49 protein-coding genes, 16 tRNA genes, 2 rRNA genes, 1 pseudogene and 1 other annotated feature (1 of these 69 running past the window's edge) are annotated in these 51,739 nt (G+C 37.3%); of the genes and pseudogenes, 51 read left to right on the top strand and 17 right to left on the bottom strand.

Annotated elements, in window-relative coordinates; genetic code table 11:
- The 19 genes from MHB48_RS16350 to MHB48_RS16260 all read left to right on the top strand — a co-directional run.
- Nucleotides 1-2,757 (top strand): 23S ribosomal RNA (locus MHB48_RS16350) (it extends 172 nt beyond the left edge of the window).
- Between the two features lie 125 nt (nucleotides 2,758-2,882).
- Nucleotides 2,883-2,998 (top strand): 5S ribosomal RNA (rrf, locus tag MHB48_RS16345).
- Between the two features lie 10 nt (nucleotides 2,999-3,008).
- Nucleotides 3,009-3,083, top strand: a tRNA-Asn gene (locus MHB48_RS16340).
- Nucleotides 3,084-3,088: 5 nt separating this feature from the next.
- Nucleotides 3,089-3,180 (top strand) — tRNA-Ser (locus MHB48_RS16335).
- 23 nt (nucleotides 3,181-3,203) lie between these two features.
- A tRNA-Glu gene (locus MHB48_RS16330) sits at nucleotides 3,204-3,278 on the top strand.
- A 32-nt stretch (nucleotides 3,279-3,310) separates the two neighbouring features.
- Nucleotides 3,311-3,386 (top strand) — tRNA-Val (locus tag MHB48_RS16325).
- A gap of 29 nt (nucleotides 3,387-3,415) precedes the next feature.
- Nucleotides 3,416-3,492 (top strand) — tRNA-Met (locus MHB48_RS16320).
- 3 nt (nucleotides 3,493-3,495) lie between these two features.
- Nucleotides 3,496-3,571: transfer RNA gene (locus tag MHB48_RS16315), tRNA-Asp, on the top strand.
- A 21-nt stretch (nucleotides 3,572-3,592) separates the two neighbouring features.
- Nucleotides 3,593-3,668, top strand: a tRNA-Phe gene (locus MHB48_RS16310).
- A gap of 7 nt (nucleotides 3,669-3,675) precedes the next feature.
- Nucleotides 3,676-3,751: transfer RNA gene (locus tag MHB48_RS16305), tRNA-Thr, on the top strand.
- A 9-nt stretch (nucleotides 3,752-3,760) separates the two neighbouring features.
- Nucleotides 3,761-3,844 (top strand) — tRNA-Tyr (locus tag MHB48_RS16300).
- Between the two features lie 11 nt (nucleotides 3,845-3,855).
- A tRNA-Trp gene (locus tag MHB48_RS16295) sits at nucleotides 3,856-3,929 on the top strand.
- Nucleotides 3,930-3,953: 24 nt separating this feature from the next.
- Nucleotides 3,954-4,029, top strand: a tRNA-His gene (locus MHB48_RS16290).
- Nucleotides 4,030-4,063: 34 nt separating this feature from the next.
- A tRNA-His gene (locus MHB48_RS16285) sits at nucleotides 4,064-4,139 on the top strand.
- 1 nt (nucleotide 4,140) lies between these two features.
- Nucleotides 4,141-4,212 (top strand) — tRNA-Gln (locus tag MHB48_RS16280).
- Between the two features lie 7 nt (nucleotides 4,213-4,219).
- Nucleotides 4,220-4,294, top strand: a tRNA-Gly gene (locus MHB48_RS16275).
- A gap of 8 nt (nucleotides 4,295-4,302) precedes the next feature.
- Nucleotides 4,303-4,376: transfer RNA gene (locus tag MHB48_RS16270), tRNA-Cys, on the top strand.
- A gap of 27 nt (nucleotides 4,377-4,403) precedes the next feature.
- A tRNA-Leu gene (locus MHB48_RS16265) sits at nucleotides 4,404-4,486 on the top strand.
- Nucleotides 4,487-4,619: 133 nt separating this feature from the next.
- Entirely contained in the window at nucleotides 4,620-4,859 is a 240-nt protein-coding gene (locus MHB48_RS16260; RefSeq protein ID WP_342598971.1) for a hypothetical protein, read from the top strand.
- A gap of 83 nt (nucleotides 4,860-4,942) precedes the next feature.
- On the opposite strand, the gene MHB48_RS16255 is transcribed toward MHB48_RS16260, so the two are convergent.
- Nucleotides 4,943-6,229, bottom strand: a complete 1,287-nt coding sequence (locus MHB48_RS16255) for a hypothetical protein (protein WP_342598970.1) — start codon at nucleotides 6,227-6,229, stop codon at nucleotides 4,943-4,945.
- 490 nt (nucleotides 6,230-6,719) lie between these two features.
- On the opposite strand from MHB48_RS16255, the gene MHB48_RS16250 reads away from it, so the two are divergent.
- A complete protein-coding gene (locus tag MHB48_RS16250) occupies nucleotides 6,720-6,875 on the top strand; it encodes a hypothetical protein (protein ID WP_340923196.1) in 156 nt (51 codons plus the stop codon).
- Complete coding sequence (locus MHB48_RS16245; RefSeq protein WP_342601409.1) at nucleotides 6,869-7,027, top strand: DUF6254 family protein; 159 nt, start codon at nucleotides 6,869-6,871, stop codon at nucleotides 7,025-7,027. Before MHB48_RS16250 ends, MHB48_RS16245 begins: the two co-directional genes overlap by 7 nt.
- A 155-nt stretch (nucleotides 7,028-7,182) precedes the next feature.
- Here the strand turns inward: MHB48_RS16245 and MHB48_RS16240 are convergent, their stop codons facing one another.
- The gene (locus tag MHB48_RS16240; RefSeq protein ID WP_342598969.1) at nucleotides 7,183-7,554 is read right to left on the bottom strand and encodes a VOC family protein; all 372 of its coding nucleotides are present in this window, start codon (nucleotides 7,552-7,554) and stop codon (nucleotides 7,183-7,185) included.
- A gap of 322 nt (nucleotides 7,555-7,876) precedes the next feature.
- Nucleotides 7,877-8,094 (top strand) — a binding site (T-box leader).
- 43 nt (nucleotides 8,095-8,137) lie between these two features.
- On the opposite strand from MHB48_RS16240, the gene proS reads away from it, so the two are divergent.
- The 3 genes from proS to MHB48_RS16225 all read left to right on the top strand — a co-directional run bounded on the left by proS (nucleotide 8,138) and on the right by MHB48_RS16225 (nucleotide 11,515).
- Nucleotides 8,138-9,577, top strand: coding sequence for a proline--tRNA ligase (gene proS, locus MHB48_RS16235; protein WP_342598968.1), 1,440 nt, complete (start codon nucleotides 8,138-8,140; stop codon nucleotides 9,575-9,577).
- A gap of 116 nt (nucleotides 9,578-9,693) precedes the next feature.
- The gene (locus MHB48_RS16230; protein ID WP_342598967.1) at nucleotides 9,694-10,209 is read left to right on the top strand and encodes an RNA polymerase sigma factor; all 516 of its coding nucleotides are present in this window, start codon (nucleotides 9,694-9,696) and stop codon (nucleotides 10,207-10,209) included.
- Entirely contained in the window at nucleotides 10,193-11,515 is a 1,323-nt protein-coding gene (locus tag MHB48_RS16225; protein ID WP_342598966.1) for a hypothetical protein, read from the top strand. Before MHB48_RS16230 ends, MHB48_RS16225 begins: the two co-directional genes overlap by 17 nt.
- 81 nt (nucleotides 11,516-11,596) lie before the next feature.
- Here the strand turns inward: MHB48_RS16225 and MHB48_RS16220 are convergent, their stop codons facing one another.
- Nucleotides 11,597-12,286, bottom strand: a complete 690-nt coding sequence (locus tag MHB48_RS16220; RefSeq protein WP_342598965.1) for a phenylalanine--tRNA ligase beta subunit-related protein — start codon at nucleotides 12,284-12,286, stop codon at nucleotides 11,597-11,599.
- A 55-nt stretch (nucleotides 12,287-12,341) separates the two neighbouring features.
- On the opposite strand from MHB48_RS16220, the gene queG reads away from it, so the two are divergent.
- The 6 genes from queG to MHB48_RS16190 all read left to right on the top strand — a co-directional run bounded on the left by queG (nucleotide 12,342) and on the right by MHB48_RS16190 (nucleotide 17,028).
- The gene (queG, locus tag MHB48_RS16215; RefSeq protein ID WP_342598964.1) at nucleotides 12,342-13,481 is read left to right on the top strand and encodes a tRNA epoxyqueuosine(34) reductase QueG; all 1,140 of its coding nucleotides are present in this window, start codon (nucleotides 12,342-12,344) and stop codon (nucleotides 13,479-13,481) included.
- 12 nt (nucleotides 13,482-13,493) lie between these two features.
- Nucleotides 13,494-13,967 (top strand): tRNA (uridine(34)/cytosine(34)/5-carboxymethylaminomethyluridine(34)-2'-O)-methyltransferase TrmL, encoded by a 474-nt coding sequence (gene trmL / locus MHB48_RS16210; protein WP_342598963.1) that lies wholly within the window; start codon nucleotides 13,494-13,496, stop codon nucleotides 13,965-13,967.
- A gap of 299 nt (nucleotides 13,968-14,266) precedes the next feature.
- A complete protein-coding gene (locus tag MHB48_RS16205) occupies nucleotides 14,267-14,449 on the top strand; it encodes a multidrug ABC transporter ATPase (RefSeq protein WP_342598962.1) in 183 nt (60 codons plus the stop codon).
- A gap of 42 nt (nucleotides 14,450-14,491) precedes the next feature.
- Entirely contained in the window at nucleotides 14,492-15,322 is an 831-nt protein-coding gene (locus tag MHB48_RS16200) for an aldo/keto reductase (RefSeq protein WP_342598961.1), read from the top strand.
- A gap of 730 nt (nucleotides 15,323-16,052) precedes the next feature.
- The gene (locus MHB48_RS16195; protein ID WP_340455265.1) at nucleotides 16,053-16,502 is read left to right on the top strand and encodes a GNAT family N-acetyltransferase; all 450 of its coding nucleotides are present in this window, start codon (nucleotides 16,053-16,055) and stop codon (nucleotides 16,500-16,502) included.
- A gap of 265 nt (nucleotides 16,503-16,767) precedes the next feature.
- The gene (locus MHB48_RS16190) at nucleotides 16,768-17,028 is read left to right on the top strand and encodes a hypothetical protein (RefSeq protein ID WP_342598960.1); all 261 of its coding nucleotides are present in this window, start codon (nucleotides 16,768-16,770) and stop codon (nucleotides 17,026-17,028) included.
- Here MHB48_RS16190 and MHB48_RS16185 read toward each other — a convergent pair.
- On the bottom strand, nucleotides 17,015-17,230 hold the full coding sequence (locus MHB48_RS16185; RefSeq protein ID WP_342598959.1) for a hypothetical protein: 216 nt from the start codon (nucleotides 17,228-17,230) through the stop codon (nucleotides 17,015-17,017). The two genes, MHB48_RS16190 and MHB48_RS16185, sit on opposite strands and share 14 nt — an antisense overlap.
- A gap of 339 nt (nucleotides 17,231-17,569) precedes the next feature.
- Here MHB48_RS16185 and MHB48_RS16180 point away from each other — a divergent pair, with 339 nt between their 5' ends.
- Nucleotides 17,570-17,863, top strand: coding sequence for a MazG-like family protein (locus tag MHB48_RS16180; RefSeq protein WP_342598958.1), 294 nt, complete (start codon nucleotides 17,570-17,572; stop codon nucleotides 17,861-17,863).
- Nucleotides 17,864-18,090: 227 nt separating this feature from the next.
- On the opposite strand, the gene MHB48_RS16175 is transcribed toward MHB48_RS16180, so the two are convergent.
- Nucleotides 18,091-18,672 carry a TIGR00730 family Rossman fold protein gene (locus tag MHB48_RS16175; protein WP_342598957.1) on the bottom strand — a complete coding sequence of 194 codons (582 nt, stop codon included), beginning with the start codon at nucleotides 18,670-18,672 and terminating at the stop codon, nucleotides 18,091-18,093.
- Between the two features lie 94 nt (nucleotides 18,673-18,766).
- On the opposite strand from MHB48_RS16175, the gene MHB48_RS16170 reads away from it, so the two are divergent.
- Nucleotides 18,767-19,087: a MazG-like family protein gene (locus tag MHB48_RS16170; protein ID WP_053589111.1), complete on the top strand. Its 321-nt coding sequence runs from the start codon at nucleotides 18,767-18,769 to the stop codon at nucleotides 19,085-19,087.
- 440 nt (nucleotides 19,088-19,527) lie between these two features.
- Here MHB48_RS16170 and MHB48_RS16165 read toward each other — a convergent pair whose 3' ends face one another.
- Together MHB48_RS16165 and secDF are read right to left on the bottom strand one after the other, a co-directional pair.
- Nucleotides 19,528-20,184 (bottom strand): CatB-related O-acetyltransferase, encoded by a 657-nt coding sequence (locus tag MHB48_RS16165; RefSeq protein WP_342598956.1) that lies wholly within the window; start codon nucleotides 20,182-20,184, stop codon nucleotides 19,528-19,530.
- A gap of 387 nt (nucleotides 20,185-20,571) precedes the next feature.
- The gene (gene secDF, locus MHB48_RS16160) at nucleotides 20,572-22,842 is read right to left on the bottom strand and encodes a protein translocase subunit SecDF (protein WP_342598955.1); all 2,271 of its coding nucleotides are present in this window, start codon (nucleotides 22,840-22,842) and stop codon (nucleotides 20,572-20,574) included.
- A 1,013-nt stretch (nucleotides 22,843-23,855) separates the two neighbouring features.
- Here secDF and MHB48_RS16155 point away from each other — a divergent pair.
- The 3 genes from MHB48_RS16155 to MHB48_RS16145 are packed head-to-tail and all read left to right on the top strand — an operon-like array spanning nucleotide 23,856 to nucleotide 25,638.
- On the top strand, nucleotides 23,856-24,368 hold the full coding sequence (locus tag MHB48_RS16155; protein WP_342598954.1) for a sigma-70 family RNA polymerase sigma factor: 513 nt from the start codon (nucleotides 23,856-23,858) through the stop codon (nucleotides 24,366-24,368).
- Nucleotides 24,352-25,323 (top strand): anti sigma factor C-terminal domain-containing protein, encoded by a 972-nt coding sequence (locus MHB48_RS16150; RefSeq protein WP_342598953.1) that lies wholly within the window; start codon nucleotides 24,352-24,354, stop codon nucleotides 25,321-25,323. The genes MHB48_RS16155 and MHB48_RS16150 overlap by 17 nt, the downstream gene beginning before the upstream one ends.
- A gap of 48 nt (nucleotides 25,324-25,371) precedes the next feature.
- Nucleotides 25,372-25,638, top strand: coding sequence for a hypothetical protein (locus tag MHB48_RS16145; protein WP_342598952.1), 267 nt, complete (start codon nucleotides 25,372-25,374; stop codon nucleotides 25,636-25,638).
- Between the two features lie 551 nt (nucleotides 25,639-26,189).
- On the opposite strand, the gene MHB48_RS16140 is transcribed toward MHB48_RS16145, so the two are convergent.
- From MHB48_RS16140 to MHB48_RS16130, 3 genes are read right to left on the bottom strand one after another with little or no spacing between them, the layout of a single operon-like run.
- Nucleotides 26,190-27,038, bottom strand: a complete 849-nt coding sequence (locus MHB48_RS16140) for an RluA family pseudouridine synthase (RefSeq protein WP_342598951.1) — start codon at nucleotides 27,036-27,038, stop codon at nucleotides 26,190-26,192.
- A 51-nt stretch (nucleotides 27,039-27,089) separates the two neighbouring features.
- A complete protein-coding gene (locus MHB48_RS16135) occupies nucleotides 27,090-27,560 on the bottom strand; it encodes a thioredoxin family protein (protein WP_342598950.1) in 471 nt (156 codons plus the stop codon).
- A 1-nt stretch (nucleotide 27,561) separates the two neighbouring features.
- Nucleotides 27,562-27,987, bottom strand: coding sequence for a disulfide oxidoreductase (locus tag MHB48_RS16130; protein WP_340923158.1), 426 nt, complete (start codon nucleotides 27,985-27,987; stop codon nucleotides 27,562-27,564).
- 130 nt (nucleotides 27,988-28,117) lie between these two features.
- On the opposite strand from MHB48_RS16130, the gene MHB48_RS16125 reads away from it, so the two are divergent.
- The 4 genes from MHB48_RS16125 (at nucleotide 28,118) to MHB48_RS16110 (ending at nucleotide 33,316) form a co-directional block, all read left to right on the top strand.
- Nucleotides 28,118-29,662: a GNAT family N-acetyltransferase gene (locus MHB48_RS16125; protein WP_342598949.1), complete on the top strand. Its 1,545-nt coding sequence runs from the start codon at nucleotides 28,118-28,120 to the stop codon at nucleotides 29,660-29,662.
- A 16-nt stretch (nucleotides 29,663-29,678) separates the two neighbouring features.
- Nucleotides 29,679-31,400 (top strand): phospho-sugar mutase, encoded by a 1,722-nt coding sequence (locus MHB48_RS16120; RefSeq protein WP_342598948.1) that lies wholly within the window; start codon nucleotides 29,679-29,681, stop codon nucleotides 31,398-31,400.
- A 138-nt stretch (nucleotides 31,401-31,538) separates the two neighbouring features.
- On the top strand, nucleotides 31,539-32,654 hold the full coding sequence (locus tag MHB48_RS16115) for a GAF domain-containing sensor histidine kinase (protein ID WP_342598947.1): 1,116 nt from the start codon (nucleotides 31,539-31,541) through the stop codon (nucleotides 32,652-32,654).
- Between the two features lie 14 nt (nucleotides 32,655-32,668).
- Nucleotides 32,669-33,316, top strand: coding sequence for a response regulator transcription factor (locus MHB48_RS16110; protein ID WP_342598946.1), 648 nt, complete (start codon nucleotides 32,669-32,671; stop codon nucleotides 33,314-33,316).
- A 59-nt stretch (nucleotides 33,317-33,375) separates the two neighbouring features.
- Here MHB48_RS16110 and MHB48_RS16105 read toward each other — a convergent pair whose 3' ends face one another.
- Complete coding sequence (locus tag MHB48_RS16105; protein WP_342598945.1) at nucleotides 33,376-34,716, bottom strand: hemolysin family protein; 1,341 nt, start codon at nucleotides 34,714-34,716, stop codon at nucleotides 33,376-33,378.
- A 241-nt stretch (nucleotides 34,717-34,957) separates the two neighbouring features.
- On the opposite strand from MHB48_RS16105, the gene chrA reads away from it, so the two are divergent.
- The 5 genes from chrA (at nucleotide 34,958) to MHB48_RS16080 (ending at nucleotide 42,683) form a co-directional block, all read left to right on the top strand.
- Nucleotides 34,958-36,115: a chromate efflux transporter gene (gene chrA / locus MHB48_RS16100; RefSeq protein WP_342598944.1), complete on the top strand. Its 1,158-nt coding sequence runs from the start codon at nucleotides 34,958-34,960 to the stop codon at nucleotides 36,113-36,115.
- Nucleotides 36,116-36,499: 384 nt separating this feature from the next.
- Nucleotides 36,500-38,242: an ABC transporter ATP-binding protein gene (locus tag MHB48_RS16095; protein WP_342598943.1), complete on the top strand. Its 1,743-nt coding sequence runs from the start codon at nucleotides 36,500-36,502 to the stop codon at nucleotides 38,240-38,242.
- Entirely contained in the window at nucleotides 38,239-39,978 is a 1,740-nt protein-coding gene (locus MHB48_RS16090; RefSeq protein WP_342598942.1) for an ABC transporter ATP-binding protein, read from the top strand. Before MHB48_RS16095 ends, MHB48_RS16090 begins: the two co-directional genes overlap by 4 nt.
- Nucleotides 39,979-40,166: 188 nt before the next feature.
- The gene (locus MHB48_RS16085) at nucleotides 40,167-41,423 is read left to right on the top strand and encodes an MFS transporter (protein ID WP_342598941.1); all 1,257 of its coding nucleotides are present in this window, start codon (nucleotides 40,167-40,169) and stop codon (nucleotides 41,421-41,423) included.
- Nucleotides 41,424-41,504: 81 nt separating this feature from the next.
- On the top strand, nucleotides 41,505-42,683 hold the full coding sequence (locus tag MHB48_RS16080) for a M20 family metallopeptidase (protein WP_342598940.1): 1,179 nt from the start codon (nucleotides 41,505-41,507) through the stop codon (nucleotides 42,681-42,683).
- A 317-nt stretch (nucleotides 42,684-43,000) separates the two neighbouring features.
- Here the strand turns inward: MHB48_RS16080 and MHB48_RS16075 are convergent, their stop codons facing one another.
- On the bottom strand, nucleotides 43,001-43,204 hold the full coding sequence (locus MHB48_RS16075; protein WP_342598939.1) for a YheE family protein: 204 nt from the start codon (nucleotides 43,202-43,204) through the stop codon (nucleotides 43,001-43,003).
- 72 nt (nucleotides 43,205-43,276) lie between these two features.
- On the opposite strand from MHB48_RS16075, the gene MHB48_RS16070 reads away from it, so the two are divergent.
- From MHB48_RS16070 to MHB48_RS16060, 3 genes are all read left to right on the top strand, one after another.
- Nucleotides 43,277-43,666, top strand: a complete 390-nt coding sequence (locus tag MHB48_RS16070; RefSeq protein WP_342598938.1) for a ferritin-like domain-containing protein — start codon at nucleotides 43,277-43,279, stop codon at nucleotides 43,664-43,666.
- Between the two features lie 192 nt (nucleotides 43,667-43,858).
- Complete coding sequence (locus tag MHB48_RS16065) at nucleotides 43,859-45,001, top strand: DUF445 family protein (protein WP_342598937.1); 1,143 nt, start codon at nucleotides 43,859-43,861, stop codon at nucleotides 44,999-45,001.
- Between the two features lie 19 nt (nucleotides 45,002-45,020).
- Nucleotides 45,021-45,365 (top strand): YlbF family regulator, encoded by a 345-nt coding sequence (locus tag MHB48_RS16060; RefSeq protein WP_342598936.1) that lies wholly within the window; start codon nucleotides 45,021-45,023, stop codon nucleotides 45,363-45,365.
- A 94-nt stretch (nucleotides 45,366-45,459) separates the two neighbouring features.
- Here MHB48_RS16060 and MHB48_RS16055 read toward each other — a convergent pair.
- A protein-coding gene (locus MHB48_RS16055; protein WP_342598154.1) for an IS3 family transposase occupies nucleotides 45,460-46,817 on the bottom strand; the annotation gives its coding sequence in 2 pieces (ribosomal slippage) (nucleotides 45,460-46,364 and nucleotides 46,364-46,817; 1,359 coding nt in all).
- Nucleotides 46,818-47,211: 394 nt separating this feature from the next.
- Between MHB48_RS16055 and MHB48_RS16050 the strand changes: the two genes are divergently transcribed.
- The 3 genes and pseudogenes from MHB48_RS16050 to MHB48_RS16040 all read left to right on the top strand — a co-directional run.
- Nucleotides 47,212-47,991, top strand: a complete 780-nt coding sequence (locus MHB48_RS16050) for an enoyl-CoA hydratase (RefSeq protein WP_342598935.1) — start codon at nucleotides 47,212-47,214, stop codon at nucleotides 47,989-47,991.
- 5 nt (nucleotides 47,992-47,996) lie between these two features.
- Nucleotides 47,997-48,374, top strand: a complete 378-nt coding sequence (locus tag MHB48_RS16045) for a MaoC family dehydratase N-terminal domain-containing protein (protein WP_342598934.1) — start codon at nucleotides 47,997-47,999, stop codon at nucleotides 48,372-48,374.
- 131 nt (nucleotides 48,375-48,505) lie between these two features.
- Nucleotides 48,506-48,607 (top strand): annotated as a pseudogene (locus MHB48_RS16040) (hypothetical protein); the annotation flags it as partial.
- A 239-nt stretch (nucleotides 48,608-48,846) separates the two neighbouring features.
- Here the strand turns inward: MHB48_RS16040 and MHB48_RS16035 are convergent.
- The 4 genes from MHB48_RS16035 to MHB48_RS16020 form a co-directional block, all read right to left on the bottom strand.
- Nucleotides 48,847-49,053: a hypothetical protein gene (locus MHB48_RS16035; protein ID WP_342598933.1), complete on the bottom strand. Its 207-nt coding sequence runs from the start codon at nucleotides 49,051-49,053 to the stop codon at nucleotides 48,847-48,849.
- Nucleotides 49,054-49,101: 48 nt separating this feature from the next.
- Complete coding sequence (locus MHB48_RS16030; protein WP_340923108.1) at nucleotides 49,102-49,305, bottom strand: helix-turn-helix transcriptional regulator; 204 nt, start codon at nucleotides 49,303-49,305, stop codon at nucleotides 49,102-49,104.
- A 12-nt stretch (nucleotides 49,306-49,317) separates the two neighbouring features.
- Nucleotides 49,318-49,716 carry a hypothetical protein gene (locus tag MHB48_RS16025; protein WP_342598932.1) on the bottom strand — a complete coding sequence of 133 codons (399 nt, stop codon included), beginning with the start codon at nucleotides 49,714-49,716 and terminating at the stop codon, nucleotides 49,318-49,320.
- A 445-nt stretch (nucleotides 49,717-50,161) separates the two neighbouring features.
- On the bottom strand, nucleotides 50,162-50,542 hold the full coding sequence (locus MHB48_RS16020) for a helix-turn-helix domain-containing protein (RefSeq protein ID WP_342598931.1): 381 nt from the start codon (nucleotides 50,540-50,542) through the stop codon (nucleotides 50,162-50,164).
- Nucleotides 50,543-50,798: 256 nt separating this feature from the next.
- Here MHB48_RS16020 and MHB48_RS16015 point away from each other — a divergent pair, with 256 nt between their 5' ends.
- Nucleotides 50,799-51,515: a 3-ketoacyl-ACP reductase gene (locus tag MHB48_RS16015; RefSeq protein WP_342598930.1), complete on the top strand. Its 717-nt coding sequence runs from the start codon at nucleotides 50,799-50,801 to the stop codon at nucleotides 51,513-51,515.
- The last annotated feature ends 224 nt before the right edge of the window (nucleotides 51,516-51,739 follow it).

Below are 51,739 nucleotides of genomic sequence, written 5' to 3'. Positions count from 1 at the left end.
ATCTGTGGCACACCCAGGGAACTGAAACATCTAAGTACCTGGAGGAAGAGAAAGAAAAATCGATTCCCTGAGTAGCGGCGAGCGAAACGGGAATAGCCCAAACCAAGAGGCTTGCCTCTTGGGGTTGTAGGACACTCTACATAGAGTTACAAAGGAATGAGCTAGACGAAGCGATCTGGAAAGGTCCGCAGGATAGGGTAAAAGCCCCGTAGTCAAAAGTTCATTCTCTCTTGAGTGTATCCTGAGTACGGCGGAACACGTGAAATTCCGTCGGAATCTGGGAGGACCATCTCCCAAGGCTAAATACTACCTAGTGACCGATAGTGAACCAGTACCGTGAGGGAAAGGTGAAAAGCACCCCGGAAGGGGAGTGAAATAGATCCTGAAACCGTGTGCCTACAAGTAGTTAGAGCCCGTTAATGGGTGATAGCGTGCCTTTTGTAGAATGAACCGGCGAGTTACGATTACATGCAAGGTTAAGTTGAGAAGACGGAGCCGCAGCGAAAGCGAGTCTGAATAGGGCGAATGAGTATGTGGTCGTAGACCCGAAACCAGGTGATCTACCCATGTCCAGGATGAAGGTAAGGTAACACTTACTGGAGGTCCGAACCCACGCACGTTGAAAAGTGCGGGGATGAGGTGTGGGTAGCGGAGAAATTCCAATCGAACCTGGAGATAGCTGGTTCTCTCCGAAATAGCTTTAGGGCTAGCCTCAAACGTTAAGAATCTTGGAGGTAGAGCACTGTTTGGACTAGGGGCCCATCCCGGGTTACCGAATTCAGACAAACTCCGAATGCCAATGATTTATGTTTGGGAGTCAGACTGCGAGTGATAAGATCCGTAGTCAAGAGGGAAACAGCCCAGACCACCAGCTAAGGTCCCAAAGTATTTGTTAAGTGGAAAAGGATGTGGCGTTGCTTAGACAACCAGGATGTTGGCTTAGAAGCAGCCATCATTTAAAGAGTGCGTAATAGCTCACTGGTCGAGTGACGCTGCGCCGAAAATGTATCGGGGCTAAACAAATCACCGAAGCTGTGGATTGATACCTTTGGTATCAGTGGTAGGAGAGCGTTCTAAGGGCGTTGAAGTCAGACCGGAAGGACTGGTGGAGCGCTTAGAAGTGAGAATGCCGGTATGAGTAGCGAAAGACGGGTGAGAATCCCGTCCACCGTATGACTAAGGTTTCCTGAGGAAGGCTCGTCCGCTCAGGGTTAGTCGGGACCTAAGTCGAGGCCGATAGGCGTAGACGATGGACAACAGGTTGATATTCCTGTACCACCAAACCACCGTTTGAGTAATGGGGGGACGCAGAAGGATAGGGTAAGCGTGCTGTTGGTTATGCACGTCCAAGCAGTAAGGTGTGAATGTAGGAAAATCCGCATTCTATAACATTGAGCTGTGATGGCGAGGACTTAGTCCGAAGTTCCTGATTTCACACTGCCAAGAAAAGCCTCTAGCGAGGTGATAGGTGCCCGTACCGCAAACCGACACAGGTAGTCGAGGAGAGAATCCTAAGGTGAGCGAGAGAACTCTCGTTAAGGAACTCGGCAAAATGACCCCGTAACTTCGGGAGAAGGGGTGCTCTTTTGGGTGAATAGCCTAGAAGAGCCGCAGTGAATAGGCCCAGGCGACTGTTTAGCAAAAACACAGGTCTCTGCAAAACCGTAAGGTGAAGTATAGGGGCTGACGCCTGCCCGGTGCTGGAAGGTTAAGAGGAGTGCTTAGCGCAAGCGAAGGTGCGAATTGAAGCCCCAGTAAACGGCGGCCGTAACTATAACGGTCCTAAGGTAGCGAAATTCCTTGTCGGGTAAGTTCCGACCCGCACGAAAGGCGTAACGATCTGGGCACTGTCTCAACGAGAGACTCGGTGAAATTATAGTACCTGTGAAGATGCAGGTTACCCGCGACAGGACGGAAAGACCCCGTGGAGCTTTACTATAGCTTGATATTGAATTTTGGTGCAACTTGTACAGGATAGGCAGGAGCCTTAGAGCCCGGAGCGCCAGCTTCGGAGGAGGCGTCGGTGGGATACTGCCCTGGTTGTATTGAAATTCTAACCCATACCCGTAACCCGGGTAGGAGACAGTGTCAGGCGGGTAGTTTGACTGGGGCGGTCGCCTCCTAAAGTGTAACGGAGGCGCCCAAAGGTTCCCTCAGAATGGTTGGAAATCATTCGAAGAGTGTAAAGGCAGAAGGGAGCTTGACTGCGAGACCTACAAGTCGAGCAGGGTCGAAAGACGGGCTTAGTGATCCGGTGGTTCCGCATGGAAGGGCCATCGCTCAACGGATAAAAGCTACCCCGGGGATAACAGGCTTATCTCCCCCAAGAGTCCACATCGACGGGGAGGTTTGGCACCTCGATGTCGGCTCATCGCATCCTGGGGCTGTAGTCGGTCCCAAGGGTTGGGCTGTTCGCCCATTAAAGCGGTACGCGAGCTGGGTTCAGAACGTCGTGAGACAGTTCGGTCCCTATCCGTCGTGGGCGTAGGAAATTTGAGAGGAGCTGTCCTTAGTACGAGAGGACCGGGATGGACACACCGCTGGTGTACCAGTTGTTCTGCCAAGAGCATCGCTGGGTAGCTATGTGTGGACGGGATAAGTGCTGAAAGCATCTAAGCACGAAGCCCCCCTCAAGATGAGATTTCCCATTACGCAAGTAAGTAAGATCCCTCAAAGACGATGAGGTAGATAGGTTCGGGGTGGAAGCGTGGTGACACGTGCAGCTGACGAATACTAATCGATCGAGGACTTAACCAAAATAGAATTTGAATAATTCAATGTCTTTTATCCAGTTTTGAAAGAATAAAAAAGATTTTTTAAAAAAACTATTGCAATAAAGTTATAGTTATGATATAATAAATCTTGTCTTTCAAGTTAATATGTCTAGTGATGATGGAGAAGAGGTCACACCCGTTCCCATACCGAACACGGAAGTTAAGCTCTTCATCGCCGATGGTAGTTGGGGGTTTCCCCCTGCAAGAGTAGGACGTCGCTGGGCATAACAACATTCCGAAGTAGCTCAGTGGTAGAGCAATCGACTGTTAATCGATTGGTCGTAGGTTCGAGTCCTACCTTCGGAGCCATTTTTGGAGAGCTGTCCGAGTGGCCGAAGGAGCACGATTGGAAATCGTGTAGGCGGGTAACACTGTCTCAAGGGTTCAAATCCCTTGCTCTCCGCCAGATAACTTTCATTACTATATAATGGCCCCTTGGTCAAGCGGTTAAGACACCGCCCTTTCACGGCGGTAACACGGGTTCGAATCCCGTAGGGGTCACCATTTATTTTTCAAAAGAATAAAACCAGCATTTTGGAGGATTAGCTCAGCTGGGAGAGCATCTGCCTTACAAGCAGAGGGTCGGCGGTTCGAGCCCGTCATCCTCCACCATTATTTTAAAAAGTTCATTATATTATTATCGCGGGGTGGAGCAGTTCGGTAGCTCGTCGGGCTCATAACCCGAAGGTCACAGGTTCAAATCCTGTCCCCGCAACCAAATGGTCCCGTGGTGTAGCGGTTAACATGCCTGCCTGTCACGCAGGAGATCGCCGGTTCGATCCCGGTCGGGACCGCCATTTTTAAAAAAATACATATGTGGCTCAGTAGCTCAGTCGGTAGAGCAAAGGACTGAAAATCCTTGTGTCGGCGGTTCGATTCCGTCCTGAGCCACCATATATACGCCGAAATAGCTCAATTGGTAGAGCAACTGACTTGTAATCAGTAGGTTGGGGGTTCAAGTCCTCTTTTCGGCACCACTGTTTAGTGGAGGGGTAGCGAAGTGGCTAAACGCGGCGGACTGTAAATCCGCTCCTTAGGGTTCGGCGGTTCGAATCCGTCCCCCTCCACCAGTTTTTATTTTAGGGGCATAGTTTAACGGTAGAATAGAGGTCTCCAAAACCTTTGATGTGGGTTCGATTCCTACTGCCCCTGCCAACTATAAAGTTAACTTGAATAATGGCGGTTGTGGCGAAGTGGTTAACGCATCGGATTGTGATTCCGACATTCGTGGGTTCAATTCCCATCAGTCGCCCCATATTCCTAATTTGTTAACTCTTTTTTTATTTGTGGCGGTTGTGGCGAAGTGGTTAACGCACCGGATTGTGATTCCGGCATTCGTGGGTTCAATTCCCATCAGTCGCCCCATTGGGGTATAGCCAAGCGGTAAGGCAACGGATTTTGATTCCGTCATGCCCTGGTTCGAATCCAGGTACCCCAGTTTATTTGCGGAAGTAGTTCAGTGGTAGAACACCACCTTGCCAAGGTGGGGGTCGCGAGTTCGAACCTCGTCTTCCGCTCCAATTTATATGGCGGCATAGCCAAGTGGTAAGGCACAGGTCTGCAACACCTTTATCACCGGTTCAAATCCGGTTGCCGCCTCCAATTTTTAAATAACTGCCTAGTATTTTTGCCGGTGTGGCGGAATTGGCAGACGCGCGGGACTCAAAATCCCGTATCCTCTGGATGTGTCGGTTCGACCCCGACCACCGGTATAAAAATTATGACTTAAAGTCATATATATCAAGACTTCTAACTACTTGTTAGAGGTCTTTTTTGTTGTCTAAATAAGAGGACTGAAATAAGCTAAAATCCCGTGCTTTGAATCCCGTACATAGGGGAAATAGGATGTCTAGAAGAAGTAAGAGCTTATCAACAAAAGAGTTGAGTATGAATAAATTAAAAATTTCTGATGAAGAAGCTTTTCAGAAGTTTGAGAGAGATTGCTTGATAAGAAATTTAAGAACTGAGACATTGAGGTACTACAAGGAGAAGATTGCAGCTACAAAGAGCACTCAAGGAGAAATTAGGATGGATAAGCAACTTCAAGATTATTCTTCTCGTATCAAAGGAGAAGATTTAAGTTAGAAAAAACTCTTTCAACTTTTGTATAACTTGCACCGTGAAATAAATAATCACGAGTCAATTGATTTTTTGAAGTTATGGCCAGATTAATGACCATCAGTAACGATCTCAATACCACGCATCATAAACGCAGCAAAACCTGTTAACACACGACCTGAAGCCGCATCGTGAGAATTAGTAGGACCAGGAGCATTCATGGCTGCACGCATTGCTGAAACCCCTGGTAAACTAGGATTAGCTTCACCAGTTTTAACAATGTGTTTGTCAAGTTTTGCAAAGAATGATTGAGGCGCACCCCATGCTAATGAGTAAAGATATACTGATGATTGTCTATGTGCTGGACCCATTAAACCAATAGCTTCATCATATCGAGCTTGCTCAGAAGCAGGTTTCGGGTCTGGTGTAAAGTTTGCTGTATCAACAACAGCGAGAGCGCCATCAAGAATCGATTGAGTTACTGGATCGCCTTTAGAATTGTGGAATTCGTCTAATCGAATATTCTTAGTATCAATCAAGTTTTCGTAGTATGAAGCAATACGTTCACCTGCTGCTTGATACTTATTAGTAGATACTGGAGTTACAGTAAATTTTTTCAGCGATAATCCACGGTAAGCTAAAAGTAAAGATTGGCCTACTACTGAGTTATAACCAGTTGAACCGAATAACCGTCGAGGTGCAGTTAGACCTCCACCAATTACAAAGTAACCACCGTTATTAATTTTGTTTTCGAATCCTAAAAGAGCATTTGAATAGTTAATCAGATGGGTAGATGAAGCAGAAGATTTAGCTACTAAGTTTTCGTACATACCTAAAGCACCAATTAAGATAGCTGTACCATTAAGACTCATTAGAGGAACTTTAATTGAATTACCAGTTTGGTATTCTGAATAAGTTGTTGGAACTCGGTTACCCCACAAGCCACCTGGAAGATAATAATCAGCAAGAATCGATTTTGCTTTCGATACCAAAGCAGTTAAACCATTGTTCACGTGAGTTTGGTTCGTCGAGCTCAACTTCGCGTAAGCTGTACCACTTTTAATAATGGCAAGACCCATAATTAAGAAAGACTCATTTAAAAAATTACTATTCGGCAAATTATCGCCAGTCATGTAACCCTCTGATTGAAGGATACTTATTAATGTTTCGATCTCTGTTTTAATACGGCCTTGACGTGCAGTATTAGTATCTGGAACTTTGTTGTGAAAAGCGCCTAAGAATTGCAACTGTTCTCCAAGTCGCATTGCGTTTGTTTCTCCAAGTGGTAATGCGCGAGGACCTGTGATTTGTGTTAATGCTGAGTTGTATTTGAGGCCTGATGGAAAATAAGTTTCGAATAAAGTAGTTACTTCTGACACAGTATTAAGATTAGCCAATGTGAAAATTCCCCCTGTATGATAATTAGTAATATAAAAAAACGTGATTAGTTTTATCACCAGTCACGTTAAATCATATTATGATTATTAACCTTTTAATATTTCAAGTAATGGATCTTCTTCGTCGGCTTTCTTATCAATTTTCATACCAGCTAATTGAGTTTATAAAGTTCTAAACTGATTTAGATATTTTTGTTTTGTTCCGACTGCAGGATGCTCTTTTATTTGAGCGTTTCTTAATCAGCAGTTTGTTCGAGAAGTGGAATATCTACATATCGGTCCTCTTGATTGATAATCAATCTTTCTGAATTGATAATGTGATCAGCTTGTGGTCAGATGGCTTCTATTTTAGTGGATGGTTTCGACATACCCTTTATTGGAATTAATGCCACAGTTGTTCAATAATTTCTGAGAAACATATATTGTTTTAGTACATGAATATTATCATTTTCTCTCCTCATAATAAAATACAAGAAGGAGGGATATTTTTATGGCAAAAAGAACAAAGAAAAATGATCCGCAGCAAAAGAACAAAAAGGGATTTAATTCTAGTAAACAGGACTCCGAGTTTTCAACAGAATTTGGTAGTGCAAAGGCTAATCAAGCACATAAGGAAAAAGCGAAAGAATTCAGAGATAAATTTTAAGATTCTGTAAGCAAGTACAAAATCCGCATGGTAAGATAAAATCATTAAAGCAACTTGCTGAAGAAGTAGGAAAAGAAGAGGTTATTGAGTTTCTGCTCCTATTGGGGCAGCCACTAGCCAGCTTGAATTTCGTCCCATTGGGTGGTAAGTAATTACTTCAAAGCCTAGTTAATTTACCCCCAATTGTTAGTCTCTCGAAGTATTGAAAATATTCTTGAAATCAAAAGGGGCCTGTTACTTCTCAGTTGAGACAGGCACCCTTTTGGATATAATAAATTTTTTAATATCTAGATGATATTCTCTTCATTTATCTATGTTGATCTAGAAGAATTTGATTACCATCTGGATCTACTATTGTAAAATGTGCAGGTCCTTCGGTTGTTTCATCTGCTTCGGTCAGCATTTTTATTCCTTTTTGTTTAAGCTGTTTTTGGAGTTCGCGAATGTCAGTAAAAGATTCAAGATTTTCGGCATTGCTATTCCATCCGGGATTAAAGGTTAGAATATTTTTCTCAAACATTCCTTGGAATAAACCAATTATGGTATCTTCATTCTTCATGATAAGCCAATTTTGAGAAATATCGCCTCCAAGGGATTGAAATCCAAGTTTTTCATAAAATGCTTTTGAAGCATTAATATCTTTGACATTTAAACTTACCGAAAACGCACCTAGTTTCATAGTTCTCCACCTTTCATGATTAATCGTTATTTTTGATATCTTAAAATTAAATCATTTATTATTATAAATTAAGTTGGTATCATTTACTATTTTTTCGAACTTATTGGCTCTTTAATCTCAAGTGAGTTTAGGGTTAACAATTAATACTCTCTGATACCTTGTCCAGAAAATTACAACCCAATGTGCAGTCCATGAACCGTAAGTCGGGTGTCGCACATCGCACATCGCAATTTCCACTGCCTTCCCTTATATAATAGAAAAATTAAAAGGTATTCCTTAATCCAGATTGTATTAAAGTAGGTTATTTGGTATATTATTAATAATACAATCTGCGAAGTGACCAAGTAGATAAGAATTGTGAAACAGAAAATATAGTGTATGCTGAGAGCTATATCACCACTTCTTGTTGAAACCTATCACGGAGATGTTATGCAAACATAACCGATTCGTTTTCGTTACCGAACGTTTAGAGGGCTTGAAAGTAAATTCAAGCTAAACTAAGGTGGTACCACGTCTATTCAGCACAAGGACGTCCTTTTACGAGGATGACTTTGTGCTTTTTATTATTTAAGGAGGAATTTAAATGACAAATCAACAGCAAAATGATTTTACAAAATGGTATATCGATACGATTCAGAAAGCGGATTTAATGGATTACACTCCAGTTCGTGGGTGTATCGCGTTTAAACCAGATGGCTTTGAAATTTGGGAGCATATTCAAGCAGAAATGAACAGACGCTTTAAAGAAACTGGGCATCGTAATGCTTACTTCCCAATGCTTATTCCAGAGTCTTTCTTCCAAAAAGAAAAGGATCATATCGAAGGATTTGCTCCTGAGCTTCCTTGGGTAACAGAAGCTGCTGGTGAAAAACTAGAAGAGCGTTTAGCATTACGTCCAACATCTGAAACGATGATTGGTCATTTATATTCTGACTGGATTAAAAGCTATCGTGATCTACCAGTTTTAATTAACCAATGGGCAAATGTATTCCGATGGGAAAAGAAAACTCTTCCTTTCATTCGTACTTCTGAATTTTTATGGCAAGAAGGGCATACTGCGCATGTAGATGAAGAAGATGCACGAAAAGAAACAATGCAAATGTTAAATATCTACAAAGAGGTTGTAGAAGAGCTTTTAGCTATTCCAGTATACGATGGTCAGAAAACACCTTCTGAGCGCTTTGCTGGGGCTGTAGATACTTATTCAATTGAAGCGATGATGAAGGATGGAAAAGCTGTTCAAGCTGGAACATCACATTACTTAGGTACAAAATTTGCAGAAGCGTTTGATATCAAATATTTAAATAAAGAAAACAAACACCAACATGTGCATACAACATCATGGGGAACTTCTACACGGTTAATCGGTTCTGTTATTATGGTGCATGGTGACGAGCAAGGGCTTGTATTGCCACCACGTGTTGCACCAACACAAGTTGTATTGATACCAGTTGGACCATGGAAGAAAAATCCGGCTATTATGGAAAAATTAGATGAGGTATTTGCAGCATTAAAAGCAAAAGGTATTCGTGTACGTCTAGATGATTCAGATCAATCTCCTGGATTTAAATTTAATGAATGGGAGCTTAAAGGTGTTCCGGTACGTGTTGAATTAGGGCCTCGTGATTTAGAAAACAATCAAGTACTAATGAAAGCACGTGATCTGACTGAGAAAGAATCTGTAGATCTGGCAACTATCGTAGAGCGTCTAGAAGAAGAGCTGAAAACGATGCAAACTCGTTTGTTAGAAAAAGCTCGTACATTCCGTGATGCCAACTCTCATACACATGTAGATTCAATGGAACAGTTGAAACAGCATTTGGAGGATTCAGCAGAAAAAGGCGAAATTCCTGGATGGATTTTAGCAGGTTGGTGTGGAGACGATGCTTGTGAAGAGCATGTGAAGGAAGAAACGAAATTCACTACTCGTAACATTCCATTTAGTCCACCAACTGAAAAATCAACTTGTATCAACTGTGGAAAAGAAGCAAAACACTCTGTATGGTTCGGTAGAGCATACTAATTAAATACAACTCTGGAAATCAGTCATTGTTCATTCAATGGCTGATTTTTTTATTTTCCAAAATCTTGTAAGATTAAATAAAAAGAATCGTCTAATAAGTAGATAGGGGGGATCACTTGGAAAGGCAACTGATAGAGGAATGGTTTGAGTTATATGAAAAGGATGTAACTAGTTATCTTATTTACTATACAAGTTCAATGGACGTCCAAGATTTAGTTCAAGAAACTTTTTTACGTGCTCTGAAGAAAATATCTACTTACAAGGAAAGTGCGCACCCCAAAACATGGTTAATAACAATTGCTAAAAATATAGTGATAGATCGCTCAAGAAAAGATAAAGTCTGGAATCGGATAAAATATTTCTTTCGGGAAGAAGAGAGCCATTCTTCTAACTTAGAAAGAAATATTCTTTTAGGAGAAATGAACAAGGAATTATACGATGCTATTGCGGAGCTGCCGTTTAAACAAAGAGAAGTAATTATTTTAAGGGGTATCTTGGAGATGACTTCTAAGCAAGCGGGCGAAATAATGGGGACGAATGAAAACCACATAAATGTACTCTATTATCGTTCTTTAAAAAAACTAAAGCAAATTTTAGAAGAGGAGGGGTATGTGTATGAAAAGGGAATATAAAGATTTAGAGGACCAGCTTAGAAAGCTTCCGAAGCATTCTCTTAGCTCACATGATAAAAGAAAAGTTATTCAAAGTCTACGCCATACTCCGAAAACAAATCGCTTGAAGCTTCTAAAGCCACTTATTGTTTTTGCAGCACTCGTTTGTATTTTAATAGTGGCTTATTTGGCTAGTCCCTTGAATGAGGTGGAGATTACCCAGAAAGAAGAGACGGGGTTAGGCTTAATAGAGAAAGAGGATCAAAAATATATAGAGAGTTTTGAGCTACAAATGGCAGGTTTAAAAAGTATAGTGCTTGAAATGGATGTATCGGATGAAACTTTGAAAGGAATAAGAATTGATGTATTATTAAAATCCACCAAGCTCATACCAATAGATGTATGGAATTCTTTTGAGTTTCGAGCTCATGCTAATCCGTCTCTATTTTTTAAAGATGAAGTGGGTCTAGCTAATTCTGTGAGCTACAATTCACCTAAATATGAGGATGGATACTATTATACGGTCGCTTTTGAATCTCTGTATGCAAACTATTCGGAAGAAGAACTGCAAAAATTATTAAATGCAATCGAAGATATCGAGTTCGCTCTGGAATACAAGGGAACAAAATATGATTTATCTACAAACAAGGTTACATTAGACGCCCCATTAGCCATTTCTTTTCCTTTACCTGATCGCGACCAAGAGGTAATAGGTGTGGAGGGAAGGATCGGTATATTAGGTCCTAAACAGTTTGTAGCGGAGGACACGCGACGGGGAGCAAAGCTCATGCTTTACTTTTGGGGAACCCCTAATTTGTTGGTAGGTAAGGAATATAGAGTAGAGGCTAAAAATAGTTTTGGAGAAACGATTCAATTGTCTAATGGTATCTTAGGCGATGGGTTATATAGTGAGGACGCTCATATCCTTACAAGCTTTCCTGCATTTCCGAGGGAGGGGAAGTGGCAGCTCTATTTTTATGTGGACGAAGAATTATTCGAAGCATTTATTATTGACGTTCTGCCACCGTTACCTAAGACAGAGCATTACATTCTTTTAGAATCTCCTAAGGAGCTTCCTATAGGAGAAGCAGCTAATTTAACTATAGAGAGTACCATTGGAGAGAAGCAAAGTATAGAGGTGCAGCTAGTTAGTGCAAATGGAGATAAGAAGGGGTATGAGAGCATCTTCCAAATTGACCCTTATGCGATGAATGATGCAACGACAGGTCAAACAATCTTCCATTACAACGGTCTCATCACCTTCCAGGAAAAAGGCATCTGGACACTTATAATAGATGGGGAACAAACATTAATATTTGAAAACTAATCATTTAAAAACGCTCCCCGAAAAATCGAGAGGAGCGTTTTTCATTGTAGAAAATCGGATAATACACTAATAGAATAAAGCTTAAATTCTCCATTCATTTTGATCTTTAATTAGTAAAGTAGAAGTAGCGTCTCCACCGTGAATTTGTGTAAACATAGCACCCATAGATTCGAGTATTTTCTGGCTTTCTTCTATTGTCATCGAAGGAAGAAGGAAAACGATTTGTAATGCATCCGTTGTTTCTTCTGTTACAGCAGTTCGAACAGAATCTACGAAGGGGCTACCAAATGGGGTTGTTTCATCGGAAAGGGTTAGTATATGGTTCAAGCTATTATCACGGCCATTTAATCCTTTATAATTTTTTTCTTCGTCGCCTAGCGCTAGAGTGACATTCCCTTGAATTTTCTTACAATCATAAATACCCATCGGTATTTCATATCTCAAGGAGAAAAAGTTATTTAAATCTACAGCAGAATGCATTGGTGTGATATAATTTTGTTTTGCAATTCGTCGATATAGTGCTTCTACTGAAGGACGGTAGCGATTTGGGTCAGCGCCAAACTTTTTCCATAATGCTCGCCATTCTTTAATTCCTGTAAATTCGGTTACGGCTTTTTCCTCCAACTCAAAGAAAAGCTGCTCCTGAAATAATTGGAGCCGACCTTTAAGCATTTGAGGAGAAGACGTAACGACTATTTTGGTATAATGAATAATGCCTATTTTAAGAGTAGGTTCAATTTGCAATAAAGAATCATCTAGTTTTACAATCATAACGACCATCCTTGCACATATTTTCTATATTGTAGCATAAGAAAGGAGAACATTCGTGAATATCAATCAGTTTCAAAAAAACCTAATAGATTACGCTGCTTCGATTGGAATTGATAAGATTGGATTTACTTCTGCTTCTCCATTTCAAGAATTAAAAAATAGATTAATTCGCCAACAGGAGCTAGGCTTTGCTTCTGGCTTTGAAGAACCAGACATTGAAAAAAGGTCCCATCCAGAGCTTTTGCTTGCTGAAGCTAAAAGTATTATATCCATTGCAATTGCTTATCCCTCTAAAATGAAAGATGCTCCACAAAGTGTGAAGGGAGCGAGACGTGGCATTTTCGCGCGTGCTTCCTGGGGGATGGATTATCATACAGTTTTAAGGGAAAAGCTTGCACTTTTAGAGCTATATATATTAACGCATATGCCAGATGCAAAGCTACGTTCCATGGTGGATACTGGCGAGCTATCGGACCGAGCTGTGGCAGAACGAGCTGGTATTGGCTGGAGTGCAAAAAACTGTGCCATTATTACGCCTGAATTTGGTTCTTATGTTTATTTAGGTGAAATGATTACGTCAATCCCATTTGCTCCATCCGAGCAAATGGAGGACCAATGTGGAGAATGTAGGCTTTGTTTAGATATTTGTCCGACTGGCGCCTTAATAGAAGGTGGCCAATTAAATGCGCAGCGTTGCATCGCTTTTATTACGCAAACGAAAACGATTGTTCCAGATGAGTTTCGCGCAAAAATAGGGAATCGCATATACGGCTGTGATACGTGTCAAACAATTTGTCCGAAAAATAAAGGAATGGCAAATTTACATCAGGAAGCATTTACACCAGAACCCGAGCTTGTAAAACCATTGCTGATGCCTTTATTAAAAATGACAAATCGGACCTTTAAAGAAACCTATGGGCATATGTCCGGAGCGTGGCGAGGGAAGAATCCAATCCAACGAAATGCCATTATTGCATTAGCTCATTTTAAAGAAGCGTCTGCTGTTCCAGTATTAATTGAACATATGGAGAATGACCCACGTCCAGTTATTCGTGGGACAGCTGCATGGGCCATCGGTAAAATAAATACAGAAGATGGCCTACATGCATTAAGAAAAGCAGAGCAAACGGAAGAAGTGGAAGAAGTTCTCGAGGAAATCCGAAAAGGGCTTCAATACTATACATTAGAGAAGTAGGAAGTGGAATAGTTGAGTATTAATATTGTTTTATATCAACCAGAAATACCCGCAAATACAGGAAATATAGCTAGAACATGTGCTGGCACAGGGGTAAAACTACATTTGATCCGCCCACTTGGTTTTTCAACGGACGATAAAATGTTAAAGCGAGCAGGCTTAGATTATTGGGAACATGTAGAAATTACGTATTACGATGGACTAGAAGAGTTTTTTGCTGCTCATCCTGAGGGAGAATATTATTTAATAACTAAGTTTGGTGCAAAGCCACATACTACTTTTGATTTTAGCGACGTAAAGAAAGAACATTTCTTTATTTTTGGACGTGAAACGAAAGGACTTCCACGTGAATTTATTGATGCACATCCAGATAGAGCTCTTAGAATTCCAATGAATGATAATATTAGATCTTTAAATCTTTCTAATACCGCAGCAATTCTTGTATATGAAGCGCTGCGCCAACAAAATTATCCAAATCTACATTAAAAAAAACGGACGATGTCATAAAAGACTCGTCCGTTTTTATATTAATCATTTTTTAGATGTTGCACCTGGTTTGTCGTCATATCCTGCAGTGAAAATTGAAACAAGGAAAGAAATACAAACGCCCAGAATAAGAAGTAATTTCATATGGAGTGCCTCCTATAATATATTCTGAACTAAGTATACCCTACTTTGTTTGAAAAAGAAATATGACGAGTTTGAAATTACTTCTAAAATGATATGCTCACAGTTGCAACGAAGGGATGATTCTACTAGGATATAGAAAAGGAGTGATTTTTTAAATGAGTAATTTGAAAAATGGTCCAGAAAACGGTTCTATGGCAACAAATATGGAAGAAGTGAAGCTGCTAGGCAAACAGATGGAGAAGCTAAGAGATGTTAATGAACTGGAGCAAGATAATCGCGTATCAGATCCAGCACAATCTGACGCAACTTCTTCCATGAAACAGAGAAAAAACGACTGATTTAGATCAGTCGTTTTTCAATAAAAAGAAAGGATGATTTTGATGAAATTACATAAAGATTCAACAAAACAATTGGTAAATGGGGTAGAAATGCCGCGTATTGGTTTAGGTGTGTATAAGATGACAGACCCGGAAATTGCAATGCAAGCAATTGCTACAGCACTTGATACAGGTTATCGCCATATTGACACTGCTTCTATTTATGCAAATGAAAAAGAAGTGGGAGAGGCGGTACGTAATTCATCTGTATCCCGTGAAGACATTTTCATTACGACAAAGGTATGGAATACGGATCAAGGGTATGACCAAACTTTAAAAGCATTTGAAAAATCACTACAATTATTAGGTCTAGAATACGTAGACTTATATTTAACACATTGGGCTGTAAAAGAAACTTTCTTAGATACATATCGTGCGATTGAGCGATTATACGATGAAAAACTAATCCGTGCTACGGGCGTATCCAATCACCACCAACATCATTTAGAAGCGATTGCTGCAAAAGCAAATATACAACCAATGGTCAATCAAATCGAATGTCATCCTCGATTAACCCAATTTGACCTACGTGAATATTGTGCAGAAAAAGGAATCGCAATTACTTCGTGGTCACCACTTGCAAGAGGTGGGTTATTAGAAGAACCCACGTTACAACGAATTAGTGGAAAATACGGTAAATCACCAGCACAAACAATCATTCGTTGGCACTTACAGCATGATTTAATTGTCATTCCAAAATCTATTACCCCAGCTAGAATAGCAGATAATATAAATGTATTCGACTTTGAACTATCGTTTGAAGATATGAAAAATATTGATGCACTAAATTTAAATGAACGTTCTGGATCAGATCCAGATAACTTTACTTTTTAATCAAATGCTCTGTTAAAGGATATTGTTGCTATGACGAAAATCCACTCGCTTTCCGCGGACGAACTTCCAAGCCTCCTCGGCTGCGCCTGCGGGGTCTTGGTAGCCCGTTTTTCCGCAGGAGTCTCGCGGGTTTTCGTCACAAAATTTATGCTTCTAAAAACAATAGCCTAATTTAACAGAGACTAATCTAAAACGAGTTAAACTCGAGTAAACTAGAAAGACTATGACAGAAAAATAGAGAGCATCTACTTTATAGAGCAGCAACTTAGCTCCCGAAATTGTATCTTCGGGAACCTATGGTACATGTAGGATAGAATGTATTCTCTCATTATCCAAACCTAAAGCAACTTGTTTCCAATAGTTGCAAGAGGGCGACGTTCACGATATGACCGATGTAGCTTTGTAAAAAAGTCTGATTATTTATAATAAAGATTGATAATTTGTAATAAAGTTTTATTAAAATGATCTCAGCTCTAAAAGAAATTTATAGAGGTGAGATCATTTTTATTGAATATTTATGTTAACATCACTTTAAAGATTGTGAAGAAATGTACTTAAACTAACGCAGCAGGTTAGTTCTATAAGGGAAATGGTCTTTTATGGTAAAATAAATAAGGGAAGGGAATTTTACCTTTTTTGCTTAGTTTAATAAGAATCAATGGTAAAATGATGAGAATTAATTATGCTATGGGGCTGGTCAGTTGTAATTTTATAAAGGAGTTGTGAGAAGTTGAAATATCGTAAAGCAAATATCGATGATATTGATAAATTGGTCGAGTTAAGAAAAAAGCAATTAGTTGATGAGGGGATAGAACCTAATATAGATATTGATAGAGAACTATATGTTTTCTTTAAAAATAAACTAAGTGATGGTACTTTAATTCAATGGCTAGTGGAGGATAATGAAGAAATTATAGCTTGTGGTGCAGTAATTTTTTATGAATTTCCACCTTGTTACACCAATAAGACTGGAAAAAAGGCTTATATCACAAATATGTATACTAATGAAAATTATCGTGGGCAAGGAATCGCAACAAAGCTGTTAACTAAATTAGTTGATGAAGTTAAGATTTCAGGTATATCACAAATATGGCTTGGGGCTTCAAAAATGGGTAGACCAGTGTATAAGAAGTTTGGTTTTATGGAAACTGATGTATTTCTAGAATTAAATATTTTTTAATAATTTGTGAAGTATAACACTTAAACTACCATGAAAATTAGTTTCTTCAACTTCCTAAACATTTTCATTCTCTGTGGTGTAGCACTGATTTTGTGCTGCATGGATGGCTAACGGGTGCTTTAGTTAAAGAACATGGAGTTGCTTAGGCAACTCTTTTTTTTTTTGAGCTAACGGAGCAGGTTAGTTGAAGAAGGAACGATTGAAATACAATAAATATGGAGTTTTGGGGAATAATGATACTAAACAAATTTAAGGAGAATCAGAAATGAAAAAATTTCTTTTTAGCCTTATCTTCGTATTAGTAATTCTTCCTTCACAAACACACTCTGAGAATAAAATTGAAGAGTTGCTACCTTGTTCAGCAATACTTGAACCAACAAAAAACGTACCTAAAAATGCCAGAGGAGTAGTACTGATTTATAATATTGAAAGAAGTTTAATGATGAACGAACAAGTCTCAGTGTTCACGCACTTCATTTACCAAAACCATCTAGTTTTGGGGATTATGATGGTTATGAAGTATTAGCATATATTCCAAAGGAAATAAGTTGGATTTTCTCATTGTCCCCTTTAACTAAATATGGAGAAACTACTTGGGCTGGGAATTTGGATGAAGTTTCTCCTATAATGCGACCTACTCGTATCAAAGTTCGGACAGTCAATACAACGACAAAGAAAACGGGTCCAATTGTACTTGAAAAAATACTAAAACCTTGTTGAACTACCATGAAAATTAGTTTCTTCAAGAAAAGAAAAATGACAATACTTAAGAAGACCTCTACTTAATCGTTAAAAAAAGAGGAGAGCATAAATAAGTCTATGGATTACGGTAGACTGGATTAAGGTCAGTATCAGTATGACACTTCCTAAACATTTTCATTCTCTGTGGTGCAGTACTGATTTTGTGCTGCATGGATGGCTAACGGGGGCTTTACTTGAAGAACATTGAGCTGCTTAGGTGGCTCTTTTTTCTTATTGAACTAAAAGGGCGAAAGTACCTATATACATAAGTGGTAATAACAAAATTAAAATAACTTCAGAAATAATTAAAGAAAGAGGAAGAAATCTTGGAGCATCTGCTAAAAGAAATTAAGTTACTCAGTGAAAAAGAACCAAAAACGTTAGAGCAAATGGCATTAAAGCTATCAGAGGAAGTTGGCGAAACCTCTCAAGCTGTACTATCTTACATAAAAGCAAGCGGAAGTGAGTACAAACAATTAGGAATCGAAGATGTAAAAGAAGAATGTATTAATGTTATATTAGTAGCCTTAGCTATGTTTTACAAATTATCCGAGAACGATAAAGAATTACACGAGATAATTAGTAAAAAGTTAGATAAGTGGGAAAGCAAAATCAGTTAACGAATTTTCGTTCGTTTAGTAAAATAGTAAAAATTTTAATTATACCTTCTTTAAATAACGGAAGTATTTGTTCAATAATGCTTTGCAATGATCTTCAACAATCGGGCGCTTTTCTTTAGGAATGTGTCTTTTACTTTTTGACCAAAATAGGAAATGGATTTAAGGAAAAACTCGTTTTAAATAGGGAAACAGACCAAGGGTAATGACTCGGTCTGTTTTTTAAACTATCAGATCTGTTTTTCAGCAATGTAAGTTTTTACAGTTGGTGGTTCATATGTATTGAATTTATCAAGGATCCCTTTTGGTTCACTATCGACTAATGCCATGTTACGGTACTTTTCATGTAAAAACTGTTCCTCTGACATATGATTAAATAACGCAATAAGAGGATCATAATAATGATTTATATTTAAGAGACCACATGGTTTATGATGGAGCCCTAACTGAGCCCAAGTAAAAATTTCAAAGAACTCTTCTAAAGTTCCTGGCCCACCAGGCAAAGCTATAAATCCATCAGCAAGCTCTGCCATTTTCGCTTTTCTCTCATGCATTGAATCTACGATGATCAGCTCTGACAAGTTTTTATGAGCTATCTCTCTATTATCTAGAAAACTTGGCATAACACCTATTACGTATCCTCCTTCATTCAGAACTGAATCTGCAACAGCACCCATAATTCCAACACTCGCTCCACCATAAACAAGTGCAATATTTCGTTTAGCTAGTTCTTTACCAAGTTTTTTCGCACCTTCTATATAGACATCAGATGCTCCGTTACTCGATCCACAAAATACGGCTAACTTTTTCAATATATTCGCCTCCTAAAGAATCACACCATTAAAGATTATATAATACTTTCATTTTTTGTTAAACTTAAAGTATTGAATTGGAGGTTAGATGAAAATGAATGTAACTGAATTTCAACAATGGGTAAAGGATTATTATGAAAGTAGGGGCTGGTCTGAGTTAGACATATTTATTCGTATTGGCTTTTTAGCAGAAGAAACGGGCGAGGTTGCACGAGCTATAAGAGCTCTTGAGATTGGTAGGGATAGGCCTGATGAAATAAGGGGCTCTTATGAGGAAAATAAACAGGAGTTAACTGAAGAGTTAGGAGATGTACTGGGTAATTTAATTGTGATTGCAAACAAGTACAATATCCCACTAGAAGAAGTGTTTCAGTCACATAAAAAGAAACTCTCAGATCGTTATTCTAATGATTAGGCAAATAAACCTTTTTTCAACAATAGGGCGCATTTCTTGAGTAAGTGCGTCTTTTTGAATTGGGCCAGATAATTTATTAACACTTGGAAGATAATTTGGATACTTATGTTTAAAAGTAGAGATTGTGAAGAAATGTACTTAAACTACCATGGAAGAACGTAATTTTCTTACATATTCTGTGGTGAAGCAGGGCTTCATGGATGGCTAACGGGTGCTTTACTTCAAGAAGGAGTAAAGCCTTTTTCTTATTGAACTAACGCAGCAGGTTAGTTGAAAAAGAGATATGAAATTCCATTCTTTTTACGTCGCATTTGACACAAACTGTGCAGTGATGAGTTTTCACTTTAAAAATAGCCCCTTCTTAATTAGCTATTAAGAAGAGACTATGGCTTATTAAACTTATTCGTATTTATTCAATGAGATGATCTAAAATTAATCCGTTATGATTTAATTTCCCTTTGATAAAAATCGTATAATCGGTTAATAGAAGAACTGGACAGGATATGACTTGCTCGTTCAATTTTCTCACGTTCCCAATCGAACCAACGCATTTCCTTCAACTTTTCGATTTCTTTGTCTGTAAATCGTTTCTTTATCTCTTTAGCAGGGTTGCCACCTACTATCGTATATGGTGGGACATCTTTTGCAACAACCGATCCAGCCGCAACAATGGCACCTTCACCTATTGTCACACCGGGCATAATCATTGCATTCATGCCAATCCAGGCATCATTTTCGATGATTGTATCCCCTTTTGGTTCGTAAGAAGTTTCAATTTGCTCCACAAACGGATAGACGGTAATCCATTCAGAATGATGATTGTGATTTCCACCCATTAAAATAATTACACCACTTGCAATGCATACGTAATTTCCTATAATCAACTTATCTAAATGCCAATCATGGTCTTCGATGGGGTTAAATAACTTTCTTGATTTTTCATCTCCCCATAAGTATCTAACGCACCCATCTTCAAAATCATGATTATCGTAATAACCAGAGTAGTAGGAGTATTCCCCTACTTCAATCATTGGGTTGGTGACAATATCTTTTAAATACTTAATTTCAGACCAGTGGTTAAATTGACGTTGTTTCATTTTTTTCCCTCGCTTCTAAGTAGTATAAATCATTTTTTTACTTAGAAGCTTAATGCCGTAGCAACATTCTTAAACCGTTTCAAACGACGAACCATCGTCCTCATCCTTTTCCCTATTTGATTAGGAGATTGTAACAAATGAATCATCTGTTCGTCAAACCTTACTGCACAGTTCGACAAAAATGTGCAGTAGAAGAAAGGTGCTTATTAAACTAACGCAGCAGGTTAGTTGAAGAAGAAATATAATTGAATCAAATCTACATTCATTACTGCAGATATGCGATAATTGCGGCTAATAATAAGCCAATTAAAAAAGTTTATACATGATGAGTTAAATTACATAAAAAAAGAACAGGTATTATACCCGTTCTTTTTCGTGTCCAAACCGTTATACAACCGGTTCGTCTGTTCCCCATTGTTTTTTCTCTTGCTCGACGTCTAATGCTCCACCTTTTTTCCTCATGCTTCGTTTCATAATGACAAACCAAAGCTGGGCAGAGATATAGATGGATGAATACGTACCTGCCAATAAACCTAAGAACAATGCAAATGAGAAGTTTCGAATTGCCTCTGCACCAAATAGAAGCAAGGCAACAACAACAAATGCAATATTCAACACAATGTTTACTGATCGAGCAAGCGTTTGACGAAGTGATTTATTTACAATTTCCGCTAACTCATTTTCATTATCAATTTTCTTCACTCGATTTAAGTTCTCACGTATACGGTCAAACGTTACGATTTTATCGTTTATCGAGTACCCGACAATCGTTAGAACAGCAGCAATAAAGGTTAAGTCGACTTCAAAACGAGTAAAACTGAAAATTGCTACCATGAGAATAATATCGTGTAGAACACCAAGGATTGAAGCAACCCCCATTCGCCATTCAAAACGAATTGCTACATAGATAATAATTCCAATTGCTGCGTATATTAATGCATAAATTGCATTTCTTACAAGTTCTTTACCAACTGTATTTGAAACTGCACTAACATTTGGCTCAGTTCCAAACTCAGCTTTTATTTCTTTTTTCAATTTCAAAATTTCATCTTGAGAAAACTCATCTACATAACGAACTGCTGCGATATTGTTCGTATCACCAGAAAGTACAATATCGTCAGATTGATAGCCTAAGTCTTCCATATAACTTAAGACTCGTTCTTCAGTTAGTGGCTCGTTTGTCAATACCTCAACTCGTGTACCACTTGCAAAGTCAATGCCTAAGTTTAATTTAAAAATACTTAGTACAATTACTCCAATTAAGATAAACACAATTGAGATGGTGAAATATCGTTTACGTGAGTGAACGAAGTCGAATCGATCAAAATTTGTTGTTAGATCAAGTGAACTGACATTTTCTTCAATCGAATGAACTTTTGATTTTCTAACGCCGAACCAACCAATTTTGTTATCGAAATATCCACTTTGAACAAGTAAACCAAGTAAAATTCGAGATCCCCAAACAGCAGTAATGAAGCTGACTAAAATACTGATAATTAAAATCGTTGCAAATCCTTTTACAGAACTTGTCCCGAAGAAGAACAATACAACTGCTGCAATTAGTGAAGTTACATTCGCATCAAGAATGGCAGACCATGACGACTTTGTCCCTTCTGCGAATGCTTGTTTAACCGTTTTACCAATTCGAATTTCCTCTCGAATTCTTTCAGCAGTTAAGATATTCGCATCAACTGCCATTGCAATCCCTAAGACGAGACCAGCAATACCAGGCAACGTAAGGACTCCGTTAATCCAATCAAATACTAATAAATTTAAATATACATAAACAACTAACGTAATATTTGCTACAATCCCTGGTAAACGATAGTAGAACATTAAGAATAGGAGAATAAGTACTGCCCCAATAATCCCTGCATATACCGTCGATGATAATGCATGTTCACCGAATTGTGCCCCTACGGATGACGAATAAACTTCAGTAAGTTTAACAGGTAAAGCACCAGCATTTAAAATACCCGCTAAGTTCTTTGTTTCTTCAACTGTGAAGGAACCCGAAATTTGAACTTCTGAAGTATTCAAAACACTACTTACTTGAGGTGCAGATACAAATTTAGGATTTTCTTTCGCTATTTCTTCTTTGAAAGAATCAACACCTTCCTCAAAGTCCAACCAAATTACAAGGACGTTATTTGGAGCTTTAGCGAGAATATCTTGTGTTACTTGTTCAAATTTATTTGCATCCTTTAATTGTAATGACACAATAGGAGCTCCATTTTGATCGAAAGTATCAGTTGCACCACCCTCTTTCAAGTCGTTCCCATCAAGCATTAAGTTATCATCGGCGTCACGGAAAGTTAAATTTGCTTCTGTTGATAATAATTCACGTGCAGAGGCTTGATCTTCAACACCGGCCAATTGAACTCGAATTCGATTTCCTTCTTCTACTTGAATAACCGGCTCATTAACACCTAATACGTCAATACGATTTAAAAGTGCATTTGAGGTGTCCGCTACATCTTGTTCGGTTATTTTTTGACCATCTTTCAGCGGTTCAACTTGATATAAAACTTCAAAACCACCTTGTAAGTCTAAACCTAATTTAATATCGTTTAAGATTCCTTTTGTCGTCGTGCTCATCGAAGCACCTAATACTACGATAACAAGAAAAAATGCGACTATACGCCATCTTGTCTTCATATGTAATTCTTCCTCCTCACGTTAAGAAAAGCGCAAATATAAAACAATTTAAGCACAGCTTAAGGTCGTCGCATTTATTTGCTAACCTCTCTTCGTACAGTTACATAAAACAACTATTGTTATCGCAAAACTATACAAAAACTATTAATAAATGCTTTCTTATGTTTGAACCTGAAACGAAGAAAGCATGTCCAACTTATGTTATAAAAGTAAAAATACAACATGTTTATTATGAAACACATTGAAAAGAGTGTCAATTACTCTCGAGGGAATAAAATATACTAACGGGGGAGTAAAATGGTGTAATATTAGAGGATGATGAATGGAGTAGAGAATTTTAATAAGTAGATGAATGAGATTATTCAACTACCATGAAAATTAGTTTCTTCAAGAAAAGAAAAATGACAATACTTAAGAAGACCCCTACTTAATCGTTAAAAAAAGAGGAGAGCATAAATAAGTCTATGGATTACGGTAGACTGGATTAAGGTCAGTATCAGTAATGACACTTCCTAAACATTTTCATTCTTTGTGGTGCAGCACTGATTTTGTGCTGCATGGATGGCTAACGGGTACTTTAGTTAAACAAGACCATGTCGATGGTCTATTTTTACGTCCAAAACACCAAGAAGATTTCGGCGATACAATGTGAAAAGTTACACTTAAACTAACGAAGCAGTTTAGTTGAAGAGTGTTGTTTAACTGTTGTTCAGCAATCGGGCCAGATTGTGGAGGAAGAGTTCAAGAGATTTATTGGTAAATCATATCTCGACAGCCACTGGCTATTTATAGTTAGTTCTACCCTTTGTTTTACCACTATTTTCGATACGGTTCACTCCAATTAATTTTTATATCTTCTAATGAATTTGGCGAGAAGCGAAAACTTTCTTGCCAAGTTCTTTTTTTATTTCTCAACTAAAGAAATATACGTTAAAGAGAAAGAAATAACCTAATTTTATAATTTTTTGTTAACCTTTTTATTATTGAAACGTTTTAAAGGTGGGAGGTTTGAAATGAATGGTTCCATGATGGGGAAAAAGCTAAATGAGATACTAAAATTTGTTAATGCGTATTTAATAAAAATGGGTGCTTCAAAGGAAGATGCAGAAGATATTATTCAAGATACTGCGTATAAGTTTTTACAATACATAGACTCAGTCCAATTTGATAATATCCAAAGTTGGCTTTTTAGAGTAGCGGTAAATCAATATTATGATTTGTCCCGTAAGAAATCTAGACGAAGAGATATATTATTGAAATTCAACTTACAAGAAATATTTGAGGAAGAAACACCTGAAAAAGCCCTCATGCAAAGTGAATTAGAAAGGGATATTCATGTAATCTTAACTAAATTAAAACCAAAATACAGGCAGTTGCTTCTTCTGAAATATAGTACAGGACTAAAAATAAATGAGATAGCAGTACTGTATAGCATGAAAGAAGGGTCTGTTAAAACTATTCTCCATAGGGCAAGAAAAGAATTTATAGAACAATATAGGAGGTATGAAAATGAACAAGGAAAATGATTTTTTTCCTAAGGATTTTGAATTTGAGAAATTAGTAAAAAAGGCAAGGAAACGTTCAATTATAAAAATGGTGCTCATTTCATTAGGTATTAGTCTCATAGTTTTATTTGGGCTATATTTTATTGGCGATACAGTAATGAAAACAAAAATGGAGAAAGAAACAGATTCGGATTCAACTTGGAATAAAATTATGGGGGCTAACATTGAAAATCGAGGTACCGAATATAATTATTCATTAACTTCGGCAACTGCGAAAACGACGTTTGTAAAAGTTGTTGGAGGTGTACCGATTCCTTGGGGAGAACAGGAAAAAGTTTTTAATATGTTAGGTTCGTCTCACCCTATTTCAAATGATGGTCCTTCTGGCTTTGGCTATTCAGATGATGAGCGTATTCCTTTATATTATGAAGGTGAAAGAGTCGTTGAATTTTTCCATCCACAAGTAAACTATAAGCAAATCTTTGATGATCGCGTGTTACTAAATGAAATTCATGAAAATACAGTTGTCGAAATGGCGTTCTCGTTTGATGATGGATATTCTATCGAGGAAGTAAATAAAGTATTTAAAGAACAATTATCTTGGTATTGGGTTGATACGTATAGTGAAAATGATATTGAAAGTGATAATCAGCATAACGCAGATGAAAATTTCCGAGACGATCCAATCTACGGTTTTGAAGCATTTGGCTTTTCTTATAATCGAAGTGCGGAGGATTATTCTGCCACTAACTTTATCTCAATCTTAAAGCAGATGAAGGAGGAGGGTGGTAATTATCAAGGCGATGCAGAGAAAATTATTAATAACATAACTAATCAGGGCAAAATAAAACTAGAACCGCAGAACCTTAAAATTATTGGTGTAGTGGTTACGGGAAAACCAAGTGATTTAATAAAGTTTAGTGATGAATCTATGATTCGCGGTGCTACATTAGGAGCAACAACAGACCTATATTAAACTGTTTGGAGAAAAGAACTAATAAATATGTTAGGAGGTAGGGGTATAATGACAAAAGATAAATTAAAAGGGTTAGTTGCTTTATCTTCTTTAATAACTGCAACTGGTTTTATATTACTATTTTTCAGTATTAATTTTGGAACGTCATTTGCTGGAAAATGGATAGCCAAACAAGGTGGGGCAGACCAACCAACATACCTAATTGTAATTGAAGGTTATACAAACAATTTCTTGGCTACTGGAAGTATCCTTTTTGGGATTGGTCTCGCCACTATTCTTTTTTCTTGTTACAAGATACTTGAAATTAACGAATAGAAGTAATAAATATTGTTTTTCTTATTGAACTACCATGAAAATTAGTTTCTTCAAGAAAAGAAAAATGACAATACTTAAAAAGACCCCTCGTTAAAAAAAGAGGAGAGCAAAATAAGTCTATGGATTACGGTAGACTGGATTAAGGTCAGTATCAGTATGACACTTCCTAAACAATTTCATTCTCTGTGGTGCAGCACTGATTTTGTGCTGCATGGATGGCTAACGAGTACTTTAGTTGAATATTCGCTTTTTGTAATAAACAATCTTTATTACAAAAAGCCCCTTTTTGATCACTCTTTGTTCAAAATAAGGGCTATAATTTTCAATTAGAATCAGCATTTGTAGCTGTATATTAATCAATCTTTATTACAAACCAACAACCGAAAAAAGAGTCGGGGGAAATGACTTCAGTCACTTCCCTCGACTCTAATTATTCTACGTTAAAAATGTGTCAAAACCATCCCTAAAACGAGTGAAAACAAGGTGCTCCTAGAACTTCTCTTAGGATGATATCACTCTTTAAAGGGAGAGATTAGCAATTTCTCACGCTTCTATCTTTTATCCTCCACGACAATTTTTTCACCCGTGATTGGATGAATAAATTGAACCTTGAATGCATGCAACTCATATGTTCTAGTTGGTGTTTTCTTCGCTCCATATAAGTCATCTCCCACAATTGGGTGGCCTAAATGAGCAAAGTGCACACGAATTTGATGCGTACGTCCAGTTTCTAAAATTGCGTGTATCTTTGTAAATTGGTCATGTTTGCCGACTACTTCATAATGCGTAATAGCAAGTTGACCGGACGGAGAAACGCGTTTTCTCGTCGGATGATGGCGATCATTTCCAATGGCTGCTCGAATGGTGCCATGCTGGTTTTTCACTTGACCTTCGACAATTACTTCATACGTGCGAACAATTGCTTTATTTTCAAGCATACGATCTAGCATACCTTTGACGATTGGATTTTTTGCAATGACTACTAAGCCTTTTGTACCTTCATCAATTCGGTGTACATGTTCTCCGTAATTTTGCCCCTTGTTCTTTAAATAGTTCATCACAGTATTCATAAATGTATGATTTTGGCCAGTGTCATTCGGGTGTGTTGCAACACCTCGAGGCTTGGAAGCAATCAATAAGTACTCATCTTCATAGGCAACATATAAAGGAATTTGATCCGAAGTAAGATAATTGGATGATTCGCCTTCCCATTTAAAAACTAATACTTCCCCTTTTTGGTGGGGTAATTTCCATTGTAATAATTCTCCGTTTGTGTCTGTTACTGCTTTTTGCATGCGTAAATCGTGGATAAGCTTTTTACCAAGCTTCCATTTTTGTTGTAGAATTGCATCAATCGTTAGTCCATCTTCTGGGACTGTGTAAGTTAATGTATGTTGCATCTTTCATTCTCCTTCAAAAAAGGCCATGTCTATTCGACACGACCTCTCTGATTATTTCAAAACAACTTGATCAAAAAATGCTTGAATTTGCTCATTAGGTACAGCACCTGTTACTCTTGAAACTTCTTTTCCGCCCTCAAAATGAACCAATGTTGGAGTAGCTTCTATTTGATATTCATTCCATCCTTGTTCATATTCCAGTACATTATATTTTACAATATCTACCTTGTTTTCATTTGCAAGTGGAGTTAATCTCGGTGTCATTTCTTTACAGTGTACACATTCTGGACTAAAGAAATATGCAGTAACTGGTTCACCACTACTAATCTTAGTTTTTAAATCATCTGGTAGGATAATGTTTTGATAGTTCGGATCATCAATTAAGTCAATAGTAGATTGTTTTAAATTGTCTGTGTCGTATGGGTTATCTGCTAATACGTTTTTATTTTTTTGGCTATTTAGTACAAAAATTAATACGAAGACGGCAATAATAATTCCACCAAATATGGCTAATTTCTTCATGTTATTTTTCCTCCTTAATACTTTTTAAAATGATTACACTGCTAATGGCAATTAGTAAAAATGCTGTAAGGGCTAAAAATGGAATCGTTATAAAGCCTAAAACATTTATGTACTCACCTGTACAAGGAACTCTTCCACAAGTCGGTGCAGCCTCTTGCATAAAATCCAACTTTTGAATGCTATAATGATAGGTAGAAATGCAAAGACCAATTATAGAAAAAGTAAGGGTAGTAACTGCTATTTTCGCATTTTTTTGTACATATGCCACACCTAATATTAACACAAGTGGGTACATAAGAATCCGTTGATACCAGCATAATTCACAAGGCTCGTACTGTCGAACTTCTGAAAAATATAAGGATCCTAGAGTTGCGGTAAAGGCTACTGACCACATAAATAACATAATATTTTCAACTTTTTTTGTCATAGTCTACTCCTTTTAAATACTTTGAACTCAAGTCAAATTATAAGTGTTCTTTATAGGCATGTAAAACATTTTAACTGCGGACAAAAGAGATATATAATGAAGGTAAGTGAAAAGAAGAGGAGCGGTTAACATGTCAGAAGAATTCAATTCATCTCAGTTTGAAAAAAAAATGATTATAAGACAAACTTCTTTTTCAGATATAGCACCTATATTAGAAATTCAGCGTCTTTGTTTTCCAGGTATGGATCCTTGGGAAGTTGCACATTTGCGCAGCCATTTAACTATATTTCCTGAAGGACAATTGGTAGCAGAGTTAGACGGAAAGGTAATTGGATCTTGTTCCAGTCTTGTGATTAACTTCGATGAATACGACGATCGACATTCATGGTCTGATGTGACAGATTCGGGTTATATTACAAATCATAATCCAGACGGGTACAACTTATACGGCATCGAAGTAATGGTTCACCCTGATTATAGAAGAATGAAAGTCGGGCAACGTTTGTATGAAGGAAGAAAGGACATTGCAAGGCAGTTCAATTTGAAATCCATTATTATCGGTGGGCGAATTCCAAACTATCATAAGCATACGGAAGAAATGTCACCAAGAGAATACGTGACGGCTGTTTCTCGACATAAAATATATGACCCTGTGTTAACCTTCCAACTGATGAATGGGTTCACATTAATGCGTATTAATCCGAACTATTTACCAGATGATATGGCTTCTGCTAAATATGCAACGTTAATGGAGTGGAATAATGTAGACTATATTCCACTATCAAAACGGCATTTTAAAACAAGCTATCCTGTACGAATTTGCGCAGTTCAATATATGATGCGCAAAATTAACTCGTTTGAAGAGTTTGCACACCAATGTGAATACTTTGTAGATGTAGCTTCAGACGCACAATCAGATTTCGTTGTTTTTCCAGAAATTTTTACGACTCAGCTCATGTCTTTCTTAGAAGAACGCTCACCAAGTCAAGCTGTTCGCAAATTAACCGAATACACTCCACAGTATATGGAATTATTTGCAGATTTAGCGGTTCGATATAATATCAATATTATTGCTGGTTCCCACTTTGTGGAAGAAGAGAATGAAGAAATTTATAATATAGCATACTTATTCCACCGTGATGGAGCAATTGATAAGCAATATAAAATTCATATTACACCGAATGAACGTAAATGGTGGGGTATTAGTGCAGGGGATACGGTCCAAGTATTTGATACTGACTGTGGTAAAATTGCGATTCAAATTTGCTACGATATCGAATTTCCAGAACTTGCGCGAATAGCGACAGATATGGGAGCGAACATAATTTTCTCTCCATTTTGTACAGAGGATCGACAAGGTTACTTACGAGTTAGATACTGCGCACAAGCTCGTGCCATTGAAAATCAGATTTACACCGTCATTTCCGGTACAGTAGGAAATCTACCACAGACGGAAAATATGGATATTCAATATGCTCAGTCAGCTATTTTTGCACCTTCTGATTTTGAATTCGCACGGGATGGAATTGTAGGAGAAACAGAACCGAATGTAGAAATGGTCTTAATAGGAGACGTTGATTTAGAAATCTTAAGACGTCAACGACAAGATGGAACGGTTAAGCATCTAAAAGATCGTCGCCATGATGTATACAGTATTGAGTATAAAAAAGAATGAATGGGAGAATCGCTAAATGTCGTATAAACAATTATTCGAACAATGGGATAGTTCTTCTGAATTGGAAAGTGTTTGGAAAGAAGATCTGCAGCTATTAGCGAAAGATGAAAAACGAACAGAGGATGCATTTTACCGAGATTTAGAATTTGGTACTGGTGGTATGCGCGGAGAGATTGGAGCAGGAACGAATCGTATGAATACATATACGGTTCGTAAAGCTACATCGGGATTAGCTTCCTACATAAAATCTGCCGGCGTGGATGCGATGAGTCGGGGAGTAGTAATTGCTTATGATAGTCGTAGGTATTCTCCTCAATTCGCACAAGAAGCAGCAAATACATTAGCTTCTAACGGCATTAAGGCTTATGTGTATAGTGAACCGAGAACGACACCTCAGCTTTCCTATTCGGTACGTGAGCTACATGCATTTATGGGGATTGTTATTACGGCAAGTCATAATCCTCCTGAATACAATGGTTATAAAGTATACGGAGAAGATGGAGCACAGCTTAACCTTGAAGATGCCGATTCTGTTATTCAGCATGTACAGAATGCGGGAGATGCTCTTCAAATAAAACAAACGGCTATAGACGAGAATTTAATCATTCGTTTAGAGGAAGAAATGGATCAAGCTTATATAGCAGCATTGAAAACTGTGCAGGAAAATCCTGATTTAGCTTTAACTACTGATTTAAAAGTAGTATTTACTCCTCTTCACGGAGCATCCGGTAAAACAGCAAAACGAATTTTAGGTGAAGTGGGCTATAAGCATATTTTTTATGTAGCTGAACAAATGGAACCAAATGGCGAGTTTCCTACCTTAAAATCACCAAACCCTGAGGAACAAAGTGCTTTTGAGTATGCGATTCAATATGGAGAAAAACAGAATTCCGATATTCTAGTTGCAGTGGATCCAGACGGCGATCGTGTAGGAGTAGCAGTAAAAACGGACAAGGGCTATCAGCTTTTAACTGGCAATCAAACCGGTGCAATTCTAATTGAATATTTATTGGCTCAACGAAAAGAAAAGGGCAATATGCCTGCAAATGGGCGAGTCTTTAAAACAATTGTAACATCTGATTTTGGACGAGTTATTGCAGAGTATTATGGTGCAAGTTCAGAAAATGTATTAACTGGCTTTAAATTTATCGGGGAAAAGATTAAGCAATATGAAGAAACCCAAGAATTCCAATTTTTGTTTGGCTATGAAGAAAGCTACGGTTATTTAGTAAAAAGCTTTGCGCGCGACAAAGACGCTGTCCAAAGTGTGCTAGCTATCGTGGAAGCTGCTGCGTACTATAAAGAACGTGACATGACATTAGTGGACGCCTTACGTACCCTATATGACAGACATGGCTACTATTTAGAAGGACTAGTATCTGTAACGAAAAAAGGAGTAAGTGGTGCGAAGGCGATTAACAACTTACTAGAACGAGTTCGTGCCAATCAGTTAACAGAGGTTGCAGGAATACCTGTTCAATCACAAGAGGATTACTTAACTTCTTTACGAACATATACGGATGGTAGAGATGCAGAACAAATTTTATTGCCACAATCAAATGTTTTAAAATATTTTCTCGCAGATGGTTCATGGGTTTGTGTGAGACCAAGTGGAACGGAGCCGAAGATTAAATATTATTTTGGGGTAACAAGTGGCTCAGAAGCAGAAAGTATGGAAAAGCTAGAATCGTTGAAAGAAGCCTTCACTGCTAAAATGAATAAGTACTTAGAAGAATAATAGATTAAAAACGAGAGGAGCGGTATAAGCTTTTCTCGTTTTTTTTCGGTCAAAAGTATGATGTCTTGTTTTTACAGTCTCATAGCATTAAATGATAAAATGTTATACAAAAGGATGATTATACATGGAGGAGTTTACATGCAGTCAAACGAACTCTCGAATATAGAACTATTAAAAGAAATAGCCGAATTTTTAAATGAAGAGACGGAAATGGAGCAGATGCTGCAAGGTGCACTTCGCAAGTTATTAGAAGGCACTATTTTCGAAACAGGCTGGATATTTTTTATTAATGAAAAAGGTAAGCAAGAACTTATCACACATGAAAATTTGCCTAATGCACTACAGCAAAATGATTGCCGACACTTGCAAAAAGGTGGATGCTGGTGTGTTTCAAGATTTCGAAATGGTGATTTAAAAAAAGCATCGAACATCATTGAATGTAAACGAATTGAAAATACCCAAAAGATGAAAAATGAAAACAATGAAGGCATTACCCATCACGCTACGGTTCCATTACAGTCTGGGCAGGAACGTTTTGGTCTTTTAAATGTAGCTACTCCTAATACGATTCGTTTTTCAGAAGGAGAACTTGCATTGTTAGAGTCCGTTGCATTCCAAATCGGATCTGCGATCAAGCGCATTCTTTTGACAAATCAGGAGCGGGAGGTTGCACTTGTACAAGAAAGAAATCGTCTTGCTCGGGACTTGCATGATTCTGTTAATCAGCTGTTATTCTCAGTTACTTTAACGGCAAGAGGTGGTATTGAAATGACGGAGCAGCAGGAAGTCAAAACTACCTTTAAAGAAATACAATATTTAACGCAGGAAGCTTTGACTGAAATGCGCGCACTTATATGGCAGCTTCGACCAAAAGGGTTGGAAGCGGGTATAATTGAAGGCTTGAAGGGCTATGGCGAGATATTAGGACTAACATTAACGTTTAAAGTAAAGGGCGTTATAAACCTACCAGCTAATATGGAAGAGACCTTATTTCGTATTGCTCAGGAAGCATTAAATAATATTCGAAAGCACTCAGGTGTATTAAATGCAGAGTTGTATTTAACAGTGACCCCGACAGACGTTCTCTTAGTTGTAAAAGATGAGGGTTGTGGATTTCATATGAATGAATTAAAAATTCTTCCGTCTATAGGCTTGCAGAGCATGAGAGATCGAGCAAATTCAATGGGAGGAACCATTGACTGGGTAACAGAATGGAATAAAGGGACGGAAATACTAGTACGTTTACCTTATTAGAAAGGGGGATATATATGATTCGAGTATTAATTGCAGATGATCATCATGTAGTGAGAAGAGGGCTAAGATTCTTTTTAATGACACAAAAGGATATGGACATCGTGGGTGAAGCAACGAATGGAAAAGAAGCTATAGAAATGACAGAGAGTTTAAAGCCAGACGTTGTCCTCATGGATCTTGTTATGCCTGAAATGGATGGTATACAAGCAACGAAGCGAATTAAAACAAAATATCCACAAATTCAAATTTTAATGCTAACAAGCTTCTCTGATAGAGACCATGTCATACCAGCTTTAAGGGCAGGTGCAGCAGGGTATCAATTAAAAGATATTGAACCGGATGATTTAGCAGATTCTATTCGAAAGCTAATGAGAGGAGAAAATACGTTACATCCTGAAGCTACAACTCAGTTAGCTAAAGAAAATGAACCAATGGAATTAAGTCCACATGAAGAACATCCGTTAACACCTAGAGAGCAGGATGTATTGTCAGAACTAACAAAAGGGAAAAGTAATCGTGAAATAGCTTCCTCTTTGTTCGTAACAGAAAAAACAGTGAAAACACATATATCTAACATTTTTACAAAGCTCCACGTCCAGGATCGAACACAAGCTGCACTTTATGCAGTCAAACATGGATTGACGGAGTCTAGTGGACAATAAAAAACATGGGGAGTCTCTATACTAGAGATTCCCCATGTTTCCATGTGCTTATATTCTATTTATTGTACTTCTACTGTATCTTCTAGTTCAGTGTCAACAGGAGCAGATTTAATGATTTCTAAGTATTGAATGTGATGACCATCAATCTCTTTTACCATGAAATCAAAGCCTTGTTCCACTAATTTTTCGCCTTTTACAGCATCATAGCTCTTTGTCATAAACCAACCACCGATTGTATCAATATCTTCTTCATCGATATCGATTCCTAGTAGGTCATTTACATTTCCAATTAACATTTTTGCATCCACAATATAATGATTTTCCGCGACTTTTTGAACTTCTGGAAGCTCATCTGTGTCGAACTCATCACGAATATCACCGACGATTTCTTCGATAATATCTTCAATTGTTACAAGACCAGAAGTACCGCCGTATTCGTCCATTAAGATGGCCATATGAATACGTTCACGTTGGATTTTAAGTAATAAATCAGCAATAGGCATATTTTCAATTACTCGAATAATAGACTGCATATAGTCAATAACACGAGTAGATGCATTGGCAGGATCCTTAATATAAGCTGTTAATAGGTTTTTCATGTTAACAAGGCCTATAATGTGGTCTTTGTCACCATCTGTTACAGGATATCTTGTATATTGTTCTACTCCTATTAACTCAAATACCTCACTAAGTGTGAGATCTTTGTCAATCGAAATAATTTCAGTTCGAGGAACCATGATCTCTTTTGCAATGCGATCGTCAAATTCGAAAATTTTATTTACATATTTGTATTCTGCTTGATTTATTTCTCCGCCTTTATAGCTTTCAGAAAGAATCATCCGAAGTTCTTCTTCCGAGTGGGCTACTTCAGATTCGGAAACAGACTTCAATCCAAACACACGAACTGCTAGAAAGCGTGCAGATCCATTCATCCCTTTAATAACTGGATACATAAGCTTATCAAAAATGATGAGCGGTTTTGCAACTGCTAATGTGATAGCCTCTGCTTGTTGAATTGCAAATGTTTTTGGTGTTAATTCTCCTACCACTACATGGATATAAGTTACAAGAGAAAATGCAATGATAAACGAAAGTATAGAGGAAACACTCTCAGGAAGCTCAAAATACTCGAATGCTGGATGTAACAGTGCTTCTACTGTCGGCTCACCAAGCCACCCTAATCCTAAAGCAGTGATGGTAATACCTAGCTGACAGGCAGAAAGATATTCATCCAAATTGGAAACGAGTTTTTTGGCATTTAATGCCTTTTTGTTTCCTTCAGCTATCAGCTGATCAATTCTTGTCGTTCTTACTTTTACAATTGCAAATTCACTAGCAACAAAAAATGCAGTGAGTGCGATTAAGACAGCAAATGCTGTCAACCGTATGGCTATGTCCAAATAATTACTTTGTCCCTAACCCAAATGGGGGGTAGAACAAAGTGTACACCTCCTGTTTTCTAAAAAATAGTTTATAGGTTTAATAATAAAATATAAAAAAAGAAATTACAAATCTTTCTTCTTACACTGAATATAATGACATTGCTGCTGTTCATAAAAGGTTTGAAAATTAACATAAACTTATCAATCAAAGGGCTAATTTTATATCATAATAATAGAAAGATGATTGGGGTGAGCGTAATTGGCAAACAAATATTTGGAGATTTTAAAAGCAGCTACAAAGCTTGGGTTTACCTCATTTGGAGGTCCCGCAGCGCATATTGGTTACTTTCGTGAAGAGTATGTCCAAAAAAGAAAATGGTTAGATGATAAATTATACGCGGACATAGTAGCCTTATGTCAGTTTTTACCTGGTCCTGCTTCCTCTCAAGTAGGTATATCCATTGGTTTACTAAGGGGAGGGATATTAGGTGGTATTATTTCTTGGTTCGGATTTACAATGCCATCTGTCATCATACTAATGCTATTTGCAATGTTTGTTACATCAACTGGTTCATATGACAGTGGATGGATACAAGGATTAAAAATAGTTGCAGTAGCAGTAGTTGCTCAGGCGCTGCTAGGAATGCAAAAGTCACTTGCGCCAGACCGTATGAGAATTTCAATTGCTATAGTTTGTGCAGGACTCACTCTACTTATTCCTACAGCTATTGGACAAATTAGTATTATAGTTGTAGCTGGGCTTTTTGGATATTTTTATTTTAAAAAAGAACTGGTTGATCCTGTTCCTAAGATGTCACTTACTTTTGGGAAAAAGACGGGAATTATAAGTTGGATTTTATTTTTTACTTTATTGATTTTATTGCCTATTTTTAAACCTTTTATGCAATCCGTTTATTATGCCATATTTGATACATATTATCGTGTTGGTTCGATCGTTTTTGGTGGGGGACATGTTGTTTTACCAATGCTACAACGCGAAGTGGATATTTCGTCGGATGTATTTATTGCAGGATACGGAGCAGCTCAAGCAGTACCAGGCCCACTTTTTACACTAGCTGGGTTTTTAGGCCAAGTTACTGCGGGCACGACAGGAGCATTTGTTGCAGTTATAGCAATGTTTTTACCCTCTTTTTTACTTGTAATGGGAACATTACCTTTTTGGTCAGTTATACGATCGAAAAAAGGAATCCAAGCAGCTTTAAAAGGAGTGAATGCCGCGGTAGTAGGAATACTTCTTGCTGCATTATATGATCCAGTATTTACAAGTGCTGTGAACAGTTCAACAGATTTTGTCATTGTTCTTATAACTTTTACGTTACTTGTCGTGTATAAATGGGCACCTTTTAAAGTAGTATTAGTAAGTGCACTCCTTGGAGCAATTATGCATATTATTTAATTAGTCGCTTTTTTCGAAAAGTATTGACAATGGAAAATTCTATGTGCTAATGTTAAGGGACACTAAATAAATTGGAAATGGAGGTATGAGAAATGATTCGTTTAAAAGATATGACAAACAATTTAATAATTTCTTCATACCTCCATCAGACGTAAAATGATTTATTAATAGACATTTAAGGAACGACTTTGTCTATTTTAAAGCACATTGCCGGAATATGGGTAATGTGCTTTTTTGCGTCTTTATATTTCCATTTTTTGGTTATAAAATGATGAGGAGGAGTGTTGAATATGATTATTCAACGAACAAGACAAATTTTATTAAAGGAATCTCTAGAAGGTGGATAGCTTTCCTAAACATAGAGAAAAGAAATGAGGGATAAGAATGTTTTCTGTTTTATTTAAATTGAAATGGTTTTTTAAAGATCATTGGAAGCGATATACAGTCGCTGTTAGTTTGCTAATTATCGCCAGCGCATTTGAAGTTTTAGCTCCATGGTTAGTCGGTGAAGCAATTGACACGATTACGTTGGGTAAGATGACAACGGAATCGTTATTGCAATATGTATTATATTTTGTTGGAATAATCATTGTGGGATATGGACTTAACTTTGTTTGGCAATACCAATTATTTGGTGGCTCTATTTCGATCGAGCGCATTTTACGTTCGAAGCTAAATCGTAAATTTTTGAGCATGACACCAACTTTTTATGAGAAAAATCGTACGGGCGATTTGATGGCTCGTGCAACGAACGATTTAAATGCTGTAGCTACAACAGCTGGTTTTGGAATTATGACGTTGATTGATTCTACGATGTATATGGCTGCACTAATTCTTGCAATGGGTTTCATCATTTCATGGAAGCTCACCATTTTTGCAATTTTACCAATACCGATTTTAGCATTAATCATGCAATATTTAGGAAAAATCATACACGAAAAATATATGGTCGCACAAGACGCATTTGGTGATTTAAATGATCGAGTATTAGAATCAGTTGCTGGTGTTCGTGTTATTCGTGCTTATGTGCAAGAACGAGCAGACGAGCAAAATTTTGCGGATATGAGTGAAGAAGTGTATCAAAAAAATATGGTTGTAGAACGAATTGATGCATTATTTGGCCCAATCACTAAAGTAGGAACTGGTATCAGCTATGTTGTTGCATTAGGTTATGGTGCTTATCTTGTATCACAAAATGAGATGACTGTTGGGAACCTAATTACATTTAATGTTTACTTAGGGATGGCAATTTGGCCGATGTTTGCAATCGGTGAATTAATCAATGTCATGCAGCGTGGGAATGCTTCTCTTGATCGTGTGCAGGAAACATTGGATTATGAAGCAGACGTGAAAGATCCTGCTGCTCCAGTTCAATTAAAAGAAGTAGATTCCATCGGATTTGACGATGTAGGATTCCAATATCCATTATCGCAAGTAAAAAATCTTCAAAATATCCGTGTGAACCTAGAGAAAGGGCAAACACTTGGAATCGTTGGGAAAACCGGTTCGGGAAAAACAACCTTTATGAAGCAATTATTAAAGGAATATCCGATTGGGGCTGGCCAACTAACAATTGGAGATACAGCCATTTCAGAGCAAACGAAAGATCAGGTTTTAGAATGGATTGGATATGTTCCTCAAGACCATGTGTTATTTTCCCGAACGATTCGTCAAAACATTCTTTTTGGTAAAGAGGATGCGACAGAAGATGAGCTAGAAGAAGCAATTCGATTAGCTCATTTCCAACGAGACTTGATGAACTTACCGATGGGATTAGAAACACTTGTAGGAGAAAAAGGAGTATCCCTATCCGGTGGGCAAAAACAAAGGGTATCAATTGCTCGAGCACTTATTAAAAATCCGGAGATTTTACTATTAGATGATTCGCTTTCTGCAGTAGATGCAAAAACAGAGGCGAAGATTATTGAAAATATACAAAATGAACGCAGTGGGAAGACAACAATTATTACGACGCATCGATTGTCAGGAATTCAACATGCAGACCATATTATCGTTTTAGATGAAGGACTGATTGTCGAAGAAGGTACACATGATGAACTTCTAGGGCAAAATGGTTGGTATAAAGAACAATACGATCGTCAACAGCTTGAGGGGGTGTCGTCATGAGTACAGGAAAACGACTCTACCATTATGCGTTATTTTATAAGAAACCAATTATGCTTGGTTTAATCTTTTTGACTATTGCAGTGTTTAGCGATTTGTCAGGTCCATTTATTGCAAAGAAAATTATCGATGAGCACATTATGGAAGGGGCTATTGACCTTCAGCCCATATTAATGCTATTAGCGGTGTTCTTCAGTCTGTCTATTGTAACTGCAGTATTTAGATATTTTATGTTTATTAATCTACAGATTGGTGCAAATCGAGTTGTGCAAAAGCTAAGAAACGATGTTTTTCAACACATCCAAACGTTGCCAATACAGTATTTTGATAACTTGCCAGCTGGTAAAGTAGTAGCGCGTGTAACAAATGATACAGAAGCAATTCGTAATTTATACGTGCAAGTGCTATCTCAGTTTGCTACAAGTATAATTTCAATTGCTGGAGTTTACGTGGCATTATTTATTTTAGATGTAAAAATGGCTGCAATTGCACTATTTGTTCTCCCAATTGTGTATGTTTGGATGATTGCATATCGAAAATATGCTTCCAAATATAATCATATTGTTCGTACAAAGATTGCAGATATGAACGCGATGTTGAATGAATCCATTCAAGGGATGTCCATTATTCAAGCATTTAAACGAGAAAAACAAATGGACCATGAATTTGAAGAGATGAATGAAGAACATTACCGATATCAGAAAAAATTACTTACACTAGATTCAGCTACTTCTTTTAACTTAGTAAGTGTGTTGCGTTCGATTATGTTTGTGTTATTCATTTGGGTTTTTGGAAGCCAATCAATGGAAGCAAATACAATCGTTTCGGCCGGTCTGCTATATGCATTCGTGGATTACACAACAAGATTATTTAATCCAATTACAGGAATCGTAAATCAATTCTCTCAGTTAGAGCGATCACTTGTGGCTGGAAATCGTGTATTCCGATTACTGGATGAATCTGGGGAGAAGGTGGAAGACCAACGAATGGATCGTTACGAAGGAAATGTGGAGTTTCAAAATGTTTCCTTTGCTTATAAAGAAAAGGATTATGTATTGAAAAACTTAAACTTTGTTGCGAATAAAGGAGAAACGGTAGCACTTGTCGGGCATACAGGATCCGGTAAAAGTTCGATTATGAACTTATTGTTCCGTTTCTATGATCCTTCCAAAGGAAAGATTTTGATAGATGGAACTGACATTACGACGTTACCAAGACAAACAATTCGAGATCATATGGGGATTGTTTTACAAGATCCTTATTTGTTCTCGGGAACGATTGAGTCAAACGTAAGTTTAAGCGATCCACGGATATCCCGTGAAAAAGTAGAAGCTGCTTTAGAAGCGGTTGGTGGAGAGCGCGTGTTAAAAAATCTTGAAAAAGGATTGGATGAACCTGTCATTGAGAAGGGGAGTACATTATCCTCAGGACAAAGACAGCTAGTTTCTTTTGCAAGGGCACTTGCATTTGACCCGGCCATTCTTATTTTAGATGAAGCGACATCAAACATTGATACAGAAACAGAAGAAATTATTCAGCATGCAATGGATGTATTGAAAAAAGGAAGAACTACGTTTATCATTGCACATCGACTTTCTACTATTAAGAATGCAGACCGTATTTTAGTATTAGATCGTGGAGAAATTGTGGAAAGTGGAACTCATGACGAGTTACTACAGCTACAAGGACGCTATGAACAAATGTACAAATTACAAGCAGGAGTATCTCAGCATGTGTAAAACATGCGGGGATATTCCCTTTTTATTTTATATATCTGAGGGGGACTGCTCCAATATTGCACGAATGAGTTTCAAACTTGGGGATAACGTTTCTTAAATTACGGTCTAAATAGTCAAAACTGTATTGAGTTTTTCTGACGGGAATCGTATATTTAGAGTATCGAAATAAAGAACGGAAGAGGTCTCGTATGATTCATTGGCTCCAGGATTGGAAAAAGAAAATAGCTTCATTTAATAGAAACATTCGCATGTTTATGCTTGCGAATATACTCATTCAAATTGGAATGGGTGTTTTTATGGTGATGTACAATTTGTATATAAAGGAGTTAGGATTACCAGAAGCGGTAAACGGAAAAGTGATATCCATGACTTCACTTGCTTCGGCAATTATGCTTATTCCAGCGGGTTTTTTAAGCGATCGATTTGGACGTAAGGGCATCATCATCATTGGTACAGTAATATCGGCTGGGACTCTTTTTTATAGAAGTATAGCTGAAGGGGAACAGTCCCTTATTTACGCTGCTTTTTTCACAGGTCTATTTATGGCACTTGTTCAAGTGTCAGGTGTCCCTTTTTTAGCGGAAAATTCTAATGCAAGCGAGCGTATGCATTTGTTCAGCATTCACTTTTCACTCATTATGATTGCAAGTGTCGTTGGAAGCTTGGGGGGAGGAGTGTTAGCAGATGCACTCCATGTGTATGCATCTCTACCGACTGTAGATGCGATTAAATATGTATTAATTTTAGGAGCGGTCATTTTTACAGCAGCTTTAATTCCTTTATTTCAATTAAAGCCAGTTGTAAAAAGAGTAGAAAAAGAATCTAAAGTAAATCCATTAGAAAAAGAATTACCGAATGCTTTTACACGTAATGTAAAGATTATTGTATTATTTGGATTTGCGAATTTGCTAATTGGAACGGGATCTGGACTTGTCATTCCCTACTTAAATTTATATTTTTCGAATCGATTTGATGCTTCCAACACGTACATTGGGTTAATTTTATCACTTGGATCTGCAATGACTGCAATTGCCATGTTATTGGGGCCAGCTCTTGTGAAAAGGGTTGGTCAAGTGAGAGCACTTGTTATTTTCCAACTTCTTTCCATTCCATTCTTATTTATTACAGGATATACGAATTCACTTGTCATTGCATCAATCGCCTTTTTAATGCGACAGGCTTTGATGAATGCAGGAAATCCGATTCAAAGTGCCATAGCTATGGATCTTGTACATGATAAATATAAGGGACTTTCCAATTCAGTAAACCAAATGGTGTTTAATATAGGATGGGCAAGTACTGGAACTATTTCGACAGGGCTCGTTATGACGTTTGGATTTTATTGGGGGTATGCATATGCATTTACGATTACAGGGATATTATATATAATTGCCTCTACTTATTTTTATATTTTATTTGGTCGAAAGAAAATAGGAAGGATCTAGTAAAAAACCTTCCTTTCTATACTAATAATAATATGGTATAAAAGGGAGGTAATCAGTAGATTTTTATTAGGAGGGTTTAGGATGTTAGAAAATTTGTTTAATAGACTAGAAGAAATTTATCCAGAGTTAGTTGAATTGCGAAGAGATTTTCATATGTATCCAGAACTCTCACATGAAGAAGTAGAGACACCGAAAAAAGTTGCAGCTTATCTAACAAGTTTAGGATTAGAAGTGAAAACGCAGGTTGGTGGAAGAGGCGTACTAGGTTATCTAAAAGGTGGGAAACCCGGAAAAACGGTTGCTCTTCGTGCTGATTTTGATGCGCTTCCAATTCAAGATGAGAAAGAAGTAGAGTATAAATCTCGAATTCCAGGTGTAATGCATGCTTGCGGACATGATATTCACACTGCGGCACTCTTAGGGGTTGCCAAAGTATTGAGTGAAGTAAGAGAGGAAGTACCTGGTACGATTGTATTCTTACATCAATTTGCTGAAGAAACTTCTCCTGGTGGCGCTGAATTCATGATTAAAGATGGTTGCTTAGATGGAGTAGATGTAATTTATGGTGCACATGTCATGTCACAACAACCTTACAGTACAGTTAGTGTAGTAGAAGGTTATGCATCCTCTGCACAAGATGATTTTTATATTACGATTCATGGGAGAGGTGGCCATGGGGCATCTCCTCATGAAACAGTTGATGCACTTGTAACGGGAAGTCAAGTAGTACTCAATTTACAACAAATTGTAAGTAGAAGAGTTAATCCATTGAAAGCAGCTGCAGTGACTGTAGGGGCATTTACAAGTGGAAGTACTACGAATATTATTCCTGATTCCGCTTCGATTAAAGGAACTGTTCGAACGTATGATGAGGGAGTTCGAAAACTGATTCAAGAATCAATGGAAAAAATAGTGAAAAGCACTTGTGAAGCGGCGGACGCTACATACGAATTGAAATACGTTAATGATTGCCCTTCTATATACAATGATCCAACTGAAACAAAACGTGTAGAAAGAGTAGCGAAATCGATTGTTGGCGATGAAAATGTCATCGAGAGTGATCCAATGATGGGTAGTGAGGATTTTGCATACTATCAAAAAGTGATTCCAGGTACATTTTTTATTATAGGTGGAAGAAATGAAGAACTAAATGCAACTTATCCACATCATCATCCTAAATTTGATGTGGATGAGCGCTCGATGAAAGAAATAGGAAAAGTGTTTATCGGAACTGTCTTTGACTACTTAGAAAATGAATAATTAATGAATAAATAAAGCTGCATGTGTTTAGAATTCTAAACTACATGCAGCTTTTGATTTTCTTATAACTGATTTAATTTCATAAATAGTACTTTGTCATAAAATGCGAACATTTATCACCTTGTTGATGGAAGCGCCAGGCGGCGACTCCAGCGGGATGAGTGAGACAGATAAGACATCACAAACGACGTGTAACGGCGGTGATGGCTTATCGCTCACCCCGCGGAAAGCGTCCGCCTATAGCGGAAATCAACTATACTTTATTCCGTGTAAAATATATATTTCTTTAGCTTCCTTATCTACAAATTTTGTGAGTATCAGTCATACACGTGAAACAGCATTAGCTCATGTATCATTTTTTTGACGCTTTCTTCATCAGCAGGTGTGTCGCCAATCCACTTAATCGTGCCTTCTGATTCGTATTCTGCTGTATATCTGTGTTGTTTGTAGAAGAAGGAGACGGACCATCCAGGTAATTGTTTATTTTCATATAAGGATTTGAAGCTAAAGTGCTGTAGCAAAGAAATCAACCTTTCATGTGAGAGATTTTATTCGCATACACTAGTATAAATGACTAGTAAAGGAGCATCTATTTGTTTACTGAAAAATTAAAACAAGCAATACAAAATGAATATGCCGATTATCATTATTATGTAGATATGTATAACTTAACAGACGATCCATACTGGAAAGGCTTCATAGAGCATGTGTATGAAGATGAAAAAAGCCATTATGAAATGTTTCAACAACTCTATTATATGCTGACAGGGACATTTGTTCAAAACTTGGAAAAACGACCTCCTTGTGTAGACTTGAAAACATGCGCGAAAGATGCGGTGAGAGATGAGCTAGAGGGTGCTGAAATGTACAAAGAAATGTTGCTTCAAATTCCAGTTCAGCAAGCATATGCTCCACTTTTTGTTGCTATGCATGACGAAACGGAGCATGCTATTCGGTTTTCAATGATGTATAACGCGTTGTAAAAAATGTAACATCATTCAACGCCAAACCATGCTGTCACAAAAGTAACGCCCTCCTCGGTCGACTCCAGATTTTGTAAGAAATTCATCAAGCTCAATGCTAAAATCTAGACCTAAATACTTCAAGGCGAATTTGATGTGCTTGTCTATCCTCTGCTATAATAAGCTAGAAGCTAGAGGAAAAAGGTGAAATAGATGGGTTTTTTATGGACAATCACATTCATGGCAGTTGTTGGAGCGGCAATTGGAGCAGTTACAAATCACTTAGCTATTAAAATGCTTTTCAGACCACATGAAGCAAAATATATAGGGTCATGGCGAGTTCCTTTCACACCGGGTTTAATTCCCAAAAGACGCGATGAGCTTGCAATACAATTAGGAAATACGGTTATTAAGCACTTATTGACGCCTGATATATTTAAAAAGAAGTATTTCAACGAGGAAATGAGAGTAAAAGCAAATACCCTAATCGTTCAGCAGTTAAATGACAATATCCTTCAATCGGATAAGACGATTAGGGATTGGTTGAAACTTGGCGGACTTGAAAATGTTGCCTCCATTGCAAATGAAAAAATAAATGAGCAAATAGATGTGCAATTTAATCTAATAAAAGCAAAATTTGAAAATGAAACGATTCGTCAGCTTGCTCCTATAGAATGGCAGAAAAAAGCAGATAGTAAAGTGGGGGAAATTGTTTCGTATATACTTCTCAAAGGAGAAGACTTCTTCCAATCAGAAGAAGGGAAAATGGCGGTTAAAAACCTCATTGATGATTTTCTTTCTACTAAAGGAACGCTTGGGAGTATGATTCAAATGTTTATGGGAGAATCTTCTTCGTTAGCAGGAAAGGTTCAACCAGAAATATTGAAGTTTTTAAAAGCCCCAGGAACAAAGAACATGCTGGAAAAAATTGTTCAGAACGAGTGGGAAAAATTAAAGGATCAACCAATTATTAAAATGATGGAAGGCTTTGATTTTGATCCGGTTATTGCCAATGTGAAGGGTTACCTGACCAATCAGTTGGCTCTAGAAGAAAGATTGAATCATAACCTTATTCACTACTTCCCGGGTGCAACTGAATGGACGCAAACTCAGCTGGTACCAAAAGTTACTGCGTTTGCATTTAAAGAAGCAGAAACAAAGCTGGAAGAAGTATTGCGTAAAATGAGATTAGAAGATATGGTAAAAGAACAAGTTGATTCTTTCCCAGTAGCACGCCTGGAAGATATCGTACTTGGTATTTCCAAACGTGAATTTAAAATGATTACCGTTCTAGGTGGCGTTCTTGGAGGTCTGATAGGAATTATCCAAGGACTAATCGTATTTTTCACTACTTAAATTAAAGGAGCCTACAAAAATGATTAATATTTATGATGACATTAACAAGTTAGAAGCAAGCCTACGCCAAACAGACCAGTTTGCCAATGTAAAAGCAGCGGTCGAATCAGTAAAAGCTGATTCAGAAGCCCTAGCGCTATTTCAAAGCTTCCGTAAAATACAGTTATCCCTTCAAGAGAAGCAAATGAAGGGCGAAGAAATATCTGGTGAAGAGATAGAGTACGCACAAAAAACAGCTCAGCTTGCACAAAGTAATGAAAAAATCTTCCATATGCTTCAAGCAGAAATGGCATTAAGCCAATTAATTGAAGAAGTAAACCGAGTGTTAATTAAACCTGTTCAAGAATTATACGAAGGTATCTAACTTGAATGAAAGGGGCTGTCCAATAAGCCCATAAATTGAAGCAGGTGTAGAAAAACGAGTCTTGATCTGACCCAAAAAAGTTAGACATATATAGTTAAGCAACTTCTAAGACCTTAGTTCGGTACTCCACCGGGCTTAGGTCTTTTAATTTTTCCTTCATTCGTTTGTGATTGTAATAGTGAATATAGTCTTTGAGTTCCTGTTCAAAATGTGCCATGGATTCAAACTCTTGTAGATACAGGAGTTCAGATTTTAATAAGCCAAAGAAATTTTCAATGACTGCGTTGTCCAAACAATTGCCCTTACGGGACATACTCTGCATTATCCCATGTTGTTTTAATGTTTGTCGATACTTTTTCATTTGATAGTGCCAACCTTGATCCGAATGAAGAATGACTTGATCACTTGATTGAAGGCGCTCCAATGCTTGTTCTAGCATATCATGGACTAGTTTGTACACTGGACGACTCATTACTGTGTATGCAATGATTTCGCCATTGCATAAATCAAGGACGGGTGATAAATAGCGTTTCTCACCAAATAGATGGAACTCTGTCACGTCTGTTACCCATTTCTCGTTCATTTTTTTCGCTGTAAAATCGCGTTGCAACATGTTTGGGGCAATTTTTCCGACGTTTCCTTTATACGAACGGTATTTCTTCATGCGGACTTCACATTTTATGCCAATGGCATTCATCAAATAATTAATCGTTTTAGGATCATAATGAAAGCCGTATTTTTTCAGTTCTTTGGCAATCCTACGATAACCATAACGTCCCTTATGTTCAAGATAAATGGACTGAATTGCGACTTTCACTTCAGCGTATTTATCAGTACGATTCAAACGCTTTTCCCAGTAATAATACGTACTACGTGGAATATCAGCGACTTTGATTAATTCCACTACTTCATAGATTTCCTTTAGTTCATAAATTACTTGCGCTTTGATTTGATTGGTAATTTTTCTTGCATTTGAACTAAAGTATTCAACTTTTTTAAGTACGCATTCTCCATTTCTAATTGTTTAATACGTACCTCTAATGCCTCAACAGATCCTTCAATTGGTGTTGGTTTCGTTGTTCTTTTTGTTTCTTTTTTCATGGATGGACGCCCCTTTTTCTTAGAAACAAGGGCATCATAACCACCAACCTCAAACTTCATTTTCCAATTCCGAATCATGCCAGGAGATGAAATATTAAATAATGCAGCTGTATTAATCGAAGATGTACCTGTCTCGTTCATATAATTAAGTACATTCATTTTATAGTCAGCTGAATATTTTGTATAGGACTTTAAGAAAGTCTCTACACCATTTTTTTGATAACGGCGAACCCATTCATTTACAACCCGATCTGTCACTCCGATATCTTTTGCGATTTCAATCATAGATTCATTTCCATATAAGTATCGTTGAACTGCTTGAATACGTTGTTCAGCCCTTACTTTTGCCATAAAAAACCCCCGTAAAAGTTAGATTGGTGTCTAACTTTTACGGGGCAGTTCATCTTTTTCTACACCTGTTTTTTGTATACTTTTTATTAAACTACTATTTTTTGTAGGCAATTGATTGTAGTGGAAGACGGCGACTCCAGCGGGAATAGCATGAGCTGAAGGCCCCGCAGGAGCGAAAGCGACGAGGAGACTGAAGCCATGTCCGCGGAAACCGTCCGTCTGGAACGGAAATCAAATACATTGGAAAAGGGACCATCTCTCAGTCACTATATGACTTTAGGGACAGCCCTTTTTTGTATTGCAGAAGAATTTCTTCTTTCTAGCAGGAATAAAATTATAAGAAGGCGAATTTATTAATAATGAATGATCATTCACTTATAAAGGGGAAATCGTGATGTATGAAACTTTACTAGTAAAAAAAGAGGGAAGAATTGCAACTTTATCGTTAAATCGACCAGAAACAATGAATGCTATGAATGAAGTAATGATGAGAGAGCTAGCGGAGAGTTTAGAGTCATTAAAAGAAGATCTATCTATTCAAGTGGTAATTCTAAAGGGAGAGGGGCATGCCTTTTCAGCAGGTGGAGATATAAAATCAATGATAGATACGGAGAATCAACTCAATATCGAGGACGCTATGGTTTATTTATCTCGTGTTGCTACAACATTATATACATTACCTCAAATTACAATTGCTTCTGTTCACGGAGCAGCTGCCGGGCTTGGATTTAGTATGGTACTGGGATGCGATATTATTATTACAGAAGAAAACAGTAAGCTTGCGATGAATTTCATTGGAATTGGTCTTGTTCCCGATGGTGGAGGACATTTCTTCCTAAAAGAAAGAGTTGGAATTCCAAAAGCAAAGGAGCTTATGTGGAGCGGCAAGCTATTTACAGGAAAAGAAGCACTAAAAATAGGTCTAGTGGATGAGGTAGCGTCAGATGGATTAGGCCAAGCAACAGCGGAATCCTATGCTCAAAAGCTTCTGCAATCACCACTTGCTGCAATGATCGCTTCCAAAGAAATATTACATGCATCTAAACTACGAGACCTAGAATTAATTTTAGAAAAAGAAGCAAAAATGCAAAGTGCAATGCGTCAAACAGCAGATCATATAGAAGGAATTAATGCATTCGTAGAAAAGCGTACACCTGTATTTAAAGGAGTGTAACCATTATGGAGTTAAAAATAGGGGAAACTTTTACTTGGAAACGAACGTTTAGCGAAGGTGAGGTCATACAGTTTGCAGAGATATCTGGAGACAAAGGAAAACATCATATGGTACGAGATGATCAAGGTAGGTTGATGGTTCACGGGTTATTAACTGCAAGCATTGGGACAAAAATTGGTGGAGATTTAAACTATATTGCGAGAGAATTGGTGAGCGAGTTTCTACGTCCAGTTTTCACGGGTGATACGATTACCTGCGAGCTGTCTATTACCGATGTAGTCCAATCAGAGGGATTTAAAAAGATAGAAATCAAATCTACTTATAGCAATCAGCATGGTAAAGAAGTGTTGATTGGAACAAGCCACGGGATTATAAGGGAATAATGTAGCGGGAGTTGAAGGGGGTGACCTTCGACTCTTTTTAATTTGAATGAGAGTAACAATTGCATCCGAGCGCCAAAAACTCCTATACAATCATTTAGCCCTGAAAGCTTTTAAATACAGAAAACCTACAAGAAAGATACGATTACCTTAACGATGAAGGATTCCAAGCATATGGGGAGGTTGTTAGAGGGCCAGTAAAGGAATTATTGAAGAAATCCGTAGCGTCCAGTTAGGTGTTGGTTTGGAATAAAGATGGATTAAAATACAGCTACAAATGCTGATCCTAATAGAAAATCATAGCCCCTATTTTGAACAAAGATTGATCAAAAAGGGGCTATTTTTCATACCTGTGTAGGGCTTTTTGTAATAAAGATTGATTATTTCGGAAAGCGAATATTTAACTAAAGCCTCCGTTAGTTGAAGTGAAATTTTTCACAATATTTCAGTGGAAAATAGAAATTCTCATTTATTACTACTTCACAAAAAACGCGATAATACCTATAACAATACACAGAATCCCACTCAAAAATTGCCCTAATCCTGAAGCTTCTCCCATTAGAAGTAAATTGAATATGTTTTTACTTTTTTGTTTTTTTCCAAATAAGCCATCATCTGTTTTCATACGATAAATACCCCAAACTATTAAAACAGCCCCTAAAATAAATAATATAATAAGCATTTATGTTCCTCCGTTGTTTTTTTTATATGTGCATCTTTATGAAATGTATTATTTGTCATCCTCATCAAAAATAAAAGTTTCTTCAATTGATAAATTAAAGACTGAAGCTATTTTATACGCAAGTAGCACAGATGGATTATACTTTTGTTTTTCTAATGAGATGATTGTTCTAGAAGATACACTTACTTTATCAGCTAATTCTTGTTGCGTTATCCCATATTCTATTCGCAATTCTTTCACTCTATTTTCCATAAATCCTCCTGATTAAAGGAAATGATTGTAATACTTTCTAGACCCAAATTCAATAATTATTAAAGATATTAAGACAACAAATAATGCAGTATTTGTTGGGATTACCACAAAATTAGTTAAAAACATAAGAATTAAAATTTCGGATATCAGAATATGCAAGGAAAAGCGAGCAACTTTTCCATCAATTAAAGCATCTCTTTCGTCATATTCCTTTGCTAATTCCTTTTCTAATGATTTATTCTTTCGGGTTGTAATGTTAGAAATTGTTGAGTACAACAAAATTATTCCACCTAGGAATACTATGATATAGCCAAAATTAAATCCTACTGAAGTATCGAGAATTATTTGAATGATTCCCATTATAATTATCAAGGTTGAGACTAAAAAACGCTGTATGAATAGATTTTTCAAACATTCCTCTCCTAACCAGCTTATTCTTCTTTAGTGAAGTTTACTTCATGTGAAGTTAATTTCACATTAACATTTTTCAAAACAAATTTCAATCAGTAAATAATGGTTCTTCAAATGACGAAATATTTCATCGTTTGAACGATTTTAGTTTTAATAGTGTTCAACTAAACTGCTTCTTTAGTTGAACAAGAAAAAAGAGCTGCCTAAGCAGCTCAACGATCTTTCACTAAAGCACCTCGTTAGTTTAATAAGAACAGAGAAGCTTATTAAACAATCGCTCCCGATTATGGAACAAAATAAACCTTAATTTTCTTTCTGCCCTTCTAACATAAGTAGAGAATAAGTCCGAGATTTTTTATACAACAAAACGTCTTCTTTATATTTAATATTACTTTTTCTGCTAGAACAAGCATTTTATATCTTCGTAAATGATTTAGTTTTTCCATTATTCTAAATATATTTCTTCTTGTTTAATTTGATCTATTCGTTTTTTTCCCCATTCATACATCATCTCAACGATAGGTAATAACGTCATCCCAAGTTCAGTCATTGAATATTCGACTTTCGGAGGAACTTCTGGAATCACTTCTCTATGAACAATTGCATCTTCTATCAGGTCACGTAATTGATTTGATAATATTTTATGGGATATTCCCGGGAAAAGCTTTTGAAGTTCGCTGAATCGATGTGTCCCTTCTACACCTAAATGCCACAAAATAACAACTTTCCATTTCCCGCTAATAATCGATAAGGTAAGTTCTTTTTCACAATGATAATCTTGATTTAATATTCTTTTTTGGATCTCTTTTCTTAATGTATCTGACATGGACATTTACTCCTTTACTTATAGTAGTAACCGTTTGGTAACCTCCGCACAAAAAAGTGCGTTCTTCACAATAGAGAAAACTGTAGGTAGAATGAAGTTAGTCTTAAAGACAAATCATTTCCGAGTAAAACAGCGTAATTAATTATACCTTCAGAACGGTTTTATCAAACTCACCTTACTCAAGTATTAATTTTTTTAGTTTAATACACTTTATTTCATCAATAATAAATCTATCTTATCTAAAGGAGCAAAAAATATGCAAACAATCACAGGGAAAGTGGCATTAATTACAGGAGCAGGGCGTGGAATTGGACGTGCAACAGCAATAGCTTTTGCGCAGGAAGGTATTCACGTAGGTCTTGTTGGACGTACGCTTGAAAATTTACAACAAGTTGCAGAGGAACTTAAACAATATGAAGTGAAGGTAGCAATCGCTGCAGCGAATGTAGCGGATTTAGATTCTATCACAGCAGCGGTTGAATCGATTCGTGGCGAGCTTGGTGCAATCGATATTTTAGTAAATAATGCCGGCATTTCAAAATTCGGTAGCTTCATGGACTTAACGCCTGAAGAATGGACAAATATTATCGATGTCAACGTAAAAGGTGTGTACTACACAACACGTGCGGTATTACCAGAAATGATGGAGCGCAACACAGGCGACATCATTAACATCTCATCAACAGCTGGTCAAAAAGGTGCACCAATTACAAGTGCATACTCGGCTTCAAAAGCTGCAGTTATTGGACTAAGTGAGTCATTAATGCTTGAAGTGCGTAAGAAAAATATTCGCGTTACAACGTTAACACCAAGTACAGTTGCGACCGATATGGCAGTTGAGCTAAACTTAACAGACGGTAATCCAGAAAAAGTAATGCAAGCAGAAGATTTAGCAGAATTAATGGTTGCGCAGCTAAAACTTCATCCACGTGTTGTATTAAAACATGCAGGCCTTTGGTCGACGAACCCTTAATAGAACTATTCGAAATATCAAGACGCTATCCGATGTATTTTGGATAGCGTTTTCCTTTTTTAGAATAAAAAGCTCTAATGGTGGTACTGCCAACCCATCTATCACATGAACGGCATCACGAGGAGCATTGGTATTAATGACATTTGTGTAGTAAGAAGAAAATTTTAAAAAAAAGTGTGTTTTTTGCAACCTATTACTCAATTAAACGGCCCGCTTGTTGAACA

Source organism: Psychrobacillus sp. FSL H8-0483 (genome assembly GCF_038637725.1).
Lineage (GTDB): Bacteria > Bacillota > Bacilli > Bacillales_A > Planococcaceae > Psychrobacillus.
The sequence above is the reverse complement of the archived record's forward strand: the minus strand, read 5'-3'. Positions and strand labels throughout refer to the sequence as shown.

What these genes read in the sequence shown, in the direction of transcription:
- MHB48_RS16220 (WP_342598965.1), bottom strand. Translation starts at nt 12,286, where the DNA reads ATGATTGTAAAACTAGATGATTCTTTATTGCAAATTGAACCTACTCTT.
- MHB48_RS16045 (WP_342598934.1), top strand. Translation starts at nt 47,997, where the DNA reads ATGGAGTTAAAAATAGGGGAAACTTTTACTTGGAAACGAACGTTTAGC.
- MHB48_RS16060 (WP_342598936.1), top strand. Translation starts at nt 45,021, where the DNA reads ATGATTAATATTTATGATGACATTAACAAGTTAGAAGCAAGCCTACGC.
- MHB48_RS16115 (WP_342598947.1), top strand. Translation starts at nt 31,539, where the DNA reads ATGCAGTCAAACGAACTCTCGAATATAGAACTATTAAAAGAAATAGCC.
- MHB48_RS16190 (WP_342598960.1), top strand. Translation starts at nt 16,768, where the DNA reads ATGAAAAAATTTCTTTTTAGCCTTATCTTCGTATTAGTAATTCTTCCT.
- MHB48_RS16155 (WP_342598954.1), top strand. Translation starts at nt 23,856, where the DNA reads ATGAATGGTTCCATGATGGGGAAAAAGCTAAATGAGATACTAAAATTT.
- MHB48_RS16120 (WP_342598948.1), top strand. Translation starts at nt 29,679, where the DNA reads ATGTCGTATAAACAATTATTCGAACAATGGGATAGTTCTTCTGAATTG.
- MHB48_RS16240 (WP_342598969.1), bottom strand. Translation starts at nt 7,554, where the DNA reads ATGAAACTAGGTGCGTTTTCGGTAAGTTTAAATGTCAAAGATATTAAT.
- MHB48_RS16110 (WP_342598946.1), top strand. Translation starts at nt 32,669, where the DNA reads ATGATTCGAGTATTAATTGCAGATGATCATCATGTAGTGAGAAGAGGG.
- MHB48_RS16250 (WP_340923196.1), top strand. Translation starts at nt 6,720, where the DNA reads ATGGCAAAAAGAACAAAGAAAAATGATCCGCAGCAAAAGAACAAAAAG.
- MHB48_RS16130 (WP_340923158.1), bottom strand. Translation starts at nt 27,987, where the DNA reads ATGACAAAAAAAGTTGAAAATATTATGTTATTTATGTGGTCAGTAGCC.
- MHB48_RS16135 (WP_342598950.1), bottom strand. Translation starts at nt 27,560, where the DNA reads ATGAAGAAATTAGCCATATTTGGTGGAATTATTATTGCCGTCTTCGTA.
- MHB48_RS16165 (WP_342598956.1), bottom strand. Translation starts at nt 20,184, where the DNA reads ATGAAACAACGTCAATTTAACCACTGGTCTGAAATTAAGTATTTAAAA.
- MHB48_RS16145 (WP_342598952.1), top strand. Translation starts at nt 25,372, where the DNA reads ATGACAAAAGATAAATTAAAAGGGTTAGTTGCTTTATCTTCTTTAATA.
- MHB48_RS16150 (WP_342598953.1), top strand. Translation starts at nt 24,352, where the DNA reads ATGAACAAGGAAAATGATTTTTTTCCTAAGGATTTTGAATTTGAGAAA.
- MHB48_RS16260 (WP_342598971.1), top strand. Translation starts at nt 4,620, where the DNA reads ATGTCTAGAAGAAGTAAGAGCTTATCAACAAAAGAGTTGAGTATGAAT.
- MHB48_RS16090 (WP_342598942.1), top strand. Translation starts at nt 38,239, where the DNA reads ATGAGTACAGGAAAACGACTCTACCATTATGCGTTATTTTATAAGAAA.
- MHB48_RS16140 (WP_342598951.1), bottom strand. Translation starts at nt 27,038, where the DNA reads ATGCAACATACATTAACTTACACAGTCCCAGAAGATGGACTAACGATT.
- MHB48_RS16170 (WP_053589111.1), top strand. Translation starts at nt 18,767, where the DNA reads ATGAATGTAACTGAATTTCAACAATGGGTAAAGGATTATTATGAAAGT.
- MHB48_RS16020 (WP_342598931.1), bottom strand. Translation starts at nt 50,542, where the DNA reads ATGTCAGATACATTAAGAAAAGAGATCCAAAAAAGAATATTAAATCAA.
- MHB48_RS16015 (WP_342598930.1), top strand. Translation starts at nt 50,799, where the DNA reads ATGCAAACAATCACAGGGAAAGTGGCATTAATTACAGGAGCAGGGCGT.
- MHB48_RS16225 (WP_342598966.1), top strand. Translation starts at nt 10,193, where the DNA reads ATGAAAAGGGAATATAAAGATTTAGAGGACCAGCTTAGAAAGCTTCCG.
- MHB48_RS16205 (WP_342598962.1), top strand. Translation starts at nt 14,267, where the DNA reads ATGAGTAATTTGAAAAATGGTCCAGAAAACGGTTCTATGGCAACAAAT.
- secDF (WP_342598955.1), bottom strand. Translation starts at nt 22,842, where the DNA reads ATGAAGACAAGATGGCGTATAGTCGCATTTTTTCTTGTTATCGTAGTA.
- MHB48_RS16035 (WP_342598933.1), bottom strand. Translation starts at nt 49,053, where the DNA reads ATGCTTATTATATTATTTATTTTAGGGGCTGTTTTAATAGTTTGGGGT.
- MHB48_RS16085 (WP_342598941.1), top strand. Translation starts at nt 40,167, where the DNA reads ATGATTCATTGGCTCCAGGATTGGAAAAAGAAAATAGCTTCATTTAAT.
- MHB48_RS16030 (WP_340923108.1), bottom strand. Translation starts at nt 49,305, where the DNA reads ATGGAAAATAGAGTGAAAGAATTGCGAATAGAATATGGGATAACGCAA.
- MHB48_RS16095 (WP_342598943.1), top strand. Translation starts at nt 36,500, where the DNA reads ATGTTTTCTGTTTTATTTAAATTGAAATGGTTTTTTAAAGATCATTGG.
- MHB48_RS16125 (WP_342598949.1), top strand. Translation starts at nt 28,118, where the DNA reads ATGTCAGAAGAATTCAATTCATCTCAGTTTGAAAAAAAAATGATTATA.
- proS (WP_342598968.1), top strand. Translation starts at nt 8,138, where the DNA reads ATGACAAATCAACAGCAAAATGATTTTACAAAATGGTATATCGATACG.
- MHB48_RS16200 (WP_342598961.1), top strand. Translation starts at nt 14,492, where the DNA reads ATGAAATTACATAAAGATTCAACAAAACAATTGGTAAATGGGGTAGAA.
- MHB48_RS16065 (WP_342598937.1), top strand. Translation starts at nt 43,859, where the DNA reads ATGGGTTTTTTATGGACAATCACATTCATGGCAGTTGTTGGAGCGGCA.
- MHB48_RS16080 (WP_342598940.1), top strand. Translation starts at nt 41,505, where the DNA reads ATGTTAGAAAATTTGTTTAATAGACTAGAAGAAATTTATCCAGAGTTA.
- MHB48_RS16185 (WP_342598959.1), bottom strand. Translation starts at nt 17,230, where the DNA reads ATGGTAGTTCAACAAGGTTTTAGTATTTTTTCAAGTACAATTGGACCC.
- MHB48_RS16050 (WP_342598935.1), top strand. Translation starts at nt 47,212, where the DNA reads ATGTATGAAACTTTACTAGTAAAAAAAGAGGGAAGAATTGCAACTTTA.